The organism is Pseudomonas sp. MD330_10, assembly GCF_042610415.1.
GTDB classification, from domain to species: domain Bacteria; phylum Pseudomonadota; class Gammaproteobacteria; order Pseudomonadales; family Pseudomonadaceae; genus Aquipseudomonas; species Aquipseudomonas rhodesiae.
In genome coordinates this window covers 167,845-224,389 of sequence record NZ_JBHGZU010000006.1, presented here as the reverse complement: position 1 = coordinate 224,389, position 56,545 = coordinate 167,845, and the positions used below count along the sequence as shown (strand labels likewise).

55 protein-coding genes, 1 tRNA gene and 1 pseudogene (2 of these 57 running past the window's edge) are annotated in these 56,545 nt (G+C 59.7%); 31 read left to right on the top strand and 26 right to left on the bottom strand.

Annotated elements, in window-relative coordinates; all coding sequences use genetic code 11:
• A pseudogene (locus tag ACFZPT_RS12245) lies at positions 1-614 on the bottom strand (cache domain-containing protein); its annotated part reaches 418 nt to the left of the window's first position; the annotation flags it as partial.
• A gap of 202 nt (positions 615-816) precedes the next feature.
• Between ACFZPT_RS12245 and ACFZPT_RS12240 the strand changes: the two are divergent.
• Positions 817-2,295 (top strand): helicase HerA-like domain-containing protein, encoded by a 1,479-nt coding sequence (locus ACFZPT_RS12240; protein WP_099313012.1) that lies wholly within the window; start codon positions 817-819, stop codon positions 2,293-2,295.
• Between the two features lie 4 nt (positions 2,296-2,299).
• Here ACFZPT_RS12240 and ACFZPT_RS12235 read toward each other — a convergent pair whose 3' ends face one another.
• Positions 2,300-2,755, bottom strand: coding sequence for a DUF721 domain-containing protein (locus ACFZPT_RS12235; protein ID WP_034100204.1), 456 nt, complete (start codon positions 2,753-2,755; stop codon positions 2,300-2,302).
• A gap of 305 nt (positions 2,756-3,060) precedes the next feature.
• Here ACFZPT_RS12235 and secA point away from each other — a divergent pair, with 305 nt between their 5' ends.
• From secA to ACFZPT_RS12220, 3 genes are all read left to right on the top strand, one after another.
• Positions 3,061-5,796 (top strand): preprotein translocase subunit SecA, encoded by a 2,736-nt coding sequence (secA, locus tag ACFZPT_RS12230; protein WP_034100202.1) that lies wholly within the window; start codon positions 3,061-3,063, stop codon positions 5,794-5,796.
• A gap of 123 nt (positions 5,797-5,919) precedes the next feature.
• Entirely contained in the window at positions 5,920-7,137 is a 1,218-nt protein-coding gene (gene argJ / locus ACFZPT_RS12225) for a bifunctional glutamate N-acetyltransferase/amino-acid acetyltransferase ArgJ (protein ID WP_034100200.1), read from the top strand.
• A gap of 19 nt (positions 7,138-7,156) precedes the next feature.
• Positions 7,157-8,101, top strand: a complete 945-nt coding sequence (locus ACFZPT_RS12220; RefSeq protein WP_034100198.1) for a Nudix family hydrolase — start codon at positions 7,157-7,159, stop codon at positions 8,099-8,101.
• A 116-nt stretch (positions 8,102-8,217) separates the two neighbouring features.
• On the opposite strand, the gene ACFZPT_RS12215 is transcribed toward ACFZPT_RS12220, so the two are convergent.
• Genes ACFZPT_RS12215 through ACFZPT_RS12205 form a run of 3 tightly spaced genes read right to left on the bottom strand, consistent with a single transcriptional unit; the run spans position 8,218 to position 11,799 of the window.
• Entirely contained in the window at positions 8,218-8,796 is a 579-nt protein-coding gene (locus ACFZPT_RS12215; RefSeq protein WP_034100196.1) for a cob(I)yrinic acid a,c-diamide adenosyltransferase, read from the bottom strand.
• A gap of 2 nt (positions 8,797-8,798) precedes the next feature.
• Entirely contained in the window at positions 8,799-10,835 is a 2,037-nt protein-coding gene (locus ACFZPT_RS12210; protein ID WP_034114978.1) for a PAS domain-containing sensor histidine kinase, read from the bottom strand.
• Positions 10,836-10,881: 46 nt separating this feature from the next.
• Positions 10,882-11,799, bottom strand: coding sequence for a putative 2-dehydropantoate 2-reductase (locus tag ACFZPT_RS12205; protein ID WP_034114991.1), 918 nt, complete (start codon positions 11,797-11,799; stop codon positions 10,882-10,884).
• A 123-nt stretch (positions 11,800-11,922) separates the two neighbouring features.
• On the opposite strand from ACFZPT_RS12205, the gene ACFZPT_RS12200 reads away from it, so the two are divergent.
• On the top strand, positions 11,923-12,408 hold the full coding sequence (locus ACFZPT_RS12200; protein WP_034100192.1) for a YajQ family cyclic di-GMP-binding protein: 486 nt from the start codon (positions 11,923-11,925) through the stop codon (positions 12,406-12,408).
• A 122-nt stretch (positions 12,409-12,530) separates the two neighbouring features.
• Positions 12,531-13,373, top strand: coding sequence for a mechanosensitive ion channel family protein (locus tag ACFZPT_RS12195; RefSeq protein WP_034100190.1), 843 nt, complete (start codon positions 12,531-12,533; stop codon positions 13,371-13,373).
• A gap of 190 nt (positions 13,374-13,563) precedes the next feature.
• Here the strand turns inward: ACFZPT_RS12195 and ACFZPT_RS12190 are convergent, their stop codons facing one another.
• Positions 13,564-14,856, bottom strand: coding sequence for an OprD family porin (locus tag ACFZPT_RS12190; RefSeq protein ID WP_034114977.1), 1,293 nt, complete (start codon positions 14,854-14,856; stop codon positions 13,564-13,566).
• 746 nt (positions 14,857-15,602) lie between these two features.
• On the opposite strand from ACFZPT_RS12190, the gene ACFZPT_RS12185 reads away from it, so the two are divergent.
• A complete protein-coding gene (locus ACFZPT_RS12185; protein ID WP_034100186.1) occupies positions 15,603-16,028 on the top strand; it encodes an HIT domain-containing protein in 426 nt (141 codons plus the stop codon).
• 3 nt (positions 16,029-16,031) lie between these two features.
• Positions 16,032-16,238 (top strand): SlyX family protein, encoded by a 207-nt coding sequence (locus tag ACFZPT_RS12180; protein ID WP_034100184.1) that lies wholly within the window; start codon positions 16,032-16,034, stop codon positions 16,236-16,238.
• Positions 16,239-16,307: 69 nt separating this feature from the next.
• Here ACFZPT_RS12180 and ACFZPT_RS12175 read toward each other — a convergent pair whose 3' ends face one another.
• On the bottom strand, positions 16,308-16,910 hold the full coding sequence (locus tag ACFZPT_RS12175; protein ID WP_034100182.1) for a cold-shock protein: 603 nt from the start codon (positions 16,908-16,910) through the stop codon (positions 16,308-16,310).
• Positions 16,911-17,310: 400 nt separating this feature from the next.
• Here ACFZPT_RS12175 and ACFZPT_RS12170 point away from each other — a divergent pair, with 400 nt between their 5' ends.
• The 18 genes from ACFZPT_RS12170 (at position 17,311) to nadA (ending at position 31,866) form a co-directional block, all read left to right on the top strand.
• Positions 17,311-17,784 (top strand): Dps family protein, encoded by a 474-nt coding sequence (locus ACFZPT_RS12170; RefSeq protein WP_034100180.1) that lies wholly within the window; start codon positions 17,311-17,313, stop codon positions 17,782-17,784.
• A 180-nt stretch (positions 17,785-17,964) separates the two neighbouring features.
• Positions 17,965-18,306, top strand: coding sequence for a ribbon-helix-helix domain-containing protein (locus tag ACFZPT_RS12165; RefSeq protein ID WP_034100178.1), 342 nt, complete (start codon positions 17,965-17,967; stop codon positions 18,304-18,306).
• A gap of 169 nt (positions 18,307-18,475) precedes the next feature.
• Complete coding sequence (locus ACFZPT_RS12160) at positions 18,476-18,697, top strand: FmdB family zinc ribbon protein (protein WP_003193872.1); 222 nt, start codon at positions 18,476-18,478, stop codon at positions 18,695-18,697.
• Between the two features lie 108 nt (positions 18,698-18,805).
• The gene (aspS, locus tag ACFZPT_RS12155; RefSeq protein WP_034100175.1) at positions 18,806-20,581 is read left to right on the top strand and encodes an aspartate--tRNA ligase; all 1,776 of its coding nucleotides are present in this window, start codon (positions 18,806-18,808) and stop codon (positions 20,579-20,581) included.
• Between the two features lie 150 nt (positions 20,582-20,731).
• A complete protein-coding gene (locus ACFZPT_RS12150) occupies positions 20,732-21,478 on the top strand; it encodes a YebC/PmpR family DNA-binding transcriptional regulator (RefSeq protein ID WP_034100173.1) in 747 nt (248 codons plus the stop codon).
• Between the two features lie 158 nt (positions 21,479-21,636).
• Positions 21,637-22,161: a crossover junction endodeoxyribonuclease RuvC gene (gene ruvC, locus ACFZPT_RS12145; RefSeq protein ID WP_034100171.1), complete on the top strand. Its 525-nt coding sequence runs from the start codon at positions 21,637-21,639 to the stop codon at positions 22,159-22,161.
• Positions 22,162-22,228: 67 nt separating this feature from the next.
• On the top strand, positions 22,229-22,840 hold the full coding sequence (ruvA, locus tag ACFZPT_RS12140; protein WP_034100169.1) for a Holliday junction branch migration protein RuvA: 612 nt from the start codon (positions 22,229-22,231) through the stop codon (positions 22,838-22,840).
• Entirely contained in the window at positions 22,841-23,899 is a 1,059-nt protein-coding gene (gene ruvB / locus ACFZPT_RS12135; protein ID WP_034100167.1) for a Holliday junction branch migration DNA helicase RuvB, read from the top strand.
• Positions 23,900-24,038: 139 nt separating this feature from the next.
• Complete coding sequence (gene ybgC / locus ACFZPT_RS12130) at positions 24,039-24,494, top strand: tol-pal system-associated acyl-CoA thioesterase (RefSeq protein WP_034100165.1); 456 nt, start codon at positions 24,039-24,041, stop codon at positions 24,492-24,494.
• 1 nt (position 24,495) lies between these two features.
• Positions 24,496-25,191 carry a protein TolQ gene (tolQ, locus tag ACFZPT_RS12125; protein ID WP_010208111.1) on the top strand — a complete coding sequence of 232 codons (696 nt, stop codon included), beginning with the start codon at positions 24,496-24,498 and terminating at the stop codon, positions 25,189-25,191.
• Positions 25,192-25,214: 23 nt separating this feature from the next.
• A complete protein-coding gene (gene tolR, locus ACFZPT_RS12120) occupies positions 25,215-25,667 on the top strand; it encodes a protein TolR (protein ID WP_162276712.1) in 453 nt (150 codons plus the stop codon).
• A complete protein-coding gene (gene tolA / locus ACFZPT_RS12115) occupies positions 25,667-26,740 on the top strand; it encodes a cell envelope integrity protein TolA (protein ID WP_379555307.1) in 1,074 nt (357 codons plus the stop codon). The genes tolR and tolA overlap by 1 nt, the downstream gene beginning before the upstream one ends.
• Before the next feature lie 17 nt (positions 26,741-26,757).
• Positions 26,758-28,038, top strand: a complete 1,281-nt coding sequence (gene tolB / locus ACFZPT_RS12110; protein WP_034100158.1) for a Tol-Pal system beta propeller repeat protein TolB — start codon at positions 26,758-26,760, stop codon at positions 28,036-28,038.
• Positions 28,039-28,093: 55 nt separating this feature from the next.
• Complete coding sequence (pal, locus tag ACFZPT_RS12105) at positions 28,094-28,594, top strand: peptidoglycan-associated lipoprotein Pal (RefSeq protein ID WP_034100156.1); 501 nt, start codon at positions 28,094-28,096, stop codon at positions 28,592-28,594.
• A 6-nt stretch (positions 28,595-28,600) separates the two neighbouring features.
• The gene (gene ybgF / locus ACFZPT_RS12100; protein WP_034100154.1) at positions 28,601-29,434 is read left to right on the top strand and encodes a tol-pal system protein YbgF; all 834 of its coding nucleotides are present in this window, start codon (positions 28,601-28,603) and stop codon (positions 29,432-29,434) included.
• A gap of 164 nt (positions 29,435-29,598) precedes the next feature.
• Entirely contained in the window at positions 29,599-30,246 is a 648-nt protein-coding gene (gene queE / locus ACFZPT_RS12095) for a 7-carboxy-7-deazaguanine synthase QueE (RefSeq protein ID WP_034100607.1), read from the top strand.
• A 147-nt stretch (positions 30,247-30,393) separates the two neighbouring features.
• Positions 30,394-30,469, top strand: a tRNA-Lys gene (locus ACFZPT_RS12090).
• Between the two features lie 338 nt (positions 30,470-30,807).
• Positions 30,808-31,866 carry a quinolinate synthase NadA gene (nadA, locus tag ACFZPT_RS12085; protein ID WP_034100151.1) on the top strand — a complete coding sequence of 353 codons (1,059 nt, stop codon included), beginning with the start codon at positions 30,808-30,810 and terminating at the stop codon, positions 31,864-31,866.
• A 66-nt stretch (positions 31,867-31,932) separates the two neighbouring features.
• On the opposite strand, the gene ACFZPT_RS12080 is transcribed toward nadA, so the two are convergent.
• The 12 genes from ACFZPT_RS12080 to arcD (ACFZPT_RS12025) form a co-directional block, all read right to left on the bottom strand.
• Positions 31,933-32,421 (bottom strand): RDD family protein, encoded by a 489-nt coding sequence (locus ACFZPT_RS12080; protein WP_034114976.1) that lies wholly within the window; start codon positions 32,419-32,421, stop codon positions 31,933-31,935.
• A 93-nt stretch (positions 32,422-32,514) separates the two neighbouring features.
• Positions 32,515-32,727 (bottom strand): cold-shock protein, encoded by a 213-nt coding sequence (locus ACFZPT_RS12075; protein ID WP_003365337.1) that lies wholly within the window; start codon positions 32,725-32,727, stop codon positions 32,515-32,517.
• Positions 32,728-33,120: 393 nt separating this feature from the next.
• A complete protein-coding gene (gene gcvT / locus ACFZPT_RS12070) occupies positions 33,121-34,245 on the bottom strand; it encodes a glycine cleavage system aminomethyltransferase GcvT (RefSeq protein WP_034100146.1) in 1,125 nt (374 codons plus the stop codon).
• Positions 34,246-34,284: 39 nt separating this feature from the next.
• Complete coding sequence (locus tag ACFZPT_RS12065; protein ID WP_379555311.1) at positions 34,285-35,661, bottom strand: L-serine ammonia-lyase; 1,377 nt, start codon at positions 35,659-35,661, stop codon at positions 34,285-34,287.
• A gap of 115 nt (positions 35,662-35,776) precedes the next feature.
• Positions 35,777-38,617 carry an aminomethyl-transferring glycine dehydrogenase gene (gcvP, locus tag ACFZPT_RS12060; protein WP_034114975.1) on the bottom strand — a complete coding sequence of 947 codons (2,841 nt, stop codon included), beginning with the start codon at positions 38,615-38,617 and terminating at the stop codon, positions 35,777-35,779.
• 10 nt (positions 38,618-38,627) lie between these two features.
• Positions 38,628-39,011, bottom strand: coding sequence for a glycine cleavage system protein GcvH (gene gcvH / locus ACFZPT_RS12055; RefSeq protein WP_034100140.1), 384 nt, complete (start codon positions 39,009-39,011; stop codon positions 38,628-38,630).
• A 423-nt stretch (positions 39,012-39,434) separates the two neighbouring features.
• On the bottom strand, positions 39,435-40,943 hold the full coding sequence (locus tag ACFZPT_RS12050; protein WP_034114974.1) for a sigma-54-dependent transcriptional regulator: 1,509 nt from the start codon (positions 40,941-40,943) through the stop codon (positions 39,435-39,437).
• Between the two features lie 186 nt (positions 40,944-41,129).
• Positions 41,130-41,492: a DUF5064 family protein gene (locus ACFZPT_RS12045; protein ID WP_034100136.1), complete on the bottom strand. Its 363-nt coding sequence runs from the start codon at positions 41,490-41,492 to the stop codon at positions 41,130-41,132.
• A gap of 18 nt (positions 41,493-41,510) precedes the next feature.
• On the bottom strand, positions 41,511-42,440 hold the full coding sequence (arcC, locus tag ACFZPT_RS12040; RefSeq protein WP_034100134.1) for a carbamate kinase: 930 nt from the start codon (positions 42,438-42,440) through the stop codon (positions 41,511-41,513).
• A gap of 88 nt (positions 42,441-42,528) precedes the next feature.
• Positions 42,529-43,539: an ornithine carbamoyltransferase gene (locus ACFZPT_RS12035; RefSeq protein ID WP_034100131.1), complete on the bottom strand. Its 1,011-nt coding sequence runs from the start codon at positions 43,537-43,539 to the stop codon at positions 42,529-42,531.
• A 69-nt stretch (positions 43,540-43,608) separates the two neighbouring features.
• Positions 43,609-44,865: an arginine deiminase gene (arcA, locus tag ACFZPT_RS12030; protein ID WP_034100129.1), complete on the bottom strand. Its 1,257-nt coding sequence runs from the start codon at positions 44,863-44,865 to the stop codon at positions 43,609-43,611.
• Between the two features lie 24 nt (positions 44,866-44,889).
• Positions 44,890-46,317 carry an arginine-ornithine antiporter gene (gene arcD / locus ACFZPT_RS12025; RefSeq protein ID WP_034100127.1) on the bottom strand — a complete coding sequence of 476 codons (1,428 nt, stop codon included), beginning with the start codon at positions 46,315-46,317 and terminating at the stop codon, positions 44,890-44,892.
• Between the two features lie 445 nt (positions 46,318-46,762).
• On the opposite strand from arcD (ACFZPT_RS12025), the gene arcD (ACFZPT_RS12020) reads away from it, so the two are divergent.
• The gene (gene arcD / locus ACFZPT_RS12020) at positions 46,763-48,190 is read left to right on the top strand and encodes an arginine-ornithine antiporter (RefSeq protein WP_034100125.1); all 1,428 of its coding nucleotides are present in this window, start codon (positions 46,763-46,765) and stop codon (positions 48,188-48,190) included.
• Positions 48,191-48,240: 50 nt separating this feature from the next.
• Here arcD (ACFZPT_RS12020) and ACFZPT_RS12015 read toward each other — a convergent pair whose 3' ends face one another.
• The 7 genes from ACFZPT_RS12015 to ACFZPT_RS11985 form a co-directional block, all read right to left on the bottom strand.
• Positions 48,241-49,590 (bottom strand): CoA transferase, encoded by a 1,350-nt coding sequence (locus ACFZPT_RS12015; protein WP_034100124.1) that lies wholly within the window; start codon positions 49,588-49,590, stop codon positions 48,241-48,243.
• Positions 49,591-49,628: 38 nt separating this feature from the next.
• A complete protein-coding gene (locus ACFZPT_RS12010; protein ID WP_034100122.1) occupies positions 49,629-50,975 on the bottom strand; it encodes a HAMP domain-containing sensor histidine kinase in 1,347 nt (448 codons plus the stop codon).
• Between the two features lie 67 nt (positions 50,976-51,042).
• The gene (locus ACFZPT_RS12005) at positions 51,043-51,507 is read right to left on the bottom strand and encodes an LTXXQ domain protein (RefSeq protein WP_034100120.1); all 465 of its coding nucleotides are present in this window, start codon (positions 51,505-51,507) and stop codon (positions 51,043-51,045) included.
• A gap of 135 nt (positions 51,508-51,642) precedes the next feature.
• The gene (locus tag ACFZPT_RS12000; RefSeq protein WP_034100118.1) at positions 51,643-52,320 is read right to left on the bottom strand and encodes a response regulator transcription factor; all 678 of its coding nucleotides are present in this window, start codon (positions 52,318-52,320) and stop codon (positions 51,643-51,645) included.
• Between the two features lie 7 nt (positions 52,321-52,327).
• Complete coding sequence (locus tag ACFZPT_RS11995; RefSeq protein ID WP_034100116.1) at positions 52,328-52,735, bottom strand: translation initiation factor 2; 408 nt, start codon at positions 52,733-52,735, stop codon at positions 52,328-52,330.
• Positions 52,736-52,842: 107 nt separating this feature from the next.
• Complete coding sequence (locus ACFZPT_RS11990; RefSeq protein WP_034100114.1) at positions 52,843-53,142, bottom strand: YciI family protein; 300 nt, start codon at positions 53,140-53,142, stop codon at positions 52,843-52,845.
• Position 53,143: 1 nt separating this feature from the next.
• The gene (locus tag ACFZPT_RS11985; RefSeq protein WP_034114973.1) at positions 53,144-53,740 is read right to left on the bottom strand and encodes a septation protein A; all 597 of its coding nucleotides are present in this window, start codon (positions 53,738-53,740) and stop codon (positions 53,144-53,146) included.
• Between the two features lie 87 nt (positions 53,741-53,827).
• On the opposite strand from ACFZPT_RS11985, the gene ACFZPT_RS11980 reads away from it, so the two are divergent.
• The 4 genes from ACFZPT_RS11980 to scpB form a co-directional block, all read left to right on the top strand.
• Entirely contained in the window at positions 53,828-54,691 is an 864-nt protein-coding gene (locus tag ACFZPT_RS11980; RefSeq protein ID WP_034114972.1) for a PHP domain-containing protein, read from the top strand.
• A 13-nt stretch (positions 54,692-54,704) separates the two neighbouring features.
• Positions 54,705-55,334: an L-threonylcarbamoyladenylate synthase gene (locus ACFZPT_RS11975; protein ID WP_034100108.1), complete on the top strand. Its 630-nt coding sequence runs from the start codon at positions 54,705-54,707 to the stop codon at positions 55,332-55,334.
• 120 nt (positions 55,335-55,454) lie between these two features.
• Complete coding sequence (locus tag ACFZPT_RS11970) at positions 55,455-56,153, top strand: ScpA family protein (RefSeq protein WP_164365898.1); 699 nt, start codon at positions 55,455-55,457, stop codon at positions 56,151-56,153.
• Between the two features lie 12 nt (positions 56,154-56,165).
• Positions 56,166-56,545, top strand: partial view of an SMC-Scp complex subunit ScpB gene (gene scpB, locus ACFZPT_RS11965; protein ID WP_034114971.1) — the beginning only. The gene runs 535 nt beyond the window's last position; only the first 380 of its 915 coding nucleotides appear in the window; the start codon lies at positions 56,166-56,168; its stop codon lies beyond the right edge, outside the window.

Below are 56,545 nucleotides of genomic sequence, written 5' to 3'. Positions count from 1 at the left end.
ACCAGCACTTTGCCGTCGGCGCTGACCAGAAAGGCATAGCCCATGCCGCCGAAGTCCAGTGCGCCAATGGTATCCACCAGGGTTTGCAGGCTCAGGTCGCCGCCGACCACGCCGATGCTTTGGCTGCCCTTGCTGCTGGGGGTGGCGATGGAAATGATCAATTGCCCGGTCGCCGCGTCGATATAAGGCTCAGTCAGGGTTGAACCGTTGCTGCTTTGCGCGCCTTTGTACCAGGGGCGCACACGTGGGTCGAAGCCATCTGGCATTTTGGTGTCGGGGCGGATGGTGAACGCGCCCTGGCTGTCGCCCACGTAGGTGGCCATGAAGGAGGACGTCAGGGCTTTCTGTTCCAGCAGGCTGGCGACGACACCCGGTTCCGGGTTGATCGCGATGTTCTGGGCGGCGTTTTCGACCAGGGCAATGCGCCCGGTCAGCCAGGTTTGGATATTGCTAGCGGTGACATCGCCCATTTCATGCAGGTAATTGTTCAGATCGTCGCGAATGGCGTTGCGCTGCAAGTAGTCGTTGTACAGCGTGAATAATGCGAAAGCGGCGATGACGATAAGGGAGGCCGCAAGCAGGATTTTGTGGCTGAAACGCAGATTTTTATTCATGGCTTGTAGGGTCCGCTAAGGTCTTTATATCCAAAGCGCGTCCTCATGGGATGCGCGAAATGACAGTAGGAAAAAAGGTGTGCTATTTGTTGTCGCAGTTCCGTGGTCCCTGTGGGAACTATCTGACCTATTTTTCGACTTTATGGGTCTCACTCTGTCTGTATCGACCTTGCCGCATTAAAGATTAACCATGGGTGACGAAATGCCTGACTCCACGCAACTTCTTATCGGCGCTGACCTGTCCGGCGATCCTATTGCCCAGGCCATGCGCCTGGCTAACCGCCACGGGTTGATTGCCGGCGCTACCGGCACGGGCAAGACCGTCACATTGCAGCGCTTGGCCGAAGCCTTCAGTGATGCGGGGGTTGCGGTATTTGCCGCAGACATTAAGGGCGACCTGTGTGGCCTGGGCGCGGCGGCAAACCCTCAGGGCAAGGTGGCCGAGCGTATCGCCGGCATGCCCTTCCTTAATTACACCGCTAAGGCTTATCCGGTAACGCTGTGGGACATCCACGGTCAGTCCGGTCATCCTTTGCGCACCACTATCAGCGAAATGGGCCCGTTATTGCTCGGCAGCCTGCTGGAACTCACCGACAGCCAGCAATCGGCGTTATACGCGGCGTTCAAAGTGGCGGATCGCGAAGGCTTGCTGCTGCTGGATCTGAAAGATCTGAAGGCGCTGCTCAACCACCTGCGCTATCACCCCGAGCTGTTGGGCGAAGACGCGGCGCTGCTGACCACCGGCTCTAGCCAGGCCCTGTTGAGGCGTCTGGCGGTGCTGGAACAGCAGGGTGCCGAAGCATTATTTGGCGAGCCGGCGTTGCAGCTTGAAGACATCCTGCAACCCAATGCCGATGGGCGCGGCCGCATCCATCTATTGGATGCCAGCCGCCTGGTGCATGAGGCGCCCAAGGTGTACGCGACATTCCTGCTGTGGCTGTTAGCCGAGTTATTCGAGCAACTGCCGGAGCGCGGCGATGCGGACAAACCGCTGCTGGCGTTGTTCTTCGATGAAGCGCATTTGCTGTTCGCCGACACACCCAAGGCCTTGCAAGAGCGTTTGGAACAGGTGGTGCGGCTGATTCGCTCCAAAGGGGTAGGGGTGTACTTTGTCACACAATCCCCAGGCGACCTGCCCGACACCGTGCTCGCACAATTGGGCCTGCGGATTCAACATGGATTGCGGGCGTTCACCACCAAGGAGCAGAAGTCCCTGCGGGCGGTGGCGGAGGGCTTTCGACCCAACCCGGCGTTTGACGCTTTGTCGGTGTTGACCGAGTTAGGTACGGGTGAGGCATTAGTAGGCACCTTGCAGGAAAAAGGCACGCCGGAAGTCGTCCAGCGCGTCTTGGTGGCGCCGCCGCAATCGCGGATCGGCCCACTAAGCGAGGTCGAGCGCGCAGCGCTGGTCGCCGTGTCGCCCCTACAGGGTCGCTACGATAAACCGATTGATCGTGAGTCGGCCTATGAGGTGCTGATGGCGCGCAAAGAGCTGGGCCCGACCGAAGGCGCCGGCCAGGCCGCTGAAACGCCGAGTTTTACCGACAGGGCAGGGGCGTTTCTCGGCACGGCGGCAGGTAAGGCGCTCAAATCGGCTATGCAGCAGGCGGCCAATCAGATGGGGCGGCAGTTGGTGCGAGGGTTGCTCGGCTCGCTACTGGGGGGCAGCAAACGCAAATAGACGGTCAGGGTTTGGGCTTGGCGTGGGCAGCCAACCGCTCAAGGGCGCCGCGCAAACCCGGATCGCGGATCCCCTCGGCCGTGGCCTGAATGCTCTCGGCCGCGTTCACCGACAGGTCGTGCGAGTGCACGGCAGTACTTGGCTGGACAGTCGGCGGCTGCACTTTGAACTGGATGCGCGTCAGGTTGGCGAACTCATCGAACGCCATCAACTGACGCTGCAGGCGTTTTTGCTGATAGCGCAAGCGAGTGGCCCAATGGCCATCAGTCACGATCAGCAGCAGATTGCCTTCGCGCCAAGAGGCGACACGGCAGTGCTCGCGCGCAGCCGGTTGCAATTGGCTTTCCAGCAGACGTTGCAACAGGCCCAAGCGTTGGGCATGGCCGAAAATGGCTTTCAACGGTTTGGCTTCGCGAAGCAACACGCCGGGGGCGCGGGCGGCGACAGGGCGAAATGCCATGATTGGACACCTAAAGTAACAGAGCCGCCATCTTAGCAGAAAGCGCCGGCCGGCCCTCAGGCCCTGCGTCGACGACACTTAGCCAACGAAATCAATCGGTAACTTCTGCGCCCGATGGGTTGAAGTTCGCGTAAAAGCCCTTATTTTAAACAAGCCCTCTCACCGCCCCATGCCTGCATCGGGGAACAACGCCACTTTCCTCACCCACGATTCCGGGTAGAATGCGCGTTCGCATGCGGCCGTGAGGGCTGCTCGGGCCACTGACGGTGCGCCCTCCATCCCTATGTGTGGAAGAACCTGCCGATATGTTTGCGCCTTTGTTAAAGAAACTTTTTGGAAGCAAGAATGAGCGCGAAGTCAAACGCATGCTCAAGACGGTGCAGCTGGTCAATGCCTTCGAAGAGCAGATGGTTGCCCTTTCGGACGAGCAATTGCGCGCCAAGACCCAAGAGTTCAAGGCCCGCATAGCCAAAGGTGAAACCCTCGACAAACTGCTGCCCGAAGCCTTTGCGGTTGCCCGTGAAGCCGGTAAGCGCGTCATGGGCATGCGCCACTTCGACGTCCAGTTGATCGGTGGCATGACCTTGCACGAAGGCATGATTGCCGAAATGCGTACCGGTGAAGGCAAGACCCTGGTAGCGACCCTTGGCGTTTACCTCAACGCACTGTCCGGCAAGGGCGTGCACGTTGTGACGGTGAACGACTACCTGGCTCGCCGGGACGCCAACTGGATGCGCCCGCTGTATGAATTCCTCGGCCTGACCGTCGGCGTTGTAACGCCGTTCCAGCCGCCGGAAGAAAAACGCGCCGCCTATGCCGCCGACATCACCTACGGCACCAACAACGAATTCGGTTTTGACTACCTGCGCGACAACATGGCGTTCAGCATGGAAGAAAAATTCCAGCGCGAACTCAATTTTGCCGTGATCGACGAAGTCGACTCCATCCTCATCGACGAAGCCCGTACGCCGCTGATCATCTCCGGCCAGGCCGAAGACAGCTCGCGCCTGTACACCGAAATCAACAAGCTGATTCCGCGTCTGACCCAGCACATCGAAGAAGTGGAAGGCGTGGTGACCAAAGAAGGTCACTTCACCATTGACGAAAAGACCCGCCAGGTCGAACTCAATGAAGCCGGTCACCAGTTCGTCGAGGACATGCTCACCCAGATCGGCCTGCTGGCCGAGGGCGAGAGCCTGTACTCGGCGCATAACCTGGGCCTGTTGACTCACGTCTACGCCGGTCTGCGTGCTCACAAGCTCTTCCACCGCAACGTCGAATACATCGTGCAGGACGGCCAGGTCGTACTGGTTGACGAACATACCGGCCGTACCATGCCGGGGCGCCGTTTGTCCGAAGGTTTGCACCAGGCCATCGAAGCCAAGGAAATGCTCAACATCCAGGCGGAAAGCCAGACGTTGGCGTCCACCACGTTCCAGAACTACTTCCGTCTGTACAACAAGCTGTCCGGCATGACCGGTACGGCCGACACCGAAGCGTTCGAATTCCACCAGATCTACGGTCTTTCGGTGGTGGTCATTCCACCGAACAAGCCATTGGCACGTAAAGACTTCAACGACCTGGTGTTCCTGACCGCCGAAGAGAAATACGCGGCGATCATCAACGACATCAAGGACGGCATGGCCAAGGGCCGTCCGATCCTGGTGGGTACCGCCACCATCGAGACTTCCGAGCATGTGTCCAACCTGCTCAATAAGGAAGGCATCGAACACAAAGTGCTCAACGCCAAGTTCCACGAAAAAGAAGCCGAAATCATCGCCCAGGCCGGTCGCCCAGGCGCACTGACCATCGCCACCAACATGGCCGGTCGTGGTACCGACATCCTGCTGGGCGGCAACTGGGAAGTGGAAGTAGCGTCCCTGGACAACCCAACCCCTGAGCAGATCGCCCAGATCAAAGCCGATTGGCAGAAGCGTCATCAGGCGGTACTGGAGTCCGGCGGTCTGCAAGTGATCGCTTCCGAGCGTCATGAATCGCGCCGTATCGACAACCAGCTGCGTGGCCGTGCCGGTCGCCAGGGTGACGCCGGTTCGAGCCGTTTCTATCTGTCCCTCGAAGACAGCCTGATGCGCATTTTCGCTTCGGATCGGGTGAAAAACTTCATGAAGGCCCTGGGCATGCAGTCCGGTGAAGCCATTGAGCACCGCATGGTGACCAATGCCATCGAGAAGGCACAGCGCAAGGTTGAAGGGCGCAACTTCGACATCCGTAAGCAACTGCTGGAGTTCGACGACGTCAACAACGAACAACGTAAAGTGATCTATCACATGCGTAACACGTTGCTGGCCGCCGACAACATTGGCGAAACCATCGCCGATTTCCGCCAGGACGTGCTCAACGCCACCGTCAGCGCGCACATTCCACCACAATCGCTGCCTGAACAGTGGGATGTGGCCGGTCTGGAAGCTGCATTGAAGAGCGACTTCGGTGTGGATCTGCCGGTCCAGCAGTGGCTCGACGAAGACGACCACCTGTACGAAGAAACCCTGCGCGAAAAACTGATGGCCGAGTTGCTCGCCGCGTACAACGAGAAAGAAGAGCAGGCAAGTGCCGAAGCACTGCGTACCTTCGAGAAGCAAATCGTATTGCGCGTGCTGGACGACCTGTGGAAAGACCACCTGTCGACCATGGATCACCTGCGTCACGGCATCCACCTGCGTGGCTACGCCCAGAAAAACCCGAAGCAGGAGTACAAGCGCGAGTCGTTTACCCTGTTCTCCGAGCTGCTGGATTCGATCAAGCGCGATTCGATTCGCGTGCTCTCCCACGTCCAGGTACGCCGCGAAGACCCAGCCGAGGAAGAAGCACGCCTGCGCCAGGAAGCGGAAGCCTTGGCCGCGCGCATGCAATTCCAGCACGACGAAGCGCCAGGCCTCGATCAGCCGGAAGCGTTGGGTGAAGAGGTCGAAGTGGCCTTGGCGCCAACGCCGGTTCGCAATGAGCAGAAGCTGGGCCGCAACGAGCTGTGCTGGTGCGGTTCGGGCAAGAAGTTCAAACACTGCCACGGCGAAATCAACTAAGATTTTTGCCTGACGCTGCAGCACCCCGCGCCGCGACCGGCCTTTGCCGTCGCGGCGTTTTGCCATTAATTCCCACCGTCGATAGCGACGGCACAGACATCACCTTATTTTAGGAGCGCATTCATGGCTGTTGGTCTTGGTCCTTTGCCCACATTGCACCCGGTTGCCGGTTTTGAACTCGGCATCGCTTCGGCCGGTATCAAGCGCCCGGGCCGCAAGGATGTGGTGGTGATGCGCTGCGCCGAAGGCTCGACGGTGGCAGGTGTGTTTACTCTCAATGCGTTTTGCGCCGCGCCGGTGATCCTGGCCAAGCAACGCGTTGCCGGGCCGATCCGTTACCTGTTGACCAACACCGGCAACGCCAACGCGGGTACCGGTGAGCCTGGCCTGGTGGCCGCCGCGCGCACCTGCGCCAAGCTGGCCCAACTGACCGGCGTGGACGCCAGCCAGGTGCTGCCGTACTCCACGGGTGTGATCGGCGAGCCTCTGCCTGTGGAAAAAATCGAAGGTGCCCTGCAAGCGGCGCTGGATGACCTGTCTGTGGATAACTGGGCCGCGGCCGCCACTGGCATCATGACCACCGACACCCTGCCAAAAGGCGCGAGCCGTCAGTTCGTGCACGACGGTGTGACCGTAACCGTGACCGGTATCAGCAAGGGCGCGGGCATGATCCGACCGAACATGGCGACCATGCTGGGCTACATCGCCACCGACGCCAAGGTTTCGCGCAGCGTGCTGCAGAATCTGATGCTGGACGGTGCCAACAAGTCGTTCAACCGCATCACCATCGATGGCGACACTTCGACCAACGACTGCTGCATGCTGATCGCCACCGGTAAGGCTGATCTGCCGGAAATCACCGAGGCCAGCGGCGCTTATTTCGCCGCCCTCAAGCAAGCAGTGTTCGAAGTGTGCATGGACGTGGCCCAGGCCATCGTGCGTGACGGCGAGGGCGCTACCAAGTTCGTTACCGTGCAGGTCAACGGAGGCGGCAACCATCAGGAATGCCTGGATGTCGGCTACACCGTGGCCCATTCGCCGCTGATCAAAACCGCGCTGTTCGCCTCGGACCCGAACTGGGGACGTATCCTGGCCGCTGTTGGCCGTGCCGGTGTGCCAGACCTGGACGTGAGCAAGATCGACGTATTCCTCGGCGACGTGTGCATCGCCAGCCGTGGTGCCCGTGCTGAAAGCTACACCGAAGCCCAGGGTTCGGCGGTGATGCAGCAGGAAGAAATCACCATCCGCATCGAGCTGGGTCGCGGCGATTGCAGCGAAACCATCTGGACCACCGACCTGTCCCACGAATACGTGAAAATCAACGCGGAATACCGCACCTGATAGCCGGAGGACACACACGGTGAAACGCGTGCATGTAGCAGCAGCAGTGATCCGCGGCGCCGACGGCAGAATCCTGCTGGCGCGACGTGCCGACACCCAACACCAGGGCGGCCTCTGGGAGTTTCCCGGAGGCAAGGTGGAGGCCGATGAATCTGTCGCCGCCGCATTGTCCCGCGAGTTGCAGGAAGAGTTGGGTATCCAGGTCACCACGGCGCGACCGCTGATCAACGTGCAACATGACTATCCGGACAAGCAGGTGTTACTGGATGTCTGGGAAGTCTCGGCCTTCACCGGCGAGCCCCATGGCGCCGAAGGGCAACCGTTGGAGTGGGTGGCCCCGCGGGATCTGCTCAACTATGAGTTCCCGGCGGCCAACGCGCCGATCGTTGCGGCCGCACGGTTGCCGGCTGAATACCTGATCACCCCCGGCGAGCTGGACGCCGCGCCCCTGTTGCGCGGTATCCAAAAAGCCATCGCCGGTGGGATCAAGCTGGTGCAACTGCGTGCGCCTAATGGCTACGACCCCAAATACCGTGACCTGGCGGTGGATGCGGTGGGGCTTTGCGCCGGCAAGGCGCAATTGATGCTCAAAGGGCCGTTCGAGTGGCTGGGGGATTTCCCTTCCGCCGGCTGGCACATGACCTCGGCCCAACTGCGCAAATATGCAAGCAAGGGCCGCCCTTTGCCGAAGGATCGCTGGTTGGCGGCTTCGTGCCACAACGCTGAAGAACTGGCGTTGGCTGAATTGATGGACGTGGATTTTGTCACCCTGTCGCCGGTTCAGCCGACCCAGACCCATCCCGATGCGCAGCCATTGGGTTGGGAGCAGGCGATGGAATTGATCCGTGGGTTCAACAAGCCGGTATATTTGCTGGGTGGGGTCGGGCCTGCGGAGCGGGAGCGGGCTTGGGAAGCCGGTGCCCAGGGTGTGGCGGGTATCAGGGCGTTCTGGCCGCAGGCTTGAGGTTGCTCCGGCGGGCCTTATCGGGGGCAAGCCCCCTCCCACATTGGAATGTTTTTACAGATCAAAGGTGGGAGGGGGCTTGCCCCCGATAGGCCCTCCCGGTCACCGAATCATGATCAATGGGGCTTCGCCGCAGCCTGCCACAAAACCTCCGCGACACCCTGGCGCTTGGCGATCACCCGCGCTGCCACAAACAGCAGATCCGACAAACGATTGATATACGCCAACCCCACGCCTTCCAGCGGCTCGATAGCATTCAGGTGCTGACACCGTCGCTCGGCACTGCGGGCCAGGCTTCGGCACATATGGGCCTGGGCAATCAGCGCGGAACCACCCGGCAAGATAAAGTTTTCCAGTGGCCCGACTTCTTCGTTCCAACGATCGATCGCTGCTTCCAGGCGATCCACTTCCGCCGCATTCAACGCTTTGTACACCGGCATCGCCAGCTCACCACCCAGGTCGAACAGCCGATGCTGGCAAGGCGCGAGCACTTCGATCACATCATTGAGCGCCGGATGCTGCCCGCTCTGCTCTTCAAGGCCGGCCAGCAGTAATCCCAACTGGCTGTTCAGCGTATCGACTTCGCCAATGGCTTCGACACGTGGGTGGTCCTTGGGAACGCGGCGGCCGTCGCCCAGGCCGGTTTCACCTGTGTCGCCGGTGCGGGTATAGATTTTCGACAGGCGAAAGCCCATGGTCATTGCTCCAGTGGGGTCAGTTCGTGGGCCGGCAGTTGGCTGCCGGCCAAGGGGAGGCGCAGGGTAATACAGGTGCCTTGGCCAAGGGTGGACTGCACTTCCATCTGGCCTTTGTGGTTGTTGGTGATGATGAAGTACGACACCGACAGCCCCAGCCCGGTGCCCTGGCCGATTTCCTTGGTGGTGAAAAAGGGCTCGAACGTGCGTTTGCGCACGTTTTCGCTCATGCCGATGCCGTTGTCTTCCACCTGGATCTCGGCCCAGGGCGGATTCAGGCGGGTGCGCAGGATGATGCGGCCCGGCTCGCGGTCATCCTCACGCAGGTGAATGGCTTGAGCTGCGTTTTTCAGCAGGTTGAGCAGCACCTGTTCCAGTTCGTTGGCAGTACCGGGTACCGGGCCCAGTTGCGGATCGAACTGACGGATGATCGCCTGGCCCTTGAAGTCAAAGCCGATGGTCAAGTCGAAGTCATTGCCGGCAATTTCCACGGCCTGATCGATCAGCGCCGGCAAATCGCAAGGGGCCATCTGTCGATTGCTGCGGCGGCTGAAACTGAGCATATGGGTCACGATCTTCGCCGCCCGCGCGCCCGCTTGCTGGATGCCATCGAGCAATTGCGGCACTTCGCGGCTTTGCAGGTAACGGTTGACCATGGCCAGTTCGACGCCGACCTGTTCGGCGTGTTCAAGGTTCTTGGGCAAGTCCGCGGACAGGCGGCGGCGGATGTTCTGCACGTTGTGCAGGATCGCCCCCAGCGGGTTATTGATCTCGTGGGCCATTCCGGCGGCAAGCCCGCCGACGGAGAGCATTTTTTCCGACTGCACCATCATTTCTTCAAGGGACAGGCGCTGGGTGATGTCATCGATACGGATCACGACGCCACGACCGGCACCGCCTGTCAGCGGGTAAAAGGTCAGAGCGTAATGTTTGGGCTCATCGTCCTTGACCCAGGTCACCCGTTCGATGCGCTCCACGGTGTGTTGCTCGACCGTGGCCTTGATCTGCGGCAGGAACGGTTTGAGCGGCTGAAAGGCCAGGTAGATCGGCTGGTTCAAGGCTTCATCCAGCCGCGTACCGGAAAGTGCGCTGGCTTCCTGGTTCCACTGGGTGACGTAGAGCTGTTCGTCCAGGGCAATCAGCGCCGAAGGCATCGAGTCGATGATGCTGTTGAGGTAATTCTGGAAACCGGTGAGTTTTTTCTCGATCTTGCTGCGTACCTGGACTTCCAATTCCAGTTTGCGATTGGTATGACGCGTCTCTTCCGCCAGGCCTTGGGCTTGATCGTAGGCGGCCTGGGAATCGTCGCGGGCACGCTTGAGTTGTTGCTCGCGGGCTTCGATGCGCGAAAGCATGGTATTGAAGGCTTCGGCCAGGCTGCCGATCTCATCGTGATTGCCACGCCGGGCGCGCAGGGAATAGTTCTCTTCCCGGGTCACTTGGCGCGACAGTTCTTCCAGTTCGTGGATCGGTTTTGTGATCAGGCGTTTGATCTGACGCGCGATGACCAGCCACAGCAGCACACTGAAAATCAGGATGCCAAGGCTGGCGGTCAGCGTACCGGTGTAAAACGCTACAGGCAGTTCGCTACTGGCGACCAGCAGCAGATGCCCGGATGGCTGCCCAGGGCGGGGCAGGGTGATCACTTGGTTAGTGCGAAACTCAGTCACGCGCCAGGCTTCGATATGCCTGTAATTGTCCGGCAGGTGCAGGCGATCACCGTGTTGCATCTGTGCCAGGCGGTTGCCTGCGCTGTCATATAAAGCGGCGGCGCGCAAAGGTGAGTAGCTGGTCAACTCATTGAGCAGGGCATTGGCCTTTTCTGGAGATTCGAGCGCTTCGGCGGCCAGCGCCGGGTTGGAGACCAGTCGCCCGATAGCCTGCAAGGCCTGGGGGGCCATGCTTTCCTGGGAGATCCAGTAGGCGGCGCTGATAAAGGTCAGGTTGGCCACCAGCAGGACGGTGGTCAGCAGCACCAGCAAGGCCGCCAGCAGTTTCTGCCCGACCGGTAGGTTTTCTAGACGCTGGCGCAGCGGCATCAGGTTTTTTCCAGGAGATAGACAGGCGGGCAGGGTAGCGCGTGGTTCAGTCGCGGGGCAATCCGCGCGCGCGCAGCTCGTCGACCAGGCGTTCGTGCAACTGCTGCAAGTGAGGCAGCTTCAATTGGTGACGGGCTGCCGCCTGGCAAGCATAGCCCAACAGATAGCTGATTTCGGTGCGTCGGGCATTGGCGACGTCCTGATACATGGACGAATAGTTGGCGGCAGTGGCGTGAATCACCCGCTCCACTTCATCCTGTAAATCCAGGGCTGCGGCAGGCTGGCCAGCGCATTTCAGCAGTTCGCTCAACTCCCCACACAAGGTTGCCACTTCACAGCGATGGTTTTGTAGGCCGCCGTTACGGCATTGGTAAAGCACGGTCAGTGGGTTGATCGCGCAATTGAGCGCCAGCTTGCGCCACAGGCGCGTCAGGATATCGGTGCTCCAGGCGTGGGGGATGCCGGCGATGTGCAGGTCATCCAGCCAGAGCGGGGGCGTCGGGTGGCGGGCGTCTCCCAGCCAGGTGTAACCATGGCCGGCGAATACCACGCGCCAGTCGCCGTCGCGGAAAGCACCCTCGGTGCTGGAGGCAAAGATGCAACGCGCCAGGGGCAACTGCGCGGCCACCGCGTCCTGACTGCCCAGGCCGTTCTGCAGCAGAATCAACTCGGCATCCGGTACCAGGCGCGGTTGCAGCTGTGCGATTGCCGCTTGGGCGTCGTAGGCTTTGCACGCGACCAGAAGGCGACGGATCTGCGTCGGGCTGTCGGGCGTTTCGCCAATCACCGGGTAGGTATGTGCTTCACCATGCTCCACCAGGGTCAGCCCGTTGCCCGCCTGATAACTGGCCAGGCGCGTCTCGTCGCGCAGGATCAAGCGCACAGGCACGCCCGCGCGCGCCAGCCGTGTGGCCCAGAGTGTGCCCAGGCTGCCGGCGCCGAGAATATGCCAGGTGGTCGACATCAGTTTGTACTCCGCAAGGTCGCTCACAGTGAACGGGACGAAAGAACCGCTATAATGCCCCGGCATTTTAGCTCGGGCGCGCTCCATCTCTACTGAACCCGCCCCTTATATTGGAGAAATCACATGCCTTCGTTCGACGTGGTATCTGAACTGGACAAACACGAAGTCACCAACGCCGTCGAGAACGCCGTCAAGGAGCTGGACCGTCGCTATGACCTGAAGGGCAAGGGCAGCTTCGAATTCAAGGAAAAGGAACTGACCGTCAACCTGACCGCTGAAGCCGATTTCCAGCTGGAAGCGATGATCGAGATCCTCAAGCTGTCCCTGGTCAAACGCAAGATCGACGCGCAGTGCCTGGAAATCAAGGACGCCTACGCCTCTGGCAAGCTGATGAAGCAGGAAGTCATCCTCAAAGAAGGTATCGACAAGGAGCTGGCGAAGAAAATCGTCGCGCATATCAAGGACGCCAAGCTCAAGGTCCAGGCCGCCATCCAGGGCGAGCAGGTACGCGTCACCGGTAAGAAGCGTGACGACCTGCAAGAGGCCATCGCGGCCCTGCGCGCCAAGTCCTTCGACATGCCGCTGCAGTTCAATAACTTCCGCGACTGATGGCTGCCTGGGGAACCCAAGGGCGTTTTTGACGTCCCACCCCCCAATAATTGCGCCTACTCTTGAGCCCTACGGGGCTCAATTGCTTTAAGCGCCGACCGTCCATAAACAGGAGAACAGCAATGGACTTGAACGCTGAAGTAGATCGTCTGGTCAAGACTTCCCAGTCCTGGATCCCGATGATCATGGAATACGGCAGCCGGGTTTTGCTCGCCGTTATCACCCTGGCCATCGGCTGGTGGCTGATCAATAAATTGACCCATCGCGTGGGCCGTTTGCTGGCGGTACGCAACGCTGACCTGGCGTTGCAGCATTTCATCACCAGCCTGGCGAACATCGTGCTCAAGGTGATGCTGATTGTCAGCGTGGCCTCGATGATCGGTGTAGAAACCACCTCCTTCGTCGCCGCTATTGGTGCCGCCACCCTGGCCATTGGTCTGGCGTTGCAAGGCAGCCTGGCGAACTTTGCCGGTGGGGTGCTGATTCTGCTGTTCCGCCCGTTCCGCATCGGCGACTGGATCGAAGCTCAAGGTACCTCTGGCACCGTCGACAGCATTCAGATTTTCCACACGGTGCTGCGTACGGGCGACAACAAAACTGTCATCGTGCCGAATGGCATCCTGTCCAACGGGATCATCACCAACACCAACCGTCAACCGACCCGCAAGGTGGTGTTCGACGTCGGTGTGGACTATGAAGCCGACCTGCAGAAAGCCCGCGACGTTCTGCTGGAGCTGGCCAAGGACCCACGCGTACTGGAAGACCCAGCCGCTGTAGCCGTGGTTTCCACCTTGGGGGATAGCTCGATCACCGTTTCGCTGCGCTGCTGGACTAAAACGGCGGATTATTGGGATGTGATGTTTATGCTCAATGAATTCGCACGTGACCGTTTGAAAGCGGCGGGGATTGATATTCCATTTCCGCAGCGGGTTATTCGTGTAATGCAGGAAGCGGCGCCGAAGTAATAAAAAGAGCGAAAGTTTAACTTGGCCATTCGGTCAGGTTAAACGTCTCACCTTAATCTCGTTAGTTAGCTTGCTAGTTATTTTTCCGATGTAATAATTTTGCAAAAAAAAGCCGGCCTTCTGGAAACAGAAGGCCGGCTTTCTATTTTACGGCCGAGGCCTTAAGTCATCGTTGTAATTAAACCGACAATTACAAGATGTTCAGCGGGTATTGCGCGATCAGACGCAGTTCGTCGAGAGAGCCCGAGTAAACCTGATCAGACGAGCGATAGGTCGCTTGACGTACGCGCAGGCTCAGGTCTTTGGCTGGACCGCTCTGGATCACGTATTTGGCTTCGATATCGCGTTCCCACTCTTTACCATTGTTAGTGGTCGAGGTGTTGGCGCCAGTACCTTTCACATAACGAGTCATGAAACTCAGGCCTGGGATGCCAAAGGTCGCCATGTTCAGGTCATAGCGAGCCTGGTAGGACTTCTCGTCTTCAGCGTTGAAGTCGGAACGGGCGATGGAGTTGGCCAGGAAAATCGTGCCGCCGCCGTCTACGCCGTAACCGTACTGGCCGTCGCCGCTGACCTTCTGTGCTGCCAGGGTGAAGGTGTGAGCGCCAATGGTGTACGCGCCTTGCAGGCTGAACGCACGGTTGTCGAGCTTGGTGGTGCTGTCTTTGTCAGCACGTACCAGGCCGGCGCCGTCGCTCTTGGTGTCGTAGATGTTGAAGTCGACAGCCACGGACTGGTCGTCGCTGAGCGCGTGGGTCCAGTTCACGTTGGCGTAGATCTTCTTCCAATAGTCTTCCACTTTGGAGTAGTAGAGGCTGGTGGTGACCTCAGGGGTCCAAGAGTACACGCCGCCCAAGAAGTTGGCATCGCGCAGGCCGCGTTTCGAGCCTGGTTCAGAGCTGGCGATACTGTCGCGATAGGTTTGATCCTGCGCAACGATCGAGGTGAAATGACCGGCTTCCAGTTTCAGATCTTTGATTTCGTTGCTGGTGATGGAAACGCCCTGCGGCAGTTCCGGCAGCAGGCGGCTGTCATCGGAGGCGAATACTGGGGCGGTAGTGTATTGATCACCAACCTTCAGGACGGTGTTGGAAATACGGAATTTCACGGCAGCGCCGGCTTTGGAGTAGTCATCTTGCGAACGACCGTCGGACCCTTCTGGGAAAAGGCCGGTACCTGCACGACCTTTGCCGCTATCGAGCTTGACGCCCAGCAGGCCGATGACATCAACACCAACACCGATGGTGCCTTGGGTGTAGCCTGAGCTGAACAGACCATGGAAGCCCAGACCCGCTTCTTCGATACGGCTTTGCTCAGCATCGTGGTTACGGCGGTCACGGCTGAAGTACAAAGCACGCGTCAGAATGCTTGCTGTACTGTCTTCGATAAAACCCTTGGAATCGTCCTGGGCGGACGCCATTGCGAACTGCGAGGTACCGGCTGAAACAGCCAGTGCGATCATGCTCCACTTCATCACGCGCATCGTGATTTGCTCCTTTGGTTTTCGGAAGAGTACTGCCGTCCCACCTGTATTTTTATCTGGGCGGCTCTTTCTTTTTTGTGTCGGCGCAAAGTTATATCACGCAGACCCTATTGACGATACTTACCCATCTTTCCTTTCAGCTTCTTTACGAGGCTGTCGTAAATTGCTAGCTCCATGTCGCAAATTCACAGCCCAAAATGTATCTGGACTGACAACTTCAGTACTGTTTCAAAACTCCCTTCGAAGTTCGAATGCATCCTTGCCTTGTACTGACTCGCTGTTGTTTTTTATCGCGAAACACCGGTCTCCGAACCCGTGCCGTTGCCGACGATGTGGGTGTGAATGCAACAAGCGTGCTCAAAGCGGTAACCCAATGTCATTTTTTCGTGAAAAAAGTTCCGTAGCTGTAAAAACCGCATAAACACAGGCTTTTTACGCCGTTTGGTTAGGGCTTGACCTCTCTGTGGAATACCTGTTGTCAGGCGTAAAAAATCCGTTCATGTGTGAAGCGTTACCGGTTCACCCCGATAAGTGGGTAATCGGCGGATCCCTTTGAGGCACGGGTGGGTCATTTTGGTGCGTCTCGGCAGGGCCCGTTCTAGCGTAGCTCAAATATTTACCTGCATCGAAAGGGTGCAGGTTTTTTGGCCGGCTGCCTCGCGGGCTTATCTTCAATCGTTGTGAAGCGGCCGGCATTCGAAGGTATGCTGGGGCCTGATTCTGACTTGCCGAATGGAGTGCCCGCGGTGTTCGCCCTAGATCAACGCCTGCAACAAGACACACTGGTCATCGGGGACTTCCCGTTATGCCGCCTGCTGCTGTCCAATGACTCGAACTACCCCTGGTTTATCCTGGTCCCGCGCATCAACGGTATCAGCGAGGTGTTTCACCTGGATGTCGCAGATCAACAAAAGCTCTGGGAAGAGACGACCGGTCTGGCGCAGTTGCTCAACGACGGTCTGGGCGCGGATAAAATGAATATCGGCGCGCTGGGTAACGTCGTCAGCCAGTTGCATGTGCATGTGATCGTGCGCAAACGCGACGACGCCGCCTGGCCTGCTCCGGTATGGGGCAAGCATCCGGCTCGTCCTTATACGGAAGAACAGGTGGTGGCCTTGCGTGCGCGTCTGCGCGAGCTGCTGCCTGCCGATTTCAATTTTGGCCAGGACTGAATCATGGACTTGCAAGACCGTGTTACCGACCTGGAAAGCCGCCTGGCCTTTCAGGATGACACCATTGAGACCCTCAACGACATCCTGGTCACCCAGCAACGCGCGGTCGAGCGTCTGCAGCTGCAGATAGCCGCGCTGCTCAAGCGTCAGGAAGAGATGGGCGGCCAGTTCGAAACGTCCGAAGAGGAAGCGCCACCGCCTCACTATTAAAGAGGGGCCATGAAAAAACCGCGACCCAGCCAGGCTGGATCGCGGTTTTTTTTGCTGCCAGGGCTGGAGTCAGCGGCGCGGCAGTGCAGCGATCACGTCTTCAGCTTGCAAGCCTTTGTCGCGATTCATTACGGAGAACTCCACGCGCTGGCCTTCCACCAGGACGCGATGGCCTTCGCCGCGAATGGCCCGGAAGTGGACGAAGATGTCGTCGCCCGAATCGCGGGAAATAAAGCCGAAGCCTTTGGAGGTGTTGAACCACTTGACGGTACCGGTATCCCGATTGGTCATGTCGTAGGTTTGCGACGCGGCCGCCGGAGATGCACGGTAGAAGCTGATGGCCAGATGAAGAGCGATGGCGACCACAGCAATGACCAGGCTGAGCAGGATGGCCGGGTGGCCGCCCACTTCAGGCATGGGTGCCAGGAGGGTGAGGGTTTGTACGACAACGGTCAGAACCAACAGCGCGCTGACCAGGTTTTGCAGTTGATGACGAGTGCCCTTGTTCCAGTAAGGGACCACGGGTGCCAACGTCAGGTTAAGAAGGCCGAACAGTGCCAGGTACAGCGCGTCGTGTTGTTGCAGGTACGGCAGGCTCTCTGGTTGCAGGCTCGGTATAAAGGACAGCAGCAAAGCTGCAACGCCCGTTAGCAGGTGGACGATTTTCAACATTTTGATTAACTCACGTTAAGACGGATCACTAGGAAGAGCTGACTGGCACGGTTCGCTTCTGAACAATGGGAGGCGTTGGGCACGTGCGCGGGTATCAGCCTATGCCGGCCATCGCAGACATTAACGATGGCGACACGCTGCCTATTTAACAGCAAAGGCCGTGCCTTCTCAAATCAAGCATTTCGGGGTGTTGCAAGGGGCGGGGCATTTCCTTGGCAAACGCTTGTCCTAGACAGGTGTGCTTGTTTTGGAATGGCTTTTTAGGATATTTCCTACCTTGATTGGCGAATTACCACTCAAGGGCGATTTGTCGCACCTCGCTCGCTGCGCGTCACCTGTGCGCTTGCTAGAGTGGTGTTGCACCTGATCAATGAATGCTTGTCAATTGAAGGGGATAAACATGGCAATCGATATCGGTATCAGTGAAGAAGATCGTAAATCCATCGTCGATGGGCTTTCGCGTCTGCTTTCCGATACCTATGTACTGTACTTGAAGACCCACAACTTCCACTGGAACGTTACGGGCCCCATGTTTCGAACGCTGCACCTGATGTTTGAGGAACAGTACAACGAGCTGGCGCTGGCGGTGGACTCCATTGCCGAGCGTATCCGCGCATTGGGCTTCCCGGCGCCGGGCGCTTATTCGATCTACGCTCGTCTTTCTTCGATCAAGGAGGAGGAGGGCGTGCCGAGCGCCGAAGAGATGATCCAGCAACTGGTGGCGGGCCAGGAGGCCGTTACGCGTACTGCCCGCGGCATCTTTCCGTTGCTCGACAAAGTCAGCGATGAGCCGACTGCGGATCTGTTGACCCAACGTATGCAGGTCCACGAAAAGACCGCGTGGATGTTGCGTTCCCTGCTCGAAGCCAAGTAAGTCGAGTCTGAGCGGCGCCGTCCTGGCGTCGCTCGCTCGTTTCTGCACGCTTCCTGGCGTTGTCCTACAGGTATCAACTCCCTGTCTTCTGGCTGAGCCCGCGCTTCCTGCTGTTTGATAAGCCCACTGTCCAATGGGAGCGACCCATGGGCTGCTGTTTGGCAATGGAGTGTCAGGTGTATGTCACGCGCAGTGAGTAATGGAGTCATGGAATCCTGTGGCTTTCATCAGATAAAGATCGATCCCTTTGCCAAAGGGTTCGATATGGGGTTGGCAAGGCCATTGTCCCGATCAGTCAGGCTCAACGGGTTTTCGACGTGCCTGCGGCTTGAGCAGATTTATTGGAATATCCTTACGGAAATCGCCAGGATCAACGCCTGTTCAGTCAGTGCGTTACTGTCTTATGTCGATCGGGAAGTGCACTTGCGTTATGGAGGTGTGAAAAACTTCAGTGGTCTGGTCAGGGTGGTGTGCGTGGTTCACCTGTTAAAAGGCCGTACGGCTGCGCCCGACCCGGAGTAAACAAAGGTGCCCGGGGTCGGCTCGCTGTGTTGGCGGGCTGGCTGCCGGGCAGAAAGCCGGCTGCGCTGGCTCGATTTACCAGATATAATCCCGCGCTTTGCTGCGCAGGCCGGGGCTTACCCTTCGGGCAGGCGTGGCGCAGTAACGATCTGTTCGCCGAGACATCGCCATGCCCATGTACGACTATCAATGTGCTTCCTGTGGTCATCAGTTGGAAGCCATCCAGAAGATCAGCGCCGCGCCGTTGGTCGATTGCCCGGCCTGCCAGGCTCCTGAACTCAAGAAGATGTTGTCCATGCCGGGCTTTCGCCTCAGTGGCAGCGGCTGGTACGAGACCGATTTCAAGACCGGCGCCAAGAAGAATCTGGCGGGCGGCGACAAAGCAGACTGAGTTGAACTCTACGCGCAGGCTCCTGCATTATCCGTCACCTGGCTTATATGAACGGTGACGAGGCAGGCCTCCACCGAATTTCGAATTACGAGAAGTGAAACCACGACCATGATGCGCAGCCACTATTGCGGCCAACTGAACGAGACCCTGGAAGGTCAGGAAATTACCCTTTGCGGATGGGTTCACCGTCGCCGCGACCACGGCGGGGTGATCTTCCTCGATATCCGTGATCGTGACGGTCTGGCCCAAGTGGTGTTCGACCCGGACCGCGCCGAGAGCTTTGCCGCCGCCGACCGCGTGCGCAGTGAGTACGTGGTGAAGATCACCGGCAAGGTGCGTCTGCGTCCGGCAGGTGCCGTGAACAAGAACATGGCCTCCGGCGGTATCGAGGTGTTGGGCTACGAACTGGAAGTGTTGAACGAGTCGGAAACCCCGCCGTTCCCACTCAACGAATACTCCGACGTCGGCGAAGAAACCCGCCTGCGCTACCGCTTCCTGGACCTGCGTCGTCCGGAAATGGCCGAGAAGCTGCGTCTGCGCTCGCGCATGACCACCAGCATCCGTCGCTTCCTCGACGAGAACGGCTTCCTCGACGTTGAAACGCCGATCCTGACCCGGGCCACCCCGGAAGGCGCGCGTGACTACCTGGTGCCTAGCCGCACCCACGCCGGTAGCTTCTTTGCCCTGCCGCAATCGCCGCAGTTGTTCAAACAGTTGCTGATGGTGGCCGGCTTCGACCGTTACTACCAGATCGCCAAGTGCTTCCGCGACGAAGACCTGCGCGCCGACCGTCAGCCGGAATTCACCCAGATCGACATCGAGACCAGTTTCCTCGATGAAAAAGAGATCATGGGCCTGACCGAGCAGATGATCCGCAACCTGTTCAAAGAAGTATTGGGCCTGGAATTCGGCGAATTCCCGCACATGACCTTCGAAGAAGCCATGCGTCGCTACGGTTCCGACAAACCAGACCTGCGTAACCCGCTGGAACTGGTGGACGTGGCCGATCAGCTGAAAGAAGTCGACTTCAAGGTGTTCAGCGGCCCGGCCAACGACCCTAAATGCCGCATCGCTGCCCTGCGCGTGCCTGGCGGCGCGAGCATGCCGCGCAAGCAGATCGACGACTACACCAAGTTCGTCGGCATCTACGGTGCCAAGGGCCTGGCGTACATCAAGGTCAACGAGCGCGCCAACGGCGTTGATGGCCTGCAATCGCCCATCGTGAAGAACATCCCGGAAGCCAACCTGAACGTGATCCTCGATCGCGTGGGTGCGGTCGATGGCGACATCGTGTTCTTCGGTGCCGACAAGGCCAAGATCGTCAGCGAAGCGCTGGGCGCGCTGCGGATCAAGCTGGGCCACGACCTGAACCTGCTGACCTGCGAATGGGCGCCGATGTGGGTCGTTGACTTCCCGATGTTCGAAGAGAACGACGACGGCAGCTTCAGCGCCTTGCACCACCCGTTCACCGCGCCGAAATGCTCCCCGGCCGAGTTGGAGGCCAACCCGGCGGGCGCACTGTCGCGCGCTTACGACATGGTGCTCAACGGCACTGAGCTGGGTGGCGGTTCCATCCGTATCCACCGTAAAGAGATGCAGCAAGCGGTCTTCCGTCTGCTGGGCATTGATGAGGCGGAGCAGGAAGAGAAATTCGGCTTCCTGCTCGACGCCTTGAAGTACGGGGCCCCGCCCCACGGTGGCCTGGCCTTCGGTCTGGACCGTCTGGTGATGCTGATGACCGGTGCCCAGTCGATCCGTGAAGTGATCGCCTTCCCGAAAACCCAGAGTGCCGCGGACGTCATGACCCAGGCGCCGGGCGTAGTGGATGCCAAGGCATTGCGCGAGCTGCATATCCGCCTGCGCGAGACGCCGAAGGCTGAGTAAAGCCGCTGCGTGAAAGCGCACTGAGGTTTACGCGGTCTAAAAAGGCGCATCTTCGGATGCGCCTTTGCGTTACAAGGGTTGTGTTTTTAAAGAGAAAGGTCCGGCCTGGGGCGGGATTGATCAGGTTTCTAGAGAATTCGGAGTTGTGTTATGGCTGGCCATTCCAAGTGGGCGAACATCAAGCACCGCAAAGAGCGTCAGGATGCCAAGAAAGGCAAGATCTTCACCAAGTGGATTCGCGAATTGACCGTCGCTGCCCGTCAGGGCGGCGGTGATCCGGGCTCCAACCCGCGTCTGCGCCTGGCGTTGGATAAGGCGCTGGGCGCCAATATGAGCCGCGACATTATTGATCGCGCCGTGGCCCGTGGTGCCGGTGCTGCCGATACCGACGACATGGTCGAGCTGACCTACGAAGGCTACGGCCCGGGCGGCGTGGCGGTGATGGTCGAGTGCATGACCGATAACCGTAACCGCACCGCGGCTGCCGTGCGCCATGCGTTCAGCAAGTGCGGTGGCAACCTCGGTACTGACGGGTCGGTGGCGTACCTGTTCGAGCGCAAGGGGCAGATCACCTTCGCGCCGGGCACCGATGAAGACGCGCTGATGGAAGCGGCGATGGAGGCGGATGCCGACGACGTGGTCACCAACGACGACGGTTCCATTGATGTTTTCACCTCGTTTGCCAGTTTCTACGCTGTGCGCAATGCGTTGGAAGCTGCCGGCTTCAAAGGCACCGACGCAGAAATCGTGATGCTGCCGACGACCAGTGCCGAATTGGACTTGGAAGGCGCGCAGAAAGTGTTGAAGCTGCTGGATATGCTTGAAGACTTGGACGATGTACAAAACGTCTATTCGAATGCCGATATTCCAGAGTCAGTGGCCGAACAGCTAGGCTGAAGCACGATGTGGATTGATGGTGGGAGGGGGCTTGTCCCCGATAGCGGTGTATCAGTCGCTGTATGTGGCGACTGATACTCTGCAATCGGGGGCAAGCCCCCTCACACATTGAATCTTCCCTGTATCAAAAAATGTGTTTAACCCAACCCGCAGGCGTTATGACTTTAATCCTAGGTATCGACCCCGGTTCGCGCATCACCGGTTTTGGCGTGGTGCAGCAGACTCCGCGTGGCTGCGTCTACGTTGCGTCGGGTTGTATTCGTACCGGTTCGGGGGAGTTGGCCGAGCGCTTGCAGATCGTCTATCGCGGCGTGCGTGAAGTGATCCAGACCTACGGGCCGGTGACCATGGGTATTGAAAAAGTGTTTATGGCCAAGAACGCCGACTCGGCGCTCAAACTCGGCCAGGCCCGTGGTGCGGCCATTGTTGCTGGCGCGGAGGAGGGCATGGAGATCGCCGAATACACCGCGACCCAAGTCAAGCAGGCTGTGGTCGGTACTGGTGGTGCCAATAAAGAGCAGGTGCAGATGATGGTCATGCACATGCTCAAACTCACGGCTAAACCGCAAATCGACGCCTCCGACGCCCTGGCCATTGCCATCTGCCATGCGCACACCCGTTCCAGCCTGCTGCCTCATGGCCTGGGTACGGCACGCAGTCGTGGCGGTCGCCTGCGTCTCTGATAGCATCAGCGCAATCGTGATTTCCGGTCAGGCTTTGATCTGACCCTAAGTGTTAAGGATCTGTACCGTGATTGGACGTTTGCGCGGCACCCTGGCTGAAAAACAGCCGCCGCACCTTATTTTGGATGTCAACGGGCTGGGCTATGAGCTGGAAGTGCCCATGACCACTCTGTATCGCCTGCCGTCGGTCGGCGAGCCGCTCACGCTGCATACCCATCTGGTGGTGCGCGAAGACGCGCAATTGCTCTATGGTTTCATTGGCAAGCGCGACCGTGACTTCTTCCGCGAACTGATCCGCCTCAATGGCGTGGGACCGAAACTGGCGCTGGCCTTGATGTCGAGCCTGGAGGTGGATGAACTGGTGCGTGCCGTCTCGGCGCAGGACACCTCGGCCCTGACCAAGGTGCCAGGCGTCGGCAAAAAGACCGCCGAGCGCTTGCTGGTGGAACTCAAGGACCGCTTCAAAGCCTGGGAAGTGGTGCCGAGCATGTTTGCCTTGGTGCCGAACCAGCCTGATATGCCGGCGTCCCAGGTTGCCAGCGCCGAAAGCGATGCAGTCAGCGCGTTGATTTCCTTGGGCTACAAACCCCAGGAAGCGAGCAAAGCGGTATCGGCCATCAAGGATAAGAACCTGAGCAGTGAAGACATGATCCGCCGCGCCCTGAAGGGAATGATTTAAGTGATTGAAGCTGATCGTCTGATCGCGGCCACCGGCCCGCGCGACCGTGAAGAAATCCAGGACCGGGCCATCCGCCCCCTGAGCCTGGCTGAATACATCGGCCAGCCCACCGTGCGCGAGCAGATGGAGCTGTTCATCCAGGCGGCGCGCGGGCGCAGTGAGTCCCTGGACCACACGTTGATCTTCGGTCCGCCGGGGCTGGGCAAGACCACCCTGGCCAACATCATTGCCCAGGAAATGGGGGTGTCGATTAAGTCCACCTCAGGTCCGGTGCTGGAACGTCCCGGTGATCTGGCAGCGTTGTTGACCAACCTAGAGCCGCACGATGTGCTGTTTATCGACGAAATCCACCGGCTTTCGCCGATTGTCGAGGAAGTACTTTACCCGGCAATGGAGGATTTCCAACTCGACATCATGATTGGCGAAGGCCCGGCGGCTCGCTCGATCAAGCTCGATTTGCCGCCGTTCACTCTGGTGGGCGCCACCACGCGAGCGGGGATGCTGACCAATCCGCTGCGAGACCGTTTTGGGATTGTTCAACGTCTGGAGTTCTATAGCACGGCGGATCTGGCCACGATCGTCAGTCGTTCGGCGAGCATCCTTGGCTTGCCGCTGGACCCTGAAGGCTCGTTTGAAATCGCGCGGCGTGCCCGGGGCACACCGCGTATCGCCAACCGTTTGCTGCGTCGTGTGCGTGACTTCGCCGAAGTGCGCGCCAAGGGGCACATTACGAAGGCGGTGGCTGACCTGGCGCTCAACCTGCTGGATGTGGACGAACATGGCTTCGATCATCAGGATCGGCGTCTACTCTTGACCATGATCGAGAAGTTCGACGGTGGCCCGGTAGGCGTGGACAGCCTGGCTGCCGCCATCAGCGAAGAGCGCCATACCATCGAGGATGTGCTTGAACCGTACCTGATCCAGCAGGGCTATATCATGCGCACGCCAAGGGGGCGGGTGGTGACGCGTCATGCTTATCTGCATTTTGGATTAAACATTCCGTCACGATTGGGCGAAATGCCCGTAGTAGACGAATTCCTCGATGCAGTGGACGATTAAAAGCGCTCGGCTCGACGATTTATTCAAGGTTTGTGCTGTCCCAGTGACTGGCGTCGTCATTCTGTCAGTGAAAATGTTTCAGAGAATGAAAAAACAGTTGCCTGGCCGGATTGGCAACCTCAGGAGTAAGCACTAGAGTATGCGCGCGCAAAACGGGGATCAGTCGTTCGCACATCGCTGTCGCGTTTATTACGAGGACACCGATGCCGGCGGCATCGTTTATTACGTCAATTACCTTAAGTTCATGGAGCGGGCTCGAACCGAGCGGCTACGGGAGCTGGGCTTTGCCCAATCCCAGCTGGCAGGGGAGGACCTGTTATTCGTCGTGCATTCCAGCGAGGCGCGTTATCACGCCCCGGCGCGACTGGATGATGAACTGCTGGTTAGCGCTGAAGTCATCGAATTGAACCGTGCCAGCCTGCGCTTCAAACAGCAGGTCAGGCGGGCAACGGATGCAACGCTGCTCTGTGAGGGGCAGTTTTTGGTGGCGTGTGTACGCACCAACAGTTTGAAACCTCGGGCCATTCCCGAAACTCTACGTGTGGCCTTTGCCGCCGTGAGCGGCGCGGGTAAACAATCAAAGCAGGAGATTTAGCGTGGAACCTACCGTCGTCGACCATTCCTCCATGTGGAGCCTGGTCAGCAATGCCAGTGTTGTGGTTCAACTGGTCATGCTGACCCTGGTAGCCGCATCGGTTACCTCTTGGGTCATGATTTTTCAGCGCAGCAACCTGCTGCGTGCCGGTCGACGTGCCCTGGAGAGCTTTGAAGAGCGCTTCTGGTCGGGTATCGACCTGTCCAAGCTCTATCGCCAGGCCGGCAGCAATCCGGACCCGGATTCGGGTGTGGAGCAGATCTTCCGTGCCGGCTTCAAGGAATTCTCCCGCCTGCGCCAGCAGCCTGGTGTAGACCCGGAAGCGGTGATGGAAGGCGTGGCCCGCGCCATGCGCGTCGCCATTTCCCGCGAAGAAGAGAAGCTTGAGCAGAGCCTGCCTTTTCTTGCCACCGTTGGCTCCGTCAGCCCGTATATCGGCCTGTTCGGTACGGTGTGGGGGATCATGAACTCCTTCCGTGGTCTGGCCCAGGCTCAGCAAGCGACCCTGGCCACCGTGGCTCCCGGTATCGCCGAAGCCCTGATCGCCACTGCGATCGGTCTGTTTGCCGCCATCCCTGCGGTGATCGCCTATAACCGCTTTGCCGCACGCGGCGAGAACCTGATTGGCCGTTACTACACCTTCGCCGATGAATTCCAGGCGATCCTGCACCGTAAAGTGCACACCAGCGAAGAATAAGCAGGTACCTCCCGATGGCTTTAATCACTCGAGCTCGAACCAAGCGCAAGCCGGTCGCCGAGATGAACGTAGTGCCTTACATCGACGTGATGCTGGTGCTGCTGGTGATCTTCATGGTGACCGCGCCGATGCTCAACCAGGGTGTGAAGGTTGATCTGCCCAAGGTTTCCAGCGAAGCCTTGCCGCAAGACAACAACACTCAGGTGCTGACCATTTCGATCAAGTCCGACAAGACCTATTACTGGAACCTTGGCAGCGAAGTCGACACTCAGAAGCAACAGGACAAGGCCCTGACGTTGCCGGCGATGACCGATGCGGTGACCAAGATCATTCGCGCCGGTAACGAAGGTGGCAAGCACACCCAAGTATTCATCCGCGGTGACAAAGCAGTCGACTATGGCTCCGTCATGGGTGCCATGGGCGGGCTGCAGAAGGCCGGCGTCGGTAATGTTGGCTTGATTACCGAGGCGCCCTGATGCACCAACAGCGAGAGCCGTCCGCCTCGGAAAGCTACTTCTGGCCTAGCGTTTGGGCGATTGCCCTGCATGTGCTGGTGTTTGGCATGTTGTTCGTCAGCTTCGCCATGACCCCGGACCTGCCGCCAGCCAAGCCGATCGTGCAGGCGACCCTGTATCAGCTGAAATCGAAAAGTCAGGCCACTACCCAGACCAATCAGAAGATTGCGGGTGAGGCTCAGAAGTCGGCTGCGCGCCAGACTGAAGTCGAGCAGATGGAACAGAAGAAGGTCGAGCAGGAAGCGGTGAAGGCTGCTGCGGAACAAAAGAAAGAAGAGGCGGCTCAAAAGGCCGAGGAATCGAAAAAGGCTGACGAAGCCAAGAAGGCCGACGAGGCGAAAAAGGCTGATGAAGCCAAGAAAGCCGAGAAAGCTGCCGAAGCTAAAAAGGTTGAAGAGAAACAATTGGCTGATATAGCCAAGAAGAAATCTGAAGAAGAAGCCAAAAAAGCTGCCGAAGAAGAGGCCAAGAAAAAGGCCGCTGAGGAAGCTAAGAAGAAGATAGTCGAGGACGCGAAGAAGAAAGCCGCCGAAGACGCCAAGAAAAAAGCTGAAGCAGACGAGGCGAAGAAGAAAGTCGCCGACGACGCGAAGAAGAAAGCTGCCGCTGATGCCCAGAAGAAGAAGGCTCAGGAAGCAGCGCGCAAATCCGCCGAAGAGAAAAAGGCCCAGGCCTTGGCAGATTTGCTCTCCGACACGCCGCAGCGTCAGCAAGCCTTGGCCGATGAGCGTGGCGATGAAGTCGCGGGCAGTTTCGACGACCTGATTCGGGCGCGGGCGGCGGAAGGCTGGACACGTCCACCTTCGGCACGCAAAGGCATGACAGTAGTGCTGCAGATCGGCATGTTGCCGGACGGTACGGTGACTTCGGTCAGCGTAGCCAAGTCCAGTGGTGACGGTTCGTTCGACAGTTCGGCGGTTGCCGCGGTCAAGAACATTGGCCGGTTGACCGAGATGCAGGGAATGAAACCAAGCGACTTCGCTCCCTATCGTTCATTCAAGATGACATTCACACCTGAGGATCTAGCCTTGTGAGAAACCTTCTTCGAGGAATGCTTGTCGTTATTTGCTGTATGGCAGGGATAGCGACGGCGGATGAAAAGAACATCCTGGTTACCAGCGGTAGCGATCGGGCCACTCCGATCGCGGTAGTGCCGTTCGGTTGGCAAGGCGGCAGTGTATTGCCGGACGACATGGCACAGATCGTCAGTGACGACCTGCGCAACTCCGGTTATTACGCGCCAATTCCAAAAGGCAACATGATCAGCCAGCCAAACCAGGCCAGCGAAGTCGTGTTCCGTGACTGGAAAGCCGTTGGCGCCCAGTACCTGATGGTCGGCAACATTGTGCCGGCTGGCGGCCGCTTGCAAATCACCTACGCGTTGTTCAACGTGGCCACCGAGCAGCAGGTCCTGACCGGCAGCGTGTCGGGCACCACCGAACAATTGCGTGACATGGCCCACTACATTTCGGACCAGTCGTTTGAAAAGCTCACCGGCATCAAAGGTGCTTTCTCTACGCGTCTGCTCTATGTAACGGCTGAACGCTTCTCGGTAGATAACACTCGCTACACCCTGCAACGTTCGGACTACGACGGTGCGCGGGCAGTGACCTTGCTGCAATCGCGCGAGCCGATCCTGTCGCCGCGCTTTGCACCGGACGGCAAGCGTATTGCCTATGTGTCCTTCGAACAGAAGCGCCCACGTATCTTTGTGCAGCATATCGATACCGGTCGCCGTGAGCAGATCACCAACTTCGAAGGCCTTAACGGCGCGCCTGCCTGGTCACCGGATGGCTCGCGCCTGGCGTTTGTGCTGTCTAAAGATGGCAATCCGGATATCTACGTGATGAACATGGCTTCGCGTCAGATCACCCGTGTTACCAGCGGCCCGGGCATCAATACCGAACCGTTCTGGGGCAAGGATGGCTCGACCATCTACTTCACTTCCGACCGTGGCGGTAAGCCACAAATCTACAAGTCCAGTATTGGCGGTGGCGGTGCGGAACGAGTGACCTTTATCGGTAACTACAACGCCAACCCTAAACTTTCGGCTGATGAAAAGACGTTGGTGATGATTCACCGTCAGGATGGTTTCACTAATTTCCGGGTTGCGGCCCAGGATTTGCAGCGCGGAACCGTAAAAATCCTTACAGATACCAACCTTGATGAGTCAGCTACTGTTGCGCCCAACGGCACCATGGTAATCTACGCCACCCGCCAGCAGGGCCGGGGAGTCTTGATGCTCGTGTCCATTAATGGACGCGTAAGGCTCCCGCTTCCTACCGCACAAGGCGAAGTCAGAGAACCATCCTGGTCCCCTTACCTGAACTGACGCGGCGCTACAAAAAGATTTGCTTAACACACTGGGGTTCATTAGGAGTTTCACGATGGAAATGCTGAAGTTTGGTAAGTTTGCTGCTCTGGCTCTGGCTCTGTCCGTAGCCGTTGGTTGCTCGTCCAAAGGCGGCGACAATGCCGGTGAAGGCGCAGCTGTTGATCCAAACGCTGGTTATGGCGCTAACACTGGTGCAGTTGACGGCTCCCTGAGCGAAGAAGCTGCTCTGCGCGCGATCACTACTTTCTACTTCGAATACGACAGTTCGGACCTGAAGCCAGAAGCCATGCGCGCTCTGGACGTTCACGCGAAGGACCTGAAAGCTAACGGCGCTCGCGTTGTTCTGGAAGGTAACACCGACGAACGTGGTACTCGTGAGTACAACATGGCACTGGGCGAGCGTCGTGCTAAAGCCGTTCAACGCTACCTGGTCCTGCAAGGCGTTTCGCCAGCTCAGCTGGAACTGGTTTCCTACGGTAAAGAGCGTCCAGTTGCTACTGGCCACGACGAGCAGTCCTGGGCTCAAAACCGTCGCGTCGAACTGCGTAAGTAATTCGTCATGCGAACGTGCCGTCGTGCTCTAACTGTATTGGCTCTCAGCTTCGCACCGCTTGCGGTGTGGGCTGCGGTTCCTGTGGAAGATAGCAACTCTGGCTATAACAATAGCGGGAGCAGTTATCCGCCAGCGGGTTATGGCACGAACGGCGCCTATGCTGGGGGGGCGGCTACGTCCGCGCCCTCGGCACAGGGCGAACTGTTCAATCAGCTGCAACGCATGCAGGATCAACTTGCGCAGCAACAAGGCGCGATTGAAGTTCTGCAGAATCAAGTGAACCAGCTCAAGCAAGAAGGCCTGGAGCGATACCAGGATCTTGATCGACGTATAGGAGCCGGCGTTACACCTGCCGCCACTCCTGATAATTCTTCTGCCGGTGGCGCGCCAAGCGCTGCTGCCGGTGGTGCAGCAGCCGGGGCGGCCGCTAGCCAAGCCCCCGCCGCCAGCAGCGAACCGGGTGACCCAGCGAAGGAAAAGCTCTATTACGATGCTGCCTTCGACCTGATCAAAGCCAAGGACTTCGATAAAGCCAGCCAGGCTTTTACCGCATTTCTGCGCAAATACCCCAACAGCCAATATGCGGGCAACGCTCAATACTGGCTTGGCGAAGTCAACCTCGCCAAGGGTGATTTGCAAGGTGCCGGCCAGGCATTTGCCAAGGTCAGTCAGCTGTACCCCAAGCACGCCAAGGTGCCGGACTCGCTGTATAAGCTGGCTGACGTAGAGCGCCGCCTGGGTCATACCGACAAGGTCAAAGGCATTCTGCAGCAAGTAGTGGCCCAGTATCCGGGGACGTCCGCTGCCCAGTTGGCTCAACGCGACCTGCAACGCTTGTAAGCGAAGCTGCCCGTTTAGAAGAAACCCGCGCCTGGCGCGGGTTTTTTCGTTAGAATCCACGCCCTTTTATGAAACACGCTTCTTGGGGTCTACGCGTTGGCGGGGTTCCTAGAAGTGCCTGACGGAGGCGGACAGCCTGTTTAGCTGTTACGCCCGTGGCGATTATGCAAGACACATTACGTATTACCGAAGTTTTTTACTCGTTACAGGGTGAAACGCGAACCGCAGGCCTGCCTACTGTATTTGTACGGCTGACAGGTTGCCCTTTGCGTTGCCAATACTGTGACAGCGCTTACGCCTTCAGTGGCGGCACCGTGCGTACCCTCGACGATATCCTGGAGCAGGTGGCAGGTTTCAAGCCCCGTTACGTCTGCGTGACGGGCGGTGAGCCCCTGGCACAGCCCAATGCCCTCCCGTTGCTCAAGCAGCTGTGTGACGCAGGTTATGAAGTGTCTCTGGAAACCAGCGGCGCCTTGGACATCTCTGCGGTAGACCCTCGCGTGAGCCGCGTGGTCGACCTCAAGACCCCGGATTCAAAAGAGGCGCATCGCAACCGCTACGAAAATATGGATCTGCTGAGCGTCAACGATCAGGTCAAGTTCGTGATTTGTTCTCGTGATGACTACGATTGGGCAGTATCAAAGCTGATTCAGTATGGTCTTGAGCGGCGCGCAGGTGAGGTGCTGTTCTCCCCAAGCCACCATGACCTGAATGCCCGCGACCTGGCTGACTGGATAGTGGCAGACAATCTGCCGGTGCGCTTGCAGCTGCAGCTCCATAAATACCTGTGGAACGACGAGCCGGGTCGTTGAAATTCAGCTTCTCGGACTCGGCCTTGGTGGGTTGTATGGGGCTTGCAAATAGCCTTAATCACGGCGATAAGGTGTTTTTTCTGATTTATTTTAAATAAAGTGTTGAATAGTCCTTAGAAATCAGTATTATACGCGCCACCACACAGCGGGTCGTTAGCTCAGTTGGTAGAGCAGTTGGCTTTTAACCAATTGGTCGTAGGTTCGAATCCCACACGACCCACCATTTTTAGCGGTTTAGAAAATCCGGAAGGCCCACGTAAGTGAGGATTTCCGGGTTTTTTTTTGCCTGCGATTTGGGGGCGGACGGAGTCGGAAGGGTTTGAAAGACGCCTCGGGCAGTACTACAGCGATGATCCCGGAGGTTCCCATTTTTTACCCGACAGGCACCCCCGCGAATACCAGATTAGGCTTTTGAATCCATTCGATATTCTGTAGCCTTGCCCAGCTTCTGTTTCACCCGTGCTTGATGAACACAATCACTTCGTCCGGCGGTGCCCGAAGGGCTCCAGAGCCGGTGGTACACTCGACTTTCGCGCTTCTGCGCCTGCAGGTCTTGCGAACATGACGCACATTTCCGAACGCTTACTGGTTCAAGCCCATCTCGACGCCAAGCAGCCTAAGGCTCTCAGCGCCGAGGAAGAGGCGAGCCTGCGTACCGCCATCGCCGCTGAGCTCAAAGCTCAAGACGCGGTGCTGGTAGCCCACTTTTATTGCGATCCGGTGATTCAGGCCCTGGCCGAAGAGACCGGTGGCTGTGTCTCCGACTCCCTGGAAATGGCTCGCTTCGGCGCCGCGCACCCGGCCAAGACCGTGCTGGTTGCCGGCGTGCGTTTCATGGGGGAGACGGCCAAGATCCTTACACCTGAAAAACGCATTCTCATGCCTACGCTTGAAGCGACCTGCTCTTTGGACCTGGGCTGCCCGGTAGATGAGTTTTCGGCGTTTTGCGATCAGCATCCCGAGCGTACCGTGGTGGTGTACGCCAATACCTCGGCTGCGGTAAAAGCGCGGGCTGATTGGGTGGTGACGTCCAGCTGTGCGCTGGAAATTGTCGAGAGTCTGATGGACAACGGCGAAACCATCATCTGGGGCCCGGATAAACACCTGGGCACCTACATCCAGCGCCAGACCGGCGCCGACATGCTGCTGTGGGACGGTGCCTGCATCGTCCATGAAGAGTTCAAGTCCAAGCAGCTGGAAGATATGAAGGCGCTGTACCCGGATGCAGCCATCCTAGTGCACCCGGAGTCTCCCACGTCGGTGATCGAGCTGGCCGATGCGGTGGGCTCCACCAGCCAACTGATTGCCGCAGCGCAGCGTTTGCCGAACAAGACTTTCATCGTGGCGACCGACCGCGGGATCTTCTACAAGATGCAGCAGCTATGCCCGGACAAGGTCTTCGTAGAAGCGCCTACGGCCGGCAACGGTGCGGCATGTCGCAGTTGCGCACACTGCCCGTGGATGGCCATGAATACGCTGGAGCGCACGCTGCAGTGCCTGCGTGAGGGCAGCAACGAGATCTTCGTCGAACCCTCAGTGATTCCACAGGCTGTGAGACCGCTTAAGCGCATGCTGGATTTTACTCAGGCTGCGCGCCTGAAGCTGGCCGGTAACGCATAGTCGAGTGCGGTAAAAAACGTGGGAGGGTATGGCCCTCCCACATTTTGATCTGTACCAGGCACGGGGTTATTTTTTCTGCTTCGGAATCCGCACCAACTGCGTATCCGAGTAGATGTCATGCCAGCTGCGTTTCTGCTTGTCGAACAGCGACCAGAGAAACCCCAGCCCCACGCACAACCACGACGCAATTGACACCACAAAGCGCAGCAGCGCTTGCCACAGGCTGATCCGCGAGCCGTCGGCGTTCTGCACGCGTACGCCCCACACCTGCATGCCCAGGGTCTGACCGGAATGGGTCCAGAACTTGGCGAAGAACCCAAACAGTACAAACAATAGAATCGTCGACAGCAGTGGGTCGCCATCCAAGGCGCCCGATTCGGTCAACGTGCGCATCCTGGCTTCGCCCATGAACGCGATCCAGATCAGTTTGTAAATAAACGCGGTGACGATCATCAGGGCGGTGCACAACAGGAAGTCATAGAACATCGCTGCCAAACGACGACCCAGGCCAACGGCGGGAAATTCGCCTTGGGGGCTCAGCAGGGGTTTGGACATGGCAGGGCTCTCGGAAGGAAAAAGCCATTTTACGGAATTGCGCCCATAAAAAAGCCCCTGATGTCATATCAGGGGCTTTTTGTCGCAGAGGAATCAGCCTTCTGCTTGAACTTCGTCAGCCTGCATGCCTTTTTGGCCTTGCACCGCAACGAAGGTCACTTTCTGGCCTTCTTTCAGGCTCTTGAAGCCGTTGCCCTGAATAGCGCGGAAATGCACGAACAGATCCGGACCGCTTTCTGGAGTGATAAAACCAAACCCTTTCTCGTCGTTAAACCACTTGACGGTACCGCTCTGACGTTCAGCCATTTTCTTATTTCCTTGACGCTAAAAAATTAATGACAGCCCCTTTCACGCGAAAGAGTACTGGGCTGGGTTGCAGGAAAGTAAGAGACGTCGAACGGGTTGTAGCAAAACTACTTCAGCTACTGCCCAGGTCCAGGTTCCAAGCGACCCATGCAAACACAGTGGGCAAACTCTACGCCAACTAATACGATAAAAACAAGCCCTGCCGGACGCCCCGCATTGCGCGGGCTGATGACACTTCGTTGAATATAATGGAACTGACTTATTCGATAGTCCTAATCACTTGATATAGGCAGCCGCCAGTCATATTAACTATCGTAAATGCACTGTTTTATGGCGGTCGCGTTACAGTTTAGTGCACCTTGGCGCGACCGCGTTACTTATAGGAACAGTCAATCAGCCACGGTAGTAACGCTGTGGCACAAATGGCATTTTACTTACACGAAGTGGCACCTTTTTCCCACGCACCAACGCAGAGACTTCTGTATCCAGAGCGGTAAAGGCGCTGTCGAGGTAACCCATGGCCAGCGGGCCGCCCAGGCTTGGGCCGAAGCCGCCGCTGCAGACGCTGCCAATCACGCTGCCGTGTGCGTCGACGATCTCAGCGCCTTCACGTACTGGCGTGCGTTCCTGGGGCAGCAAGCCCACGCGCTTGCGGCTCACGCCAGTCTGTTGCTGGGTGAAGATCCGGTCCGCCCCCGGGAACCCCCCGGCGCGGGCACCGTCGGCGCGGCGTGCCTTGGAGATGGCCCATAGCAGGCTGGCCTCGATAGGCGTGGTGTCCGTGTTCATGTCATGACCGTACAGGCACAGGCCGGCTTCCAGACGCAGGGAGTCGCGGGCGCCCAGGCCGATGGGTTGTACTTCGGTTTCGGCCAGCAGGCTGCGGGCCAGGCTTTCAGCGCTGGCCGCAGGCACGGAAATCTCAAAGCCGTCCTCGCCGGTGTAGCCGGAGCGGCTGACATAGCAATCCACCCCCAGCAGGCGCACGGCGGCGAACTGCATGAAGGTCATCTTGGTCACTTCCGGCGCCAGGCGCGCCAGCACCTTCACCGCTGCCGGGCCTTGCAGCGCCAACAGGGCGCGCGCTTCGAACAGCGGCTCGATGGTGCACTGATCACCGATGTGTTGGCGCAGGTGGGCCAGGTCTTGATCCTTGCAGGCCGCATTGACCACCAGGAACAGCTCATCGTTACCCAGATTGGCCACCATCAGGTCATCGAGGATGCCGCCCTGATCGTTGGTGAACATCGCGTAGCGCTGCATGCCCACCGGCAGGTCGATGATGTCGACCGGCACCAAGGTTTCCAGGGCCTTGGCAGCATTGGCGCCACTCAGACGGATCTGACCCATATGGGACACATCGAACAACCCGGCCTGATCACGGGTGTGCAGGTGCTCCTTCATGACACCGAGCGGGTATTGCACCGGCATGTCGTAGCCGGCGAAGGGCACCATGCGCGCGCCCAGCTCGATGTGCAGGGCATGCAGCGGGGTTTTCAATAGGGTTTCGGTGGACATGTTCTGCTCCTGAAAAACGTGCTGGCGCGCCTTTAGGCGTCAGCACTCGATAATGTTGACCGCCAAACCGCCACGGGCGGTTTCCTTGTATTTGCTTTTCATATCGGCGCCGGTCTGGCGCATGGTGCGGATGACCTTATCGAGGGACACGAAGTGCTGCCCATCACCACGCAAGGCCATGCGCACAGCGTTGATCGCCTTCACCGAGCCCATTGCGTTGCGCTCGATGCAAGGCACTTGCACCAGGCCGCCAATGGGGTCGCAGGTCAGGCCGAGGTTGTGCTCCATGCCGATCTCGGCGGCGTTTTCCACTTGGGAAACGCTGCCGCCCAGCACCTCACACAGCGCGCCGGCGGCCATGGAGCAAGCCACGCCGACTTCGCCCTGGCAGCCCACCTCGGCGCCGGAGATCGACGCATTTTCCTTGTAAAGAATGCCGATGGCGGCGGCGGTGAGCAGAAAGCGCACCACGCCGTCTTCGTTCGCTCCTGGGATAAAGCGCATGTAGTAATGCAGCACCGCCGGAATGATCCCGGCCGCACCGTTGGTGGGCGCTGTGACCACGCGCCCGCCGTTGGCGTTTTCTTCGTTGACCGCCAGGGCGTACAGGTTGACCCAATCAAGCACCGACAACGGATCGCGCAACGCCGATTCCGGGTTTTTGCACAGTTGACGATGCAGGGCCGCGGCGCGGCGCTTGACCTTCAAACCACCGGGCAAAATGCCTTCGTTGCGACAGCCCGCGTCGACACAGTCCTGCATGACCTGCCAGATTTTCAGCAGGCCGGCCCGGGTTTCCGTCTCTGGACGCCATGCGCTTTCGTTGGTCAGCATCACTTGGCTGATGGACAATCCGTACGTCGCACAATGCCCAAGCAGGTCCTTGGCGCTCTTGAATGGAAAGGTCAGGGGCGTGGCGTCTTCGACAATCCGGTCAGCGCCGGCGGCACCTTCATCCACCACGAAGCCACCGCCGACTGAGTAGTACTCGCGGCTGCGGATCTGCAGGCCGGCGGCGTCGAAGGCGCGGAAGATCATGCCATTGGGATGATAGGCGAGGGGCTTGCGGATCATCGCCAGGTGTTCTTTCTCGTTGAACGCAATGCTGTGTTCGCCGAGCAGGTTCAAGCGACCGTCGCTGCGCATCTGCGCCAGGCGCGTGGCCACGGTTTCGGTGTTCACGGTGTCCGGGTGTTCGCCTTCCAGGCCCAGCAGCACGGCTTTGTCGCTGCCGTGGCCTTTGCCGGTGGCGCCGAGGGAGCCATAGAGTTCCACCTTGACGTGAGTGGTGGCGCTCAACAGCGCGTCACGCTTGAGCCCCTCGACGAATCGAGCGGCGGCGCGCATCGGGCCGACGGTATGGGAACTGGAGGGGCCGATGCCAATCTTGAACAGGTCGAACACGCTTAAAGACATGAGTGGTTCTCCGGTTTCTTGTTATAGGAGCAGCGGCAAGCTCCAAGCCACAAGCGGCAAGAAAGAGCCTCTCGGCTTTTAACTTGCAGCTTGTAGCTTGCCGCTTCCAACTGCTTTAGGCATAAAGCTCTATCGACGGGCACGCACACACCAGGTTGCGATCGCCAAACACGTTGTCGACCCGGCCCACCGGCGGCCAGTACTTGCCTTCGATCAACGACGCGACCGGGTACACCGCCTGTTCACGGCTGTACGGATGGCTCCACTCACCCACCAGTTCGGCGGCGGTGTGCGGGGCGTTTTTCAGTGGGTTGTCGTCTTTATCCAGGGTGCCGTTTTCCACCGCGCGGATTTCTTCGCGGATGGCAATCATCGCGTCGCAGAAGCGGTCCAGTTCTTCCTTGGATTCGCTCTCGGTCGGTTCGATCATCAGGGTGCCCGCCACCGGGAACGACATGGTCGGGGCATGGAAGCCGAAGTCGATCAGACGCTTGGCCACGTCATCCACGCTGATACCGCTGCTGTCCTTGAGCGGGCGCAGGTCCAGGATGCACTCGTGTGCCACCAGGCCGTTGCTGCCGGTGTACAGCACGGGGTAGTGCTCTTCGAGGCGACGGGAAATGTAGTTGGCGTTCAGGATCGCCAGTTGCGACGCGCGCTTGAGGCCCGCGCCGCCCATCATGCTGATGTACATCCAAGTGATCGGCAGGATGCTCGCGCTGCCGAATGGCGCCGCGCACACCGCGCCTTCCTTGCGCTCCATGGCCGCATGGCCCGGCAGGAAAGGCGTGAGGTGCGATTTGACACCAATCGGGCCAACACCTGGGCCGCCACCGCCGTGGGGGATGCAGAAGGTCTTGTGCAGGTTCAGGTGGGACACGTCGCCGCCGAACTTGCCCGGTGCGCACAGGCCCACCATGGCGTTCATGTTGGCGCCGTCGATGTACACCTGGCCGCCGTTGTCGTGGATGATCCCGCAGATTTCGCGGATGCCTTCTTCGAACACGCCGTGGGTGGACGGGTAGGTGATCATCAGCGCGGCCAGGTGCTCGCGGTGCTCGATCGCTTTGGCGCGCAGGTCTTCGATGTCCACGTTGCCACGGGCGTCGCAGGCGGTGACGACCACGCGCATGCCGGCCATGTTGGCGGTGGCTGGGTTGGTGCCGTGGGCGGACGAGGGGATCAGGCAGATATCGCGACGGGCTTCGCCACGGCTCTGGTGGTAAGCACGGATCGCCAGCAGCCCGGCGTATTCGCCTTGGGAACCAGCGTTCGGTTGCAAGGAGATGGCGTCATAACCGGTGGCCGCGCAGAGCATGGCTTCGAGGTCGGCGGTCAGTTGCTGGTAACCGGCGCTTTGTTCGGTTGGGGCGAACGGGTGCAGGGCGCCGAACTCGGCCCAGGTCACCGGGATCATTTCGCTGGCGGCGTTGAGCTTCATGGTGCACGAGCCCAACGGAATCATGGTGCGGTCCAGCGCCAGGTCCTTGTCGGCTAGTTTGCGCAGGTAGCGCATCAGCTCGGTTTCGGAGTGGTAACGGTTGAACACCGGGTGGCTGAGGATCGGCGACTGACGCAGCAGCGCCGCCGGCAGGCAGCTGTCGGCTTGGGCGTCGAAAGCGGGCTGGGCCTTGCCGTCGGCGAAGATCGCCCACAGGGCCTGGATATCGGCCTGGGTAGTGGTTTCATCGACCGACAGACCAACCCGCTCAGCGTCGACCACGCGCAGGTTGATGCGCTGGGCGCGGGCCTTGTCGTGCAGGGCAGCGGTGGCGGCGCCGGTGTTGAGGGTCAGGGTATCGAAGAACTGCGTTTGCTCGACCTTCAGGCCCAGCGCGCTCAGGCCTTTGGCGAGGATGGCGGTCAACTGATGAATGCGTTGGGCGATCTGCGTCAGGCCTTTGGGGCCGTGATACACCGCGTACATGCTGGCGATGTTGGCCAGCAGCACTTGGGCGGTGCAGATGTTGGACGTGGCTTTCTCGCGGCGGATGTGCTGCTCGCGGGTCTGCATGGCCAAACGCAGGGCCGGCTTGCCGAAACGGTCAACGGACACGCCCACCAGACGGCCTGGCATATCGCGCTTGAACGCATCTTTGGTGGAGAAATAGGCCGCATGCGGGCCACCGAAGCCTAGCGGCACGCCGAAGCGTTGTGCGCTGCCGATGGCCACGTCGGCGCCGAATTCACCCGGTGGGGTCAACAGGGTCAGGGCCAGCAGGTCGGCGGCCACGGCCACCAGGGCGTTGGCGGCATGGAAGCGCTCGGTGAGTTCGCGGTAGTCGAACACATCGCCATTGCTGGCCGGGTATTGCAGCAGGGCGCCGAAGAATGGGCTGAAGTCACTCAGTTCGCGCTCATCGCCCACCACCACATCGATGCCCAATGGCTCGGCACGGGTGCGCAACACGTCGAGGGTCTGCGGGTGGCTGTGGATCGAGGCGAAGAAGGCATTGCTGCCTTTGTTCTTGCTCAGGCGTTTGCAGAAAGTCATGGCTTCGGCGGCGGCGGTGGCTTCGTCGAGCAGGGAGGCGTTGGCAATCGGCAGGCCGGTGAGGTCGCTGATCAGGGTCTGGAAGTTCAACAGCGCTTCCAGGCGGCCCTGGGAAATCTCCGGCTGGTAAGGGGTGTAGGCGGTATACCAGGCCGGGTTTTCCAGGAGGTTGCGCAGGATCGGCGCCGGTGTGTGGCAGTTGTAGTAGCCCTGGCCGATGTAGGTCTTGAACAGTTGGTTCTGGCTGGCGATGGCTTTGATTCGCGCCAGCGCCTCGGCTTCGCTCAGGCCGTCTTCCAGGCCGAGCACGCTGGTGCCCTTGATGCTTTCCGGGATCACGCTGGCGCTCAGGGCTTCCAGGGAGTCAAAGCCCAGGCTGGCGAGCATGTGTTGCTCGTCTGCCTGGCGCGGGCCGATATGGCGGGCGATGAATTCGTTGGCGGTGGTGAGATTAACGGTCATGGCGTGCTCCTCAGGCTTCGGCGTTGGCTTTGATCAGGCGGTCGTACGCGTCCTGATCCAACAGCGTAGTCACTGCATGTGCATCGGCCGGTTTAAAGCGGAAGAACCAGCCATCGCCCATCGGGTCTTCGTTGACCAGCTCCGGGCTTTCGCTGAGCTTGTCGTTCACTTCGAGCACTTCACCGTCCAACGGCATGTACACGCCGCTGGCGGCTTTGACCGATTCCACGGTGGAGGCTTCGTCGCCCTTGGTGTAGGCCTGCAGCTCTGGCAGTTGCACGTAAACCACATCACCCAGTGCATTCTGTGCGAAAGCGGTGATGCCCACGGTGACGCTGCCGTCGGCTTCGGCGCGCAGCCATTCGTGATCTTCAGTAAAACGCAACTCGCTCATGCAAACTCCTCAGGGCCAGAATTCGTCTGGTGGACGGAATGGGAACAGTGGCAGTTGCTTAGCAAAATCGCGGCCAATGTTATTTAGATCATGTAAATCAATGGGTTATAAAAAATTGACGGTATGAGGTGTGCCTGAGGTGTAGCGATTTCGATACGGATAGGCTGCTGAAAAAAAGCCTATGTGGATCAAAGCCTTGCATGGCGCGTAAAAAGCAGGGTTGTAGCGATATCGTTACGCTGTAGCGCTTTCAGTACAGTGGATGTCGTTCTCAGACCAAACGTTGGCAGTGCATTCAATGTGAGAGGGGGCTTGCCCCCGATGACTACCGATCAGCCAACTAACCTGTGACTGACCCGCCGCCATCGGGGGCAAGCCCCTCCCACATTGTCTGTGTTCCATAGTCAGATCCCATGGACCTGTTCAGGGCTTGTTGGGAATACCGTACTTACGCAATCGATGGGCGATGGCCGTGTGCGAGGTGTGCAGACGGCTGGCCAGTTGGCGAGTCGAGGGGTAGCTGGTGTAGAGCTTTTCCAGCAGGTCGCGCTCGAAGTCTTCCACGGCCTGTTCCAGGCTGTCGATTTCCACGTCGCTCTGGCGCGCCACCGAGGTGCCGGCGATGTCCAGGTCGCCGATGTCCACCAGGCTGCTTTCGCAAATGGCTGCGGCACGAAAGATCACGTTCTGCAATTGGCGTACGTTGCCCGGCCAGCGGTTGCCCAGCAGCGCCGGGTAGGTGCCTGGCGCCAGGCGGCACACCGGGCGCTGGATCTGCGCGCAGGCCTGCTGCATAAAGTAGCGCGCCAGCAGCAGGATGTCCTGGCCGCGCGCGCGCAGGGGCGGCACTTCCACGTTGAGCACATTGAGGCGGTAAAACAGGTCTTCACGGAAGGTGCCTTCGCTGACCATTTTTTCCAAGTCGCGGTGGGTGGCGCTGAGGATGCGCACGTTGACCTTCACCTCACGGTCACCCCCGACCCGGCGGAAGCTGCCGTCATTGAGAAAACGCAGCAATTTGGCCTGCAGATACGGCGACATTTCGCCGATCTCATCCAGGAACACCGTGCCCTGGTTGGCCAGTTCCATCAGGCCCGGTTTGCCGCCGCGTTGGGCGCCGGTAAAGGCACCCGGTGCGTAACCGAACAGCTCGCTCTCGGCGAGGTTTTCCGGCAGCGCCGCGCAGTTCAAGGCCAGGAACGGTGCACTGGCGCGTGCGCTGATGGCGTGGCAGGCGCGGGCCACCAGCTCTTTGCCGGTGCCGGTTTCACCCTGGATCAGCAACGGAGCATCCAGCGCCGCCACCCTTTGCGCGCGGGCCTTGAGGGTGCGGATCACCGGGGACTCGCCCAGCAGCGCATCGAAGCCCTCTGCATGGTCGTGGTGCAGGGCCGACAGCTGTTCGCCGATACGGTTGGGCTGGTAGAGGGTGAGCAGAGCGCCGGCATCGGTGATCGGCGTGGCGTCGAGCAACCAGGTCTGGCCGTTCACGCTGATCTCGCGCAGCGGCAGGCGAAAGCCTTGTTCCAGCAGGGTTTCCAGCAAGGCCGGGTCATTGAATAGCGCGCTGATGCTTTCGCCGGCCGGTTCGCGGCCGTACAGCGCGATCAACGCCGGATTGGCCAGCAGGATCTTGCCCGCACTGTCCACGGCCAGCACTGGGTCGGTCATGGCGGCCAGCAGGGCATCTAATTGCAGGTGACGGCGTTGGCCAGGGAGGATGTCCACCACGGTCACCGCCTGCACGCCGTGCACGCTGAACAGGGCGTCGCGCAGTTCTTCCAGCACTTCGGCGCTCAACGTCGGTGCATCGATATAGACGTTGGGCGGCACCATCTCCACCGCATCCAGATTCAGATTGCGCCCACCCAGCAGGGCCAGGACTTCCTGGGTGATGCCGACGCGGTCGATGAAGCTGACGTGGATACGCATGGGATGGCGTTGGGTTCTGGGGTGCGGAGGGTGCCAAGTATGCCTTGCAGGCGATAGAGATCAAACTGTGAGAGGGGGCTTGCCCCCGATCACGACGTGTCAGCCAATGTATCTGTGGCTGATTCGCCGCTATCGGGGGCAAGCCCCCTCCCACAGTTTTAACGGTAGTGCGTCCGTGTGACCGGATTATGCCAGGTGTTCGGGTTTGACCGGGTCGCCCGATTTCACATCCAGCTGGTGCCGCACATCCTCGAACATCAGGTCGTACTGTTTGTGCATCGAGCCGTTCAATACCGCGACCTTGGGCATGCCGTATTTCTGCGCAATATTCATCGCATGACGGGCAAAGTCGAATGCCTGGTCCTTGGGCAGGAAGAACGTTTCCTTGAGTTCATTGCCCTGTACCGAGCCATGGATCGTGAACTGCATGCCCTTGCCTTCCTTCGGGTCCTGCTCAACCTGATAGTCGATACAGAGGTTGTAGCTGTAGTCGTCCTTGTTCAGCGCATGTCGCTCGATATGCAAGTGACCGGATTCAAAGGTGGCCATAGGCGAATCTCCTCTACTTCACAGATAGGTGATGCCAGGTGTTGCCGTGCTGATGCGTGTGCCGGCGGTGCCCTGGACGATCGCTTCGATGTCCGAGAGTGAACCGATCACGGCGGTTTTGCCAGTGCGGCGGGCGAACTCGCAGGCGGCCTGAACCTTGGGCCCCATGGAGCCAGCGGCGAAGCCGAGTTTTTCCATGTCATCGGGATGGGCCTGGCCGATGGCCTTTTGCGTGGGTTTGCCATAGTCGATGAAGGCTGCGTTGACGTCGGTGGCGATCACCAACAAGTCGGCGTCCAGTTGCGAGGCCAGCAGCGACGAGCACAGGTCTTTGTCGATCACGGCTTCAATGCCCTTGAGCTTGCCGTCTTCGCCATACATCGTTGGGATGCCGCCGCCGCCGGCGCAGATCACGATGGCGCTTTTTTCCAACAACCACTTGATCGGGCGAATTTCAAAGATGCGTTTGGGCCGTGGGCTGGCGACTACGCGGCGGTATTTATCGCCGTCCGGTGCAATCGCCCAGCCTTTTTCAGCGGCGAGTTTTTCCGCTTCGTCCTTGGAGTACACCGGGCCGATGGGCTTGGTGGGGTGCTTGAACGCCGGGTCGTTGGCGTCCACTTCCACTTGGGTGAGCAAGGTGGCGAACGGCACTTCAAAGTCCAGCAGGTTGCCTAGTTCCTGTTCGATGATGTAGCCGATCATGCCTTCGGTCTCGGCGCCCAGCACGTCCAGCGGGTAGGGCGAGACGCTGGTGTAGGCCGCCGCCTGCAATGACAACAGGCCGACCTGCGGACCATTGCCGTGGGCGATTACCAGTTCGTTGCCAGGGTGGATCTTGGCGATCTGTTCGGTGGCGATGCGGATGTTGGCGCGTTGGTTGTCCGCGGTCATGGGTTCACCACGGCGGAGCAGGGCGTTGCCGCCCAGGGCTACGACGATGCGCATAAAGAATGTCCTTCTAGAGTTCGATGATGCGAACACAGGACCAAATGTGGGAGGGGGCAAGCCCCTCCACACTTAACCCGTGTAGCCTTTAGATATCCGCCAGCGCCGATACCAGAATCGCCTTGATGGTGTGCATGCGGTTTTCCGCCTGCTCAAAGGCAATGTTGGCCGGCGACTCGAACACCTCTTCGGTCACCTCCACACCATTGGCCAGGTTCGGGTAGCGCGCGGCGATATCTTTGCCGACTTTGGTTTCGCTGTTGTGGAACGCCGGCAGGCAGTGCATGAATTTCACCCGAGGGTTGCCCGAGGCTTTCATCATCTGGGCGTTGACCTGGTACGGCAGCAGTTGCTCGATGCGCTCATCCCATGCCTCCACCGGTTCGCCCATGGATACCCAGATATCGGTGTGGATGAAGTCCACGCCTTTCACAGCTTCTTTGGGGTCTTCGGTGATGGTGATGCGAGCGCCACTTTCTTCAGCGAAAGCCTGGCACTGCTTGATGAAATCTTCATGCGGCCACAGGGCCTTCGGTGCGCCGATGCGCACATCCATGCCGAGCTTGGCGCCGATCATCAGCAACGAGTTGCCCATGTTGTAACGCGCGTCGCCCAGGTAGGCATAGCTGATGTCATGCAGCGGTTTGTCGCTGTGTTCACGCATGGTCAGGGTGTCGGCGATCATCTGGGTAGGGTGGAACTCGGCGGTGAGGCCGTTGAATACCGGCACGCCAGCGAACTTGGCCAGCTCTTCGACGATTTCCTGTTCGAAGCCACGGTACTCAATGGCGTCGAACATGCGGCCGAGCACGCGCGCGGTGTCTTTCATGCTTTCTTTGTGGCCGATCTGCGACGAGACCGGGTCGATGTAGGTGACGTGGGCGCCCTGGTCATGGGCCGCCACTTCGAACGCGCAGCGGGTACGGGTGGAGGTTTTTTCGAAAATCAGCGCAATGTTCTTGCCTTGCAGGTGCGGACGCTCGGTGCCGGTGTACTTGGCGCGCTTGAGGTCGCGGGACAGGTCCAGCAAGTAATGCAGCTCACGGGTGGTGTGGTGCATCAGCGACAGCAGACTGCGGTTGCGCATATTGAAAGCCATGATGGATCTCCTTCTGTTTAGGTTATCCCCATGGCCGACGCCTTATGAGCGGCGGCCATGGCTTGAAAATTAGTAGTCGATTGGGTCGCGGATGATCGGGCAGGTCATGCAGTGGCCGCCGCCACGGCCGCGGCCCAGTTCACCGGCGCTGATGGTGATGACTTCCACGCCGGCCTTGCGCAGCAGGGTGTTGGTGTAGGTGTTGCGGTCGTAGCCAATCACCACGCCCGGCTCCACGGCCACCACGTTGTTGCCGTCGTCCCACTGCTCGCGCTCGGCGGCGAAGCTGTTACCGCCGGTCTCGACCACGCGCAGGGCCTTGAGGTTAAGCGCCGCGGCCACGGTGTCGACGAAGTTGGTTGTTTCCCGTTGGATATCGATGCCGTGGGGCTTGCTCTCGTCGGGGCGCAGGGTGAACGGCACGATCTGGTTGACCACTTCGGGGAAAATGGTGACCAGGTCGCGGTCGCAGAAGCTGAACACAGTGTCCAGGTGCATTGCGGCGCGGGACTTCGGCAGGCCGGCCACGATCACCCGTTCCACCGCTTTGTTTTTGAACAGGTTGCGCGCCAGTTGGCCGATGGCCTGGTGGGACGAACGCTCGCCCATGCCGATCAACACCACGCCGTTGCCGATTGGCATTACGTCACCGCCTTCCAACGTGGCGGCGCCGTGTTCCTGGTCGGGGTCGCCGTACCAGATCTGGAAGTCGGCGTTGGTGAACTCGGGATGGAATTTGTAGATGGCGCTGGTCAGCAAGGTTTCCTGGCGTCGCGCCGGCCAGTACATTGGGTTGAGCGTCACGCCGCCGTAGATCCAGCAAGTGGTGTCGCGGGTGAACTGGGTGTTGGGCAGCGGCGGCAGAATGAAGCTGGAATGGCCGAGGAAGTCGCGGAACATCTCGATGGTTCGGCCGCCGAAACTGCTTGGCAGGTCATCGGCGGACACGCCGCCGATCAGGAATTCGGCGATCTTGCGCGGCTCCAGGCTGCGCAGCCAGGAATTGACCTCTTCGACCAGGCCCAGGCCGACCGTGTTGGCGGTGATTTTGCGCGACAGGATCCAGTCCAGCGCTTCGGGCATCGCGACGATATCGGTCAGCAGGTTGTGCATTTCCAGCACATCAATGTCCCGCTCGCGCATCTTGGTGACGAAATCGAAGTGGTCGCGCTTGGCCTGGGCCACCCACAGCACGTCATCGAACAGCAGTTCATCGCAGTTGTTGGGGGTCAGCCGCTGGTGGGCCAAACCTGGGGAGCACACCATGACTTTGCGCAGTTTGCCGGCTTCGGAGTGGACGCCGTACTTCACTTTTTCCGTGGTCATTTCAGATCCTCCAATGAACAACAATTACAAGGTCAGGAAGCCGTCGTAGAGTCCATAGGCCGCCACCAGGGCGCCAATGACTACCGCGGCGAAAATCAGCTTCTCGACGTTGGTGAAAATCGGTTTGCCCAGTTCATGCTTGGCCTTGGCGAACAGAATCGCGCCGGGTGCATAGAGCAGGGCGGACAGCAGCAGGTATTTGGTACCGCCGGCGTAGAGCAGCCAGATCGCGTAGATCAGCGCGATGGCACCGATAAACAGGTCTTTCTTGCGCTCGGCCAGGGCGTTTTCGTAAGTTTCGCCGCGCACCGCCAGCAGCAGGGCATAAGCGGCCGACCACAGGTAGGGCACCAGAATCATCGAGGTGGCGAGGTAGATCAGCGACAGGTAAGTACTGGCCGAGAACAAGGTGATGATCAAGAACAGTTGCACCATCGCGTTGGTCAGCCACAGGGCGTTGGCCGGTACGTGGTTGGCGTTTTCCTTGCGCAGGAACTCCGGCATGGTGTGGTCCTTGGCGGCGGCGAACATGATCTCCGCACACAACAGTACCCACGACAGCAATGCCCCCAGCAGCGAGATGATCAAGCCGACACTGATCAACACCGCGCCCCAGTGGCCCACCACGTGCTCCAGCACGGCAGCCATCGATGGGTTCTGCAACTTGGCCAGTTCCGGTTGGGTCATGATGCCCAGGGACAACACGTTGACCAGCATTAGGAACAGCAGCACGGTGATAAACCCGATCACTGTGGCCTTGCCCACATCGGTGCGTTTTTCCGCACGGGCCGAGAAGATGCTTGCGCCTTCGATGCCGATGAACACCCATACGGTGACCAGCATCATATTGCGCACTTGGTTCATCACGCTGCCCAGGTCCGGGTTTTTTACGCCCCAGATGTCAGCGGTGAAGATGTCCAGCTTGAACGCGAACAGGGCGATCAACACGAACAGCACCAGCGGCACCACCTTGGCGACGGTGGTCACCAGGTTGATGAACGCCGCTTCCTTGATGCCGCGCAGCACCAGAAAGTGCACGGCCCACAACAGCACCGAGGCGCCGATTACCGCAGCCGGGGTGTTGCCTTCGCCGAAGATCGGAAAGAAGTAACCGAGGGTGCTGAACAGCAGCACGAAGTAACCGACGTTGCCCAGCCACGCACTGATCCAGTAACCCCAGGCTGAGGAGAAACCCATGTAATCGCCGAAACCGGCCTTGGCGTAGGCGTACACACCGCCGTCAAGGTCGGGCTTGCGGTTGGCCAGGGTCTGGAACACGAACGCGAGGGTCAGCATGCCGATGGCCGTAATGACCCAACCGATCAATACCGCACCGACATCGGCGCTGGCGGCCATGTTTTGCGGTAATGAGAAAATGCCGCCGCCGATCATCGAGCCGACGACAAGTGCAACCAAGGCGCCTAATCGAAGTTTTCCGGGAGATTCAGACATTGCATAACTCCAATGCAGGAGAAGAGAGACCACAGAATAAATCCGTGCGCTAATCAAACAGCTGACTCAGATCACTTCATTGGCACATTCCATTGTGAATTAATGACTTAAAGGCAAACCGATGAACCTTGGCTTGCCCCGCAAAAGCGCTTTCTAGAGCGCTTTGTACGTGTGGTTAATCATTTGTTGCGATATATGAACGTTTGAAGCTAGACCGGATTCCTGAATGTGCAAACTTTTTCAGAGCCGCCTGCGAACTAGCGAGCAATACTTGGTGTGCCCAGTCGTATTTAAATTCTAAATAAGCCTAAACTCTATTAACTGTCATGCCTTTGCGTTATGAGCATGGCGGTTAAATTACGCTCGGTAATAGGCGCTACACTCGAACGATTAAATAAGTTGAGTGCACAGTTGTTGGCTCAAGTGGTTTCAGTCAGGAGTACTCATGTCTCAAACAACCCAGAAGCTTCGCCTCAGTGGCCTGATCGCTTTGGTGGTGGGGTCTATGATCGGTGGGGGGATTTTCTCGTTGCCCCAGAACATGGCCGCACGCGCCGAAGTCGGCGCCGTATTGATCGGTTGGGCGATCACTGCCGTAGGCATGCTGACTCTGGCTTTCGTATTCCAGACCCTGGCTAACCGTAAACCCGAGCTTGACTCCGGGGTGTATGCCTACGCCAAGGCCGGGTTTGGCGATTACATGGGCTTTTCGTCGGCCTGGGGTTACTGGATCAGTGCGTGGCTGGGCAACGTCGGTTACTTCGTGCTGCTGTTCAGCACCCTCGGTTACTTTTTCCCGGTCTTTGGCCAGGGCAATACCCCGGTGGCTATCGGCTGTGCCTCATTGTTGCTGTGGGCTGTGCATTTTCTGGTGCTGCGTGGGATCAAGGAGGCGGCGTTTATCAACCAGGTCACCACCGTCGCGAAAATCGTACCGCTGCTGATGTTTATCGTGATTGCCGCCGTGGCATTCAAGGCCGACGTGTTCACCCGGGATATCTGGGGCCTGGGCAACCCGCAGATCGGCGGGGTGGTGGAGCAGGTGCGCAACATGATGCTGGTCACCGTGTTTGTGTTTATCGGCATCGAAGGCGCCAGCGTGTATTCAGCGCGAGCCGAGAAGCGCTCAGACGTCGGCCGGGCCACGGTGATCGGCTTTCTCGGCGTGTTGGCGTTGCTGGTGCTGGTGAATGTGTTGTCCTTGGGGGTCATGAGCCGGCCGGAGTTGGCGGGGCTGCAAAACCCATCGCTGGCCGGCGTACTCGAGCGTATCGTCGGGCCGTGGGGGGCGCTGTTGATCAGCGTCGGGCTGGCGGTGTCGCTGCTCGGTGCGTTGCTGTCGTGGGCCTTGTTGTGCGCGGAAATTCTCTACGCCACCGCCCATGACAAGACCATGCCGGCCTTCCTGAAAAAGGAAAACGCCAACCAGGTGCCGGTCAACGCGCTGTGGCTGACCAATCTGATGATCCAGGCTTTTCTGGTGATCACGCTGTTTTCCCACAGCACCTACACCAAGCTGATCTACTTGGCGTCGTCGATGATTCTGGTGCCTTACCTGTGGTCGGCGGCGTATGCGGTGTTGTTGAGCGGGCGCGGCGAGACCTACGAAGGCGCCCACCGCCAGCGTCTCAAAGACTTGCTTATCGGCCTGGTCGCCCTCGGCTACGCGGTGTGGCTGCTGTACGCCGGCGGGTTGAAGTACTTGCTCTTATCGGCGCTGCTGTATGCGCCGGGTGTGATTCTGTTCGCCCTGGCCAAGCGCGAACAGGGCCTGCCGTTGTTCACCCATGTGGAAAAAGGCATTTTCAGCTGCGTGATTGCCGGCGCGGGGCTGGCGGCCTATGGGTTATACAGCGGGGTACTGTCATTGTGACAGTGAGCAGCGTGGCGCAGCCCTATCGGCATCTCAACAAGGGCAGACGATCACCACTGTGGCCGATGTGAACCCAGTTCTCCGGCCGGCAGATCCCACTGCAACGGTGTGCCGTTGATGCTGACGGGGGGCAGCAGCCGATGCGCCGGGCCCCAGGCGGTTTGTTCAACCAGCAGCCCTTGATCGTCAGGCTCCTCGGGCCTCAGCGCCGGTTGCTGCGGCGCCTGCCCGGCGTCTACCAACAGTTTCGCCGTGCGCGCCAGGGACAAGCGCGCCGATCCACCCCGGCCGGACTTCAAGCGTTCGCTCAAGGCTTGTAGCGCGCTGGCGGCCATCAGGTAACCGGTGGCATGGTCCAGCGCCTGCAAGGGAAGCGGCACCGGTTTGTCGGCCTGCTGCCAGGCCATGCCCGCCTCGGCGATGCCGCTGCTCATTTGCACCAGGCTGTCGAACCCTCTGCGGTTGCGCCATGGGCCGCTCCAGCCGTAGGCATTGAGGCTGACGTCGATCAGACCGGGGGCGATGCGTTGCAAGCCTTCGGCGTTATAGCCCAAGTGTTCAAGGGCGTCGGCGCGATAACCGTGGAACAGGAGGTCGGCGTCCTTGAGCAAGGCTTCGAACCGCTGCCGGCCTTCGTGGGTTTTCAAATCCAGCCGAGCGCAACGCTTGCCCAGGGTCATTTCCGGCACCACACCCGGCTCGTCCCAGGTCGGCGAGTCGATGCGCAGCACATCCGCGCCCAGCCCGGCCAGAAAACGACTGGCCACGGGGCCAGCCAGCACGCGGGTCAGGTCCAGCACCCTGAGCCCGGCCAGTGGCCGTGCCACCGAGCCAGTCCAGGGTTTATTGATGGTGGTTGTGAAGGTCTGGCGCTGCACGAGGGCCTCGGCATTCACTGCCAGGCCTTGGGGATGTTGCTGCCAGGCCGGCCAAGCACGCATCTGCGCGGCACAACCGCCGGCCTCCACAACCGCCTGTTCCAGATCGGCGGCCTTCCACGCCGCGACTTTGTTGGCCATCTCTGTGCGATCACGGACTTTACCCAGCACCTGCTCGGCGGCGGCGCGGTGATGGGGGGCGTTGGTGTGCAGGCGAATCCAGCCGTCGGCGCTGGCGTAGTCGCCGGCTACCGGGTCCCACAGCGGCGGCACTTGCCAGCCCAGCGGGCGGATCGAGGAGGAGAACCACCAGGACGCCAAACGTCGGTCCACGCTGACGGCGGGCAAGCGTTCGGTCTGTTGCCGGATCAGCTCAGCCACGGCCTGGCCGGCGGCGCCGATGCTGGCGCAGGCCAGATCGGTCACGGCAAAGGCCGAGGGCAGGGCGCCGGCACCCGTCAGAGGCAGCGGTGTTTGCGGCAGATCGAGTGCGGCTTGGATGGGAGTCAGCAGATCAGTCATCAAAGGCCCTCCTTTTTGAGAAGAGCCACTATAGAAGATCAGCCGGCGGGAGTGACAACCCCGGGTTGCAACGGCAGGTCGAGGCTGGCGATGAAACCGCCACTTGGATGGTTGGCCAGGCTTAGGCTGCCGCCGTGGCGTTCCGCTGCGCGCCGGGCAATCGCCAGGCCCAGGCCGTGACCTTGGGCGGTCTGGCCCGGCGCGCGGTAAAACGGCTCGCCCAGTTGGCTCAAGTGTTCGGCATCGACGCCGGGGCCGTGGTCGCGCACGCTGATCACAATGCGTTCACCCTGACGCTGGGCTTGCAACTCGATGGGCTGGCCCGGTGGGTTGAAGCGCTGGGCATTGCGCAGCAGGTTATCCACCGCCCGTTCGATCATGGTCGGCCAGCCCTTGAGGTGCAGGTCGGTGTCGGCGCTCAGGTGCACCACTTGGTCCGGCGCGCTGAGCTGGGCGTCTTTTTGCAAGGTTTTGAGCAAGGGGTTGAGGTCCACCTCCTCAGCGCTGGCGTTGTCGGCGTCAACGCGGGCCAGTACCAAGATCTCGCTGATCAGCGCCTCCAGACGGTCGCATTCGCGGGTCAGGCGTGGCCAGAGTCGTTCCCGTTCATCGGGGCTGGCGCGTTCGGCCAGGGCTAGAGCGATGCGCAGACGCGCCAGAGGCGAGCGCAGTTCGTGGGACACGTCGCGCAGCAACTGGCGCTGGCTGCCGATCAAGCTTTGCAGGCGGGCGCCCATGCGGTTGAAGTCGGTAGCCAGTACGCCGAACTCGTCACGCCGATTGGCCAGGCGCGCCAGACTGTTCTGCTGGTAGGTGGCCTGGCCCAGGTCATGCACTGCGCCGCGCAGGCGGCTGAGCGGGCGGGTGATGGACAAGGTGACGAACAGGCTGAACAGCGTCAGCACCACCAGGGCGATAGCCAGCGCGCTCAAGGGCCAGGCCAGGCTGCTGCGGTGCCAGGCATCGAGTTCCGGGTGGGGGATACGATAGATCAGCAGGTAGGTGTCGCCGGTTTTTTCGCTGGTGTATTCGGCGGTCAGCCGGCGCCAGGGCAGGTGGCTGTCCTTGTTGTCGTTCTGGCGCGCTTCAAACGCGGCCGCACGGCGTGGGAAGGTGCCGCGCACCACAGGTTCACCGCTTTCATTCAGCACTTGGACGTCAATGTGGTACTGACGCTTGCGCTGTTGCAGCAAGTCTTGAGCCGCGTCCTCGCCCTGGGCTTCGTAGAGTTGGGTCCACTCTTGAGCCAGGTTACTCAGGCCGGGATGGCGACTCAGAATCCACGCATCTTGATTGAGCATATGCCCCAGCAGGATCGACAAGCCGGCAACCAGGGCGATGGCTAGCCAGAAACTTGCCAGGATTCGCCAGAACAATGAACGCACAGGACACCCTCAAACAGGAAAAGCCCAGTGGCGTTGGCCACTGGGCTGGGGGATTAACGCGGACGCATTATTGCGCTTTTTGCGGCTGTTGGGCTTTCCACGCCTGGAACTGCTGCCACTCGGCACGACGCTCGGCTTGCTTCTTGACGATCTCGTCGTACTTCTTCTGCTGGTCCGGCTTAAGTACTGCGCGGATATCCGCCTGGGTTTTCTGGCGGCCGGCGGCGATTTCATCCTGCATGGCTTTCTGCTCGGCAGGCGGCAGTTTGTCCAGGTACTTTTTGACCAGATCCTTGCGAGCGTGCCATTGGTCGCCCATCAGTTTGCCGATCTGCTCGCGCTGTTCTTTGCTCAGGTCCAGTTGGCTGAACGGGCCGCCTTTGCCGCGCGGACCGTGTTCGCCGTGACCTGGGCCACCCATCATATGGCCTTCAGGGCCGCCCATTGGGCCTGGGGTCGGGCCTTCTGGCATGGCCATGGCGACGGTGGGCAGGGCTGCGGCGAACATCAAAGCGATAAGGGTCTTGCGCATGGTGATTCTCCTGTCTCTATTCCGGTGAGTCCGGATGTGAGTAGGTTACGCAGATCAAGGTCAGCGGCGGTCAGGTGTGAGTAAAGCTTCGGTAAAGAGGGTTTTGTCCGGCGCTGACAAAACCCGGCAGCCAGGTCAGAGGCTGTAGTAATAGCCACGACTACGCAGCGCCACGATCCGGGGCCGGCCATCGGGGTGGGGGCCGATCTTTTTGCGCAGGTTGCTGACGTGCATATCCAAGCTACGGTCGTATAGGGTCAGCTTGCGACCCAGGGCGATTTGCGCCAGTTCCTGTTTGTCCAGTGGCTCGCCGGGCTGACGCAGCAGGGCTTCGAGCAGGCGGCTTTCGGAGACAGTAAGGGCGAATTCCTGTTCATCGATGCTGACCACGCCGCGCACCGGGCTGAAACACAGGTCGCCCAGTTCGAGCTGGGTCGATACGGCCGTCGGGTGACTACGGCGCAGCACGGCGCGCAGGCGTGCGGTCAATTCCCGAGGATCGCAAGGTTTGGCCAGGTAATCGTCAGCGCCCAGCTCCAGGCCGAGGATGCGATCCAGCGGTTCGCCGCGCGCCGAGAGCATCAGCACGGGCAATTCCGGGTGGTCGGTGCGTAACTGCTTGAGTAACTCCAGGCCGCTGCCGTCGGGCAGCATCACGTCCAGCACCACGGCGGCGGGGGCGCTGTCGGCCAAGGCCTTGCGAGCACTCAGGCCATCGTGACAGGCACGCACCTGGAAACCTTCCTGGCTCAACCAACTGGTCAGCAGCTCGCAGAGCTCCTGGTCATCATCTATCAGTAACAGCTCGCTCATGACTCACTCAATTTAGCCATTGTCGACGGCGACGGTGCCCCCCGCTGGCGAAGATCCCACACAACAGGGCAATCAAAGCAACGGCGCCACCGGTGACGAACCACTGCTGTTGCTCAGTCAGCCATCGGGTCAAGCCGCCGCCCTGTGCGTCTTTGAGTTGCTGGGCCAGGCGTTGGTTCTCTTGGCGAAGGCGACTCAATTGGGCGCTCTCACGGGTCGCATCCGCGCTTTGCAGTTGCTTGCTCAGTTCTTCACGTTGCCGTTCGCTGTCTTTCAAGCGTTGCTGCAACTCGGTGATCTGGGCGCCGGCACTCAAGGACAGGGGCGTGGAGCTGCCGGTGTTCGAGGGTTCTTCAGCGTGGGCCGTAGCCCCGATCATTAACACTGCCAACAGACACAACTGACGTAAGCGCATCGGAACTCCTGATTCCACACGAATATTCAGAAGGTTGTCGGCAGGTTACCGGGAATAATGAGCCATTAGGAGTGTGCCGAACGCAATAGGTTCGGCACGCCTGCGGGTTAAGGCAGGACTTGCTTGAACGGTTTGATCACCACGTTGGCGTAGACGCCTGCTGCCACGTACGGATCGGCGTCGGCCCAGGCTTTGGCTTCAGCCAAAGATGGAAATTCGGCGACGATCAGGCTGCCGGTGAAACCAGCCTCGCCCGGGTCATCGCTCTCGACGGCAGGGTGCGGCCCGGCCAGCACGATGCGGCCTTCGGCCTGCAGCTGCTTGAGGCGTTCGACGTGCGCCGGGCGCACGGACATGCGCTTATCCAGGGAGTGGGCAACATCGGTGGCAATGATGGCGTAGAGCATGTCAGTCCTCGGTCTTCGGCGTGGTGGGGTCGGTGTCATGCAGGTGGCGCGACAGGTAGATACCTTGACCGATCAGGAACAACACGGTCATGCCCAGGCTACCGAACACTTTGAAGTCGACCCAGTAGTCTTGAAAGGTAAAGGCCACAAACAGGTTGGCGGCCCCGCAAAAGATAAAAAACGCGATCCACGCCACGTTCAAGCGGGTCCAGACCGGCTCCGGCAAAGTCAGCGCATGGCCCATGATCCGCTTGATCAACAGGCGATCACCGATGAAATGGCTACCGATGAAAGCCAGGGCGAACAGCCAGTTCACCACCGGGGCTTTCCATTTAAGGAAGGTTTCGCTATGGAAGGCCAGGGTCAGGCTGCCGAAGACCAGGCACGCGACCAGGGTCAGCCATTGGCTTTTTTCCAGTTTGCGCTGGGAGATGAAGAGGGCGCCATAGACCACCATAGAGCTGATGATCAGCACTGCGGTGGCGCTGTAGATGCCTCCGACGGTCAGCTCATGGCCGGCGATATCGATGACCCTGGGGTCGAGTTTGTAAACGATGAAAAACAGCAACAGCGGGATGAAGTCGATGAATTGTTTCACAGTAAGAGCCAGAAGCTGGATGTGTCGGCATAATAACAAACATCCTTGGTAGCGAAAGCGCCAGCTGACTTGAGGTTACAACCCCCCGTGAATGTTGATTTGCACTGCCACAGCACAGCCTCCGACGGCGCCCTGGCGCCCGCGGCACTGGTTGCGCGAGCGTTTGAACACGGCGTGCGAGTCCTGGCGTTGACCGACCACGACACCCTAGAAGGCCTGGACGAAGCCCGCGCGGCGGCCCAGGCCCTGGGCATGCAACTGGTCAACGGTGTGGAATTGTCCTGCACCTGGGGCGGCGCCACTATTCATGTGCTTGGCTACGGTTTCGACCAAAATGCCGCGCCGCTGGTCCGGGCCATCGCCGATTTGCACGATGGGCGTTGGCTGCGGTCCGAAGAAATAAGCCGCAAGCTTGGCCTTAAAGGCATGCCCAACGCCCTCGACGGCGCGCGGGCCATCCAGCAGGAGCTGGGCGACAGCGGCAACGCGCCGGCCCGTCCGCATTTTGCCGACTGGATGGTGCGCCAAGGGTTCGTGCGGGACCGTGCCGAAGCCTTTCGCAAATGGCTGGGCGCCGGCAAGCTGGGTGACGTCAAGCAACACTGGCCGAGCCTGGAGGACACCGTCGAGACCCTGCGGGCCTCCGGGGCCTGGGTCAGCCTGGCGCATCCCTGGCATTACGATTTCACCCGCAGCAAACGTCGCAAGCTGATCGGCGACTATATTGGAGCGGGAGGCCACGCTATCGAAGTGGTCAACGGGCATCAACCCGCCGAGCAGGTTGGCAGTCTGGCGATTCTTGCCCGCGAATTTGGTCTGCTGGTCAGTGCCGGCAGTGACTTTCATGGCCCAGGCGGCTGGTCCGAGATCGGTGAGTATCGTCCGGTCCCGGAAGATTTGCCGCTCTTGTGGGGGCGATTCAAGCATGACCCCATTATTGCCACCGTCTGAACAGGTAGAGCACGTGAGTCAATTCTTCCAGATTCATCCGGAAAACCCCCAGCCACGCCTGATTAAACAGGCCGTGGAGATTATTCGCGCCGGCGGCGTGGTGATCTACCCCACCGATTCGTCCTACGCCATCGGTTGTCAGATCGGCGATAAAGGCGCGGTCGAACGGGTCAGACGTTTGCGTCAGTTGGACGACAAACACAACTTTGCGCTGATCTGCAGCGACCTGTCCCAATTGGGGCTGTTCGCCAAGGTCGATACCGGCACCTTCCGCCTGCTCAAGGCCCACACGCCGGGGCCTTACACCTTTATTCTCAACGCCACCCGCGAAGTGCCGCGCCTGCTGCTGCACCCCAAGAAGCGCACCATCGGCCTGCGCGTGCCGGAGCATCCGATTGCCCTGGCGCTGTTGGCCGAGCTGGGTGAGCCCCTGATGAGTGTGTCGCTGATCATGCCCGGCGAGACCGAGCCGCTGGAAGATCCGTACGAGATGCGTCAGCTCTTGGAAAAACAGGTGGACCTGATCATCGACGGCGGTTTCGGCGGCGCCAAGGCGTCCACCGTGATCAATCTGGCCGATGGCGAGCCGGAAGTGATCCGCGTCGGTTGCGGCGACCCCGCGCCCTTTATGGCCGAGGCCTGAATGTCGGCTGTGGAATCCGTCGATCCCCAGGCAGGCGCCCAGCAGGAACTGCCGTTCGCGATGGTGTACGGCCAGGCGGTCATGGAAATGCCGCTGGACCTGTACATCCCGCCGGATGCGCTGGAAGTGTTCCTGGAAGCGTTCGAAGGCCCGCTGGACTTGCTGCTGTACCTGATCCGCAAACAGAACATCAATATCCTCGACATCCCCGTGGCGGAAATCACCCGCCAGTACATGGGCTATGTCGAGCTGATGCAGTCGGTGCGTCTGGAGCTGGCCGCCGAGTATCTGGTGATGGCGGCCATGCTTGCCGAGATCAAATCGCGCATGCTGTTGCCGCGCTCGGAGACGGTGGAGGCCGAAGAGGATGACCCGCGCGCCGAACTGATCCGACGCCTGCAGGAGTACGAGCGCTTCAAGGCCGCCGCCGAGGGCATCGACGGCTTGAGCCGCGTCGGTCGTGATGTGGTGGTGCCCAAGCTCGACGCCCCCGAGGCCCGCGCGCGCAAGTTGCTGCCGGACGTGAGCCTGGAAGAACTGCTTATGTCCATGGCCGAGGTGCTGCGCCGGGGCGATATGTTTGAAAGCCACCAGGTCAGCCGCGAAGCGCTGTCCACCCGCGAGCGCATGAGCGATGTGTTGGAGCGCCTCAAGGGCGGCGGGTTTGTGCCGTTTGTCGAGCTGTTTACCGCCGAAGAAGGGCGCCTGGGTGTGGTGGTGACGTTTATGGCGATCCTCGAACTGGTCAAGGAATCCTTGGTCGAGCTGGTCCAGAATGAGCCTTTTGCGGCTATCCACGTGCGGGCGCGAGCCGAATAAAGAGCTGACACCATGAATCTGACTGAACCTCGCGAACTGGCCCCCTTGCTGGAGGCTTTTCTTCTGGCCTCGGGCAAGCCGCAGTCCCTGGAGCGCCTGTTTGAGCTGTTTGAAGAGGCCGAGCGTCCCGAGCCGCCGGTGTTCAAGAAGGCCCTGGAGATCCTGCGTAAATCCTGCGACGGCCGTGCCTTTGAACTGCGCGAAGTAGCGTCGGGTTATCGCTTGCAGATCCGTGAGAAATTTTCCCCTTGGGTGGGGCGTTTGTGGGAAGAACGTCCGCAGCGCTATTCGCGGGCGATGCTGGAGACCATGGCATTGATTGCCTATCGCCAGCCGATCACCCGGGGCGAGATCGAGGATGTGCGTGGCGTGGCGGTCAACAGCCATATCGT

Excerpts from the sequence above, each read along its gene's own strand:
- ACFZPT_RS12205 (WP_034114991.1), bottom strand. The coding sequence starts at position 11,799 with ATGTCGACCACCTGGCATATTCTCGGCGCCGGCAGCCTGGGCACACTC.
- ACFZPT_RS12195 (WP_034100190.1), top strand. The coding sequence starts at position 12,531 with ATGGACTTGAACGCTGAAGTAGATCGTCTGGTCAAGACTTCCCAGTCC.
- ybgF (WP_034100154.1), top strand. The coding sequence starts at position 28,601 with ATGCGAACGTGCCGTCGTGCTCTAACTGTATTGGCTCTCAGCTTCGCA.
- ACFZPT_RS12235 (WP_034100204.1), bottom strand. The coding sequence starts at position 2,755 with ATGGCATTTCGCCCTGTCGCCGCCCGCGCCCCCGGCGTGTTGCTTCGC.
- argJ (WP_034100200.1), top strand. The coding sequence starts at position 5,920 with ATGGCTGTTGGTCTTGGTCCTTTGCCCACATTGCACCCGGTTGCCGGT.
- ACFZPT_RS12160 (WP_003193872.1), top strand. The coding sequence starts at position 18,476 with ATGCCCATGTACGACTATCAATGTGCTTCCTGTGGTCATCAGTTGGAA.
- ruvC (WP_034100171.1), top strand. The coding sequence starts at position 21,637 with ATGACTTTAATCCTAGGTATCGACCCCGGTTCGCGCATCACCGGTTTT.
- arcD (WP_034100127.1), bottom strand. The coding sequence starts at position 46,317 with ATGTCTGAATCTCCCGGAAAACTTCGATTAGGCGCCTTGGTTGCACTT.
- queE (WP_034100607.1), top strand. The coding sequence starts at position 29,599 with ATGCAAGACACATTACGTATTACCGAAGTTTTTTACTCGTTACAGGGT.
- ybgC (WP_034100165.1), top strand. The coding sequence starts at position 24,039 with ATGCGCGCGCAAAACGGGGATCAGTCGTTCGCACATCGCTGTCGCGTT.
- ACFZPT_RS12050 (WP_034114974.1), bottom strand. The coding sequence starts at position 40,943 with ATGCGTATCCACGTCAGCTTCATCGACCGCGTCGGCATCACCCAGGAA.
- gcvT (WP_034100146.1), bottom strand. The coding sequence starts at position 34,245 with ATGTCCACCGAAACCCTATTGAAAACCCCGCTGCATGCCCTGCACATC.
- ACFZPT_RS12065 (WP_379555311.1), bottom strand. The coding sequence starts at position 35,661 with ATGTCTTTAAGCGTGTTCGACCTGTTCAAGATTGGCATCGGCCCCTCC.
- ACFZPT_RS12080 (WP_034114976.1), bottom strand. The coding sequence starts at position 32,421 with ATGTCCAAACCCCTGCTGAGCCCCCAAGGCGAATTTCCCGCCGTTGGC.
- ACFZPT_RS12210 (WP_034114978.1), bottom strand. The coding sequence starts at position 10,835 with ATGCCGCTGCGCCAGCGTCTAGAAAACCTACCGGTCGGGCAGAAACTG.
- arcA (WP_034100129.1), bottom strand. The coding sequence starts at position 44,865 with ATGACCACGGAAAAAGTGAAGTACGGCGTCCACTCCGAAGCCGGCAAA.
- secA (WP_034100202.1), top strand. The coding sequence starts at position 3,061 with ATGTTTGCGCCTTTGTTAAAGAAACTTTTTGGAAGCAAGAATGAGCGC.
- gcvP (WP_034114975.1), bottom strand. The coding sequence starts at position 38,617 with ATGACCGTTAATCTCACCACCGCCAACGAATTCATCGCCCGCCATATC.
- arcC (WP_034100134.1), bottom strand. The coding sequence starts at position 42,440 with ATGCGCATCGTCGTAGCCCTGGGCGGCAACGCCCTGCTCCGCCGTGGT.
- ACFZPT_RS12170 (WP_034100180.1), top strand. The coding sequence starts at position 17,311 with ATGGCAATCGATATCGGTATCAGTGAAGAAGATCGTAAATCCATCGTC.
- pal (WP_034100156.1), top strand. The coding sequence starts at position 28,094 with ATGGAAATGCTGAAGTTTGGTAAGTTTGCTGCTCTGGCTCTGGCTCTG.
- ACFZPT_RS12190 (WP_034114977.1), bottom strand. The coding sequence starts at position 14,856 with ATGCGCGTGATGAAGTGGAGCATGATCGCACTGGCTGTTTCAGCCGGT.
- tolA (WP_379555307.1), top strand. The coding sequence starts at position 25,667 with ATGCACCAACAGCGAGAGCCGTCCGCCTCGGAAAGCTACTTCTGGCCT.
- ACFZPT_RS12035 (WP_034100131.1), bottom strand. The coding sequence starts at position 43,539 with ATGGCTTTCAATATGCGCAACCGCAGTCTGCTGTCGCTGATGCACCAC.
- gcvH (WP_034100140.1), bottom strand. The coding sequence starts at position 39,011 with ATGAGCGAGTTGCGTTTTACTGAAGATCACGAATGGCTGCGCGCCGAA.
- ACFZPT_RS12075 (WP_003365337.1), bottom strand. The coding sequence starts at position 32,727 with ATGGCTGAACGTCAGAGCGGTACCGTCAAGTGGTTTAACGACGAGAAA.
- ACFZPT_RS12150 (WP_034100173.1), top strand. The coding sequence starts at position 20,732 with ATGGCTGGCCATTCCAAGTGGGCGAACATCAAGCACCGCAAAGAGCGT.
- ACFZPT_RS12000 (WP_034100118.1), bottom strand. The coding sequence starts at position 52,320 with ATGAGCGAGCTGTTACTGATAGATGATGACCAGGAGCTCTGCGAGCTG.
- ACFZPT_RS11990 (WP_034100114.1), bottom strand. The coding sequence starts at position 53,142 with ATGCTCTACGCCATCATTGCCACCGATGTTGCCCACTCCCTGGATAAG.
- aspS (WP_034100175.1), top strand. The coding sequence starts at position 18,806 with ATGATGCGCAGCCACTATTGCGGCCAACTGAACGAGACCCTGGAAGGT.
- arcD (WP_034100125.1), top strand. The coding sequence starts at position 46,763 with ATGTCTCAAACAACCCAGAAGCTTCGCCTCAGTGGCCTGATCGCTTTG.
- ACFZPT_RS12200 (WP_034100192.1), top strand. The coding sequence starts at position 11,923 with ATGCCTTCGTTCGACGTGGTATCTGAACTGGACAAACACGAAGTCACC.
- ACFZPT_RS12045 (WP_034100136.1), bottom strand. The coding sequence starts at position 41,492 with ATGGCCACCTTTGAATCCGGTCACTTGCATATCGAGCGACATGCGCTG.
- ACFZPT_RS12180 (WP_034100184.1), top strand. The coding sequence starts at position 16,032 with ATGGACTTGCAAGACCGTGTTACCGACCTGGAAAGCCGCCTGGCCTTT.
- nadA (WP_034100151.1), top strand. The coding sequence starts at position 30,808 with ATGACGCACATTTCCGAACGCTTACTGGTTCAAGCCCATCTCGACGCC.
- ACFZPT_RS12240 (WP_099313012.1), top strand. The coding sequence starts at position 817 with ATGCCTGACTCCACGCAACTTCTTATCGGCGCTGACCTGTCCGGCGAT.
- ACFZPT_RS12005 (WP_034100120.1), bottom strand. The coding sequence starts at position 51,507 with ATGCGCAAGACCCTTATCGCTTTGATGTTCGCCGCAGCCCTGCCCACC.
- ACFZPT_RS12215 (WP_034100196.1), bottom strand. The coding sequence starts at position 8,796 with ATGGGCTTTCGCCTGTCGAAAATCTATACCCGCACCGGCGACACAGGT.
- ACFZPT_RS11995 (WP_034100116.1), bottom strand. The coding sequence starts at position 52,735 with ATGCGCTTACGTCAGTTGTGTCTGTTGGCAGTGTTAATGATCGGGGCT.
- tolB (WP_034100158.1), top strand. The coding sequence starts at position 26,758 with ATGCTTGTCGTTATTTGCTGTATGGCAGGGATAGCGACGGCGGATGAA.
- ACFZPT_RS12015 (WP_034100124.1), bottom strand. The coding sequence starts at position 49,590 with ATGACTGATCTGCTGACTCCCATCCAAGCCGCACTCGATCTGCCGCAA.
- ACFZPT_RS12175 (WP_034100182.1), bottom strand. The coding sequence starts at position 16,910 with ATGTTGAAAATCGTCCACCTGCTAACGGGCGTTGCAGCTTTGCTGCTG.
- ACFZPT_RS12165 (WP_034100178.1), top strand. The coding sequence starts at position 17,965 with ATGTCACGCGCAGTGAGTAATGGAGTCATGGAATCCTGTGGCTTTCAT.